General features: G+C 62.9%; 51 protein-coding genes and 1 tRNA gene (1 of these 52 cut by a window edge). 28 read left to right on the top strand and 24 right to left on the bottom strand.

Annotation, left to right across the window (positions count from 1 at the left end; genetic code table 11):
- Positions 1-81 precede the first annotated feature (81 nt).
- The 4 genes from ASC48_RS10015 to ASC48_RS10000 all read right to left on the bottom strand — a co-directional run bounded on the left by ASC48_RS10015 (position 82) and on the right by ASC48_RS10000 (position 4,404).
- Positions 82-1,443 (bottom strand): globin-coupled sensor protein, encoded by a 1,362-nt coding sequence (locus ASC48_RS10015; RefSeq protein ID WP_072242580.1) that lies wholly within the window; start codon positions 1,441-1,443, stop codon positions 82-84.
- 267 nt (positions 1,444-1,710) lie between these two features.
- Positions 1,711-1,785 (bottom strand) — tRNA-Val (locus ASC48_RS10010).
- Positions 1,786-1,877: 92 nt separating this feature from the next.
- Positions 1,878-2,555, bottom strand: a complete 678-nt coding sequence (locus ASC48_RS10005) for an HAD hydrolase-like protein (RefSeq protein WP_055455615.1) — start codon at positions 2,553-2,555, stop codon at positions 1,878-1,880.
- Between the two features lie 73 nt (positions 2,556-2,628).
- Complete coding sequence (locus ASC48_RS10000) at positions 2,629-4,404, bottom strand: methyl-accepting chemotaxis protein (protein WP_055455614.1); 1,776 nt, start codon at positions 4,402-4,404, stop codon at positions 2,629-2,631.
- Between the two features lie 246 nt (positions 4,405-4,650).
- Between ASC48_RS10000 and rpiA the strand changes: the two genes are divergently transcribed.
- From rpiA to gor, 3 genes are all read left to right on the top strand, one after another.
- On the top strand, positions 4,651-5,343 hold the full coding sequence (rpiA, locus tag ASC48_RS09995; RefSeq protein ID WP_050471206.1) for a ribose-5-phosphate isomerase RpiA: 693 nt from the start codon (positions 4,651-4,653) through the stop codon (positions 5,341-5,343).
- Positions 5,344-5,402: 59 nt separating this feature from the next.
- Positions 5,403-5,903 carry a DUF2059 domain-containing protein gene (locus ASC48_RS09990; RefSeq protein ID WP_055455700.1) on the top strand — a complete coding sequence of 167 codons (501 nt, stop codon included), beginning with the start codon at positions 5,403-5,405 and terminating at the stop codon, positions 5,901-5,903.
- 73 nt (positions 5,904-5,976) lie between these two features.
- Positions 5,977-7,353, top strand: coding sequence for a glutathione-disulfide reductase (gene gor / locus ASC48_RS09985; RefSeq protein WP_055455613.1), 1,377 nt, complete (start codon positions 5,977-5,979; stop codon positions 7,351-7,353).
- 125 nt (positions 7,354-7,478) lie between these two features.
- Here gor and ASC48_RS09980 read toward each other — a convergent pair whose 3' ends face one another.
- On the bottom strand, positions 7,479-9,065 hold the full coding sequence (locus tag ASC48_RS09980; protein ID WP_208975643.1) for a diguanylate cyclase domain-containing protein: 1,587 nt from the start codon (positions 9,063-9,065) through the stop codon (positions 7,479-7,481).
- 512 nt (positions 9,066-9,577) lie between these two features.
- On the opposite strand from ASC48_RS09980, the gene ASC48_RS09975 reads away from it, so the two are divergent.
- The 5 genes from ASC48_RS09975 (at position 9,578) to gltX (ending at position 16,127) form a co-directional block, all read left to right on the top strand.
- Positions 9,578-10,957, top strand: coding sequence for a class II 3-deoxy-7-phosphoheptulonate synthase (locus ASC48_RS09975; RefSeq protein WP_055455612.1), 1,380 nt, complete (start codon positions 9,578-9,580; stop codon positions 10,955-10,957).
- A 180-nt stretch (positions 10,958-11,137) separates the two neighbouring features.
- Entirely contained in the window at positions 11,138-11,671 is a 534-nt protein-coding gene (locus ASC48_RS09970) for a response regulator (RefSeq protein WP_055455611.1), read from the top strand.
- 64 nt (positions 11,672-11,735) lie between these two features.
- Positions 11,736-13,424, top strand: coding sequence for an NAD+ synthase (locus ASC48_RS09965; RefSeq protein ID WP_055455610.1), 1,689 nt, complete (start codon positions 11,736-11,738; stop codon positions 13,422-13,424).
- Positions 13,425-13,499: 75 nt separating this feature from the next.
- Positions 13,500-14,741: an MFS transporter gene (locus ASC48_RS09960; protein ID WP_055455609.1), complete on the top strand. Its 1,242-nt coding sequence runs from the start codon at positions 13,500-13,502 to the stop codon at positions 14,739-14,741.
- 15 nt (positions 14,742-14,756) lie between these two features.
- Complete coding sequence (gltX, locus tag ASC48_RS09955; protein ID WP_055455608.1) at positions 14,757-16,127, top strand: glutamate--tRNA ligase; 1,371 nt, start codon at positions 14,757-14,759, stop codon at positions 16,125-16,127.
- Here gltX and ASC48_RS09950 read toward each other — a convergent pair.
- On the bottom strand, positions 16,090-17,502 hold the full coding sequence (locus ASC48_RS09950; protein ID WP_244270038.1) for a DUF2865 domain-containing protein: 1,413 nt from the start codon (positions 17,500-17,502) through the stop codon (positions 16,090-16,092). The two genes, gltX and ASC48_RS09950, sit on opposite strands and share 38 nt — an antisense overlap.
- 570 nt (positions 17,503-18,072) lie before the next feature.
- Between ASC48_RS09950 and ASC48_RS09945 the strand changes: the two genes are divergently transcribed.
- Positions 18,073-19,038 carry an MBL fold metallo-hydrolase gene (locus tag ASC48_RS09945; protein ID WP_055455606.1) on the top strand — a complete coding sequence of 322 codons (966 nt, stop codon included), beginning with the start codon at positions 18,073-18,075 and terminating at the stop codon, positions 19,036-19,038.
- 147 nt (positions 19,039-19,185) lie between these two features.
- A complete protein-coding gene (locus tag ASC48_RS09940; protein WP_055455605.1) occupies positions 19,186-19,716 on the top strand; it encodes a CreA family protein in 531 nt (176 codons plus the stop codon).
- A gap of 21 nt (positions 19,717-19,737) precedes the next feature.
- Here the strand turns inward: ASC48_RS09940 and ASC48_RS09935 are convergent, their stop codons facing one another.
- A complete protein-coding gene (locus ASC48_RS09935; protein WP_055455604.1) occupies positions 19,738-20,088 on the bottom strand; it encodes an ArsR/SmtB family transcription factor in 351 nt (116 codons plus the stop codon).
- Positions 20,089-20,181: 93 nt separating this feature from the next.
- Positions 20,182-20,370, bottom strand: coding sequence for a hypothetical protein (locus ASC48_RS09930; protein WP_055455603.1), 189 nt, complete (start codon positions 20,368-20,370; stop codon positions 20,182-20,184).
- A 360-nt stretch (positions 20,371-20,730) separates the two neighbouring features.
- On the opposite strand from ASC48_RS09930, the gene cysS reads away from it, so the two are divergent.
- From cysS to cimA, 4 genes are all read left to right on the top strand, one after another.
- Entirely contained in the window at positions 20,731-22,146 is a 1,416-nt protein-coding gene (gene cysS, locus ASC48_RS09925; RefSeq protein ID WP_055455602.1) for a cysteine--tRNA ligase, read from the top strand.
- A gap of 128 nt (positions 22,147-22,274) precedes the next feature.
- Complete coding sequence (locus ASC48_RS09920) at positions 22,275-22,754, top strand: GFA family protein (protein ID WP_055455601.1); 480 nt, start codon at positions 22,275-22,277, stop codon at positions 22,752-22,754.
- A gap of 15 nt (positions 22,755-22,769) precedes the next feature.
- Positions 22,770-23,732, top strand: a complete 963-nt coding sequence (gene pip / locus ASC48_RS09915) for a prolyl aminopeptidase (protein ID WP_055455600.1) — start codon at positions 22,770-22,772, stop codon at positions 23,730-23,732.
- Positions 23,733-23,767: 35 nt separating this feature from the next.
- Positions 23,768-25,360: a citramalate synthase gene (gene cimA / locus ASC48_RS09910; RefSeq protein ID WP_055455599.1), complete on the top strand. Its 1,593-nt coding sequence runs from the start codon at positions 23,768-23,770 to the stop codon at positions 25,358-25,360.
- Positions 25,361-25,518: 158 nt separating this feature from the next.
- Here cimA and ASC48_RS09905 read toward each other — a convergent pair whose 3' ends face one another.
- The gene (locus ASC48_RS09905; RefSeq protein ID WP_055455598.1) at positions 25,519-26,766 is read right to left on the bottom strand and encodes a diguanylate cyclase; all 1,248 of its coding nucleotides are present in this window, start codon (positions 26,764-26,766) and stop codon (positions 25,519-25,521) included.
- Between the two features lie 223 nt (positions 26,767-26,989).
- Positions 26,990-27,595, bottom strand: coding sequence for an LOG family protein (locus ASC48_RS09900; protein ID WP_055455597.1), 606 nt, complete (start codon positions 27,593-27,595; stop codon positions 26,990-26,992).
- 243 nt (positions 27,596-27,838) lie between these two features.
- Here ASC48_RS09900 and ASC48_RS09895 point away from each other — a divergent pair, with 243 nt between their 5' ends.
- A complete protein-coding gene (locus tag ASC48_RS09895) occupies positions 27,839-29,380 on the top strand; it encodes a LysM peptidoglycan-binding domain-containing protein (protein ID WP_055455596.1) in 1,542 nt (513 codons plus the stop codon).
- A gap of 228 nt (positions 29,381-29,608) precedes the next feature.
- On the opposite strand, the gene ASC48_RS09890 is transcribed toward ASC48_RS09895, so the two are convergent.
- From ASC48_RS09890 to pcaD, 5 genes are all read right to left on the bottom strand, one after another.
- Positions 29,609-30,949, bottom strand: coding sequence for a 3-carboxy-cis,cis-muconate cycloisomerase (locus tag ASC48_RS09890; protein ID WP_055455595.1), 1,341 nt, complete (start codon positions 30,947-30,949; stop codon positions 29,609-29,611).
- Positions 30,950-31,165: 216 nt separating this feature from the next.
- Complete coding sequence (pcaG, locus tag ASC48_RS09885; RefSeq protein WP_055455594.1) at positions 31,166-31,792, bottom strand: protocatechuate 3,4-dioxygenase subunit alpha; 627 nt, start codon at positions 31,790-31,792, stop codon at positions 31,166-31,168.
- A gap of 3 nt (positions 31,793-31,795) precedes the next feature.
- A complete protein-coding gene (pcaH, locus tag ASC48_RS09880) occupies positions 31,796-32,548 on the bottom strand; it encodes a protocatechuate 3,4-dioxygenase subunit beta (protein WP_055455593.1) in 753 nt (250 codons plus the stop codon).
- Positions 32,545-32,991, bottom strand: a complete 447-nt coding sequence (gene pcaC, locus ASC48_RS09875) for a 4-carboxymuconolactone decarboxylase (RefSeq protein WP_055455592.1) — start codon at positions 32,989-32,991, stop codon at positions 32,545-32,547. The genes pcaH and pcaC overlap by 4 nt, the downstream gene beginning before the upstream one ends.
- Positions 32,984-33,772, bottom strand: a complete 789-nt coding sequence (gene pcaD, locus ASC48_RS09870) for a 3-oxoadipate enol-lactonase (RefSeq protein ID WP_055455591.1) — start codon at positions 33,770-33,772, stop codon at positions 32,984-32,986. Before pcaD ends, pcaC begins: the two co-directional genes overlap by 8 nt.
- A gap of 375 nt (positions 33,773-34,147) precedes the next feature.
- Between pcaD and pcaQ the strand changes: the two genes are divergently transcribed.
- The 3 genes from pcaQ (at position 34,148) to cysN (ending at position 38,157) form a co-directional block, all read left to right on the top strand.
- Positions 34,148-35,065, top strand: a complete 918-nt coding sequence (gene pcaQ / locus ASC48_RS09865) for a pca operon transcription factor PcaQ (protein ID WP_208975651.1) — start codon at positions 34,148-34,150, stop codon at positions 35,063-35,065.
- A gap of 246 nt (positions 35,066-35,311) precedes the next feature.
- Complete coding sequence (gene cysD / locus ASC48_RS09860) at positions 35,312-36,217, top strand: sulfate adenylyltransferase subunit CysD (RefSeq protein ID WP_055455698.1); 906 nt, start codon at positions 35,312-35,314, stop codon at positions 36,215-36,217.
- 2 nt (positions 36,218-36,219) lie between these two features.
- Positions 36,220-38,157, top strand: a complete 1,938-nt coding sequence (gene cysN, locus ASC48_RS09855; RefSeq protein WP_055455589.1) for a sulfate adenylyltransferase subunit CysN — start codon at positions 36,220-36,222, stop codon at positions 38,155-38,157.
- A gap of 367 nt (positions 38,158-38,524) precedes the next feature.
- Here the strand turns inward: cysN and znuA are convergent, their stop codons facing one another.
- Positions 38,525-39,559, bottom strand: a complete 1,035-nt coding sequence (gene znuA / locus ASC48_RS09850) for a zinc ABC transporter substrate-binding protein ZnuA (protein ID WP_055455588.1) — start codon at positions 39,557-39,559, stop codon at positions 38,525-38,527.
- A gap of 154 nt (positions 39,560-39,713) precedes the next feature.
- Between znuA and ASC48_RS09845 the strand changes: the two genes are divergently transcribed.
- The 3 genes from ASC48_RS09845 to ASC48_RS09835 are packed head-to-tail and all read left to right on the top strand — an operon-like array spanning position 39,714 to position 41,915.
- Positions 39,714-40,625 (top strand): ATP-binding cassette domain-containing protein, encoded by a 912-nt coding sequence (locus tag ASC48_RS09845; RefSeq protein ID WP_055455587.1) that lies wholly within the window; start codon positions 39,714-39,716, stop codon positions 40,623-40,625.
- On the top strand, positions 40,615-41,442 hold the full coding sequence (locus ASC48_RS09840; RefSeq protein WP_055455586.1) for a metal ABC transporter permease: 828 nt from the start codon (positions 40,615-40,617) through the stop codon (positions 41,440-41,442). Before ASC48_RS09845 ends, ASC48_RS09840 begins: the two co-directional genes overlap by 11 nt.
- Positions 41,443-41,468: 26 nt before the next feature.
- Positions 41,469-41,915, top strand: a complete 447-nt coding sequence (locus ASC48_RS09835; protein WP_055455585.1) for a Fur family transcriptional regulator — start codon at positions 41,469-41,471, stop codon at positions 41,913-41,915.
- Positions 41,916-42,025: 110 nt separating this feature from the next.
- Here ASC48_RS09835 and ASC48_RS09830 read toward each other — a convergent pair whose 3' ends face one another.
- From ASC48_RS09830 to ASC48_RS09810, 5 genes are read right to left on the bottom strand one after another with little or no spacing between them, the layout of a single operon-like run.
- The gene (locus ASC48_RS09830) at positions 42,026-42,784 is read right to left on the bottom strand and encodes a polysaccharide deacetylase family protein (protein WP_055455584.1); all 759 of its coding nucleotides are present in this window, start codon (positions 42,782-42,784) and stop codon (positions 42,026-42,028) included.
- Positions 42,781-43,953 (bottom strand): glycosyltransferase family protein, encoded by a 1,173-nt coding sequence (locus ASC48_RS09825; protein WP_055455583.1) that lies wholly within the window; start codon positions 43,951-43,953, stop codon positions 42,781-42,783. Before ASC48_RS09825 ends, ASC48_RS09830 begins: the two co-directional genes overlap by 4 nt.
- Entirely contained in the window at positions 43,953-45,062 is a 1,110-nt protein-coding gene (locus ASC48_RS09820) for a glycosyltransferase family 4 protein (protein ID WP_055455582.1), read from the bottom strand. The genes ASC48_RS09825 and ASC48_RS09820 overlap by 1 nt, the downstream gene beginning before the upstream one ends.
- 4 nt (positions 45,063-45,066) lie before the next feature.
- On the bottom strand, positions 45,067-46,287 hold the full coding sequence (locus ASC48_RS09815) for a glycosyltransferase family 4 protein (RefSeq protein WP_055455581.1): 1,221 nt from the start codon (positions 46,285-46,287) through the stop codon (positions 45,067-45,069).
- 35 nt (positions 46,288-46,322) lie between these two features.
- Positions 46,323-47,537: a glycosyltransferase family protein gene (locus tag ASC48_RS09810; protein WP_055455580.1), complete on the bottom strand. Its 1,215-nt coding sequence runs from the start codon at positions 47,535-47,537 to the stop codon at positions 46,323-46,325.
- 238 nt (positions 47,538-47,775) lie between these two features.
- On the opposite strand from ASC48_RS09810, the gene ASC48_RS09805 reads away from it, so the two are divergent.
- The 6 genes from ASC48_RS09805 to ASC48_RS20175 all read left to right on the top strand — a co-directional run bounded on the left by ASC48_RS09805 (position 47,776) and on the right by ASC48_RS20175 (position 54,087).
- Positions 47,776-50,376, top strand: a complete 2,601-nt coding sequence (locus tag ASC48_RS09805; RefSeq protein ID WP_055455579.1) for an ABC transporter transmembrane domain-containing protein — start codon at positions 47,776-47,778, stop codon at positions 50,374-50,376.
- Positions 50,377-50,418: 42 nt separating this feature from the next.
- Positions 50,419-50,877, top strand: a complete 459-nt coding sequence (locus tag ASC48_RS09800; protein ID WP_055455697.1) for a cyclic nucleotide-binding domain-containing protein — start codon at positions 50,419-50,421, stop codon at positions 50,875-50,877.
- A gap of 11 nt (positions 50,878-50,888) precedes the next feature.
- Complete coding sequence (locus ASC48_RS09795) at positions 50,889-51,713, top strand: MBL fold metallo-hydrolase (RefSeq protein ID WP_055455578.1); 825 nt, start codon at positions 50,889-50,891, stop codon at positions 51,711-51,713.
- A 287-nt stretch (positions 51,714-52,000) separates the two neighbouring features.
- Complete coding sequence (locus ASC48_RS09790) at positions 52,001-52,768, top strand: SDR family NAD(P)-dependent oxidoreductase (RefSeq protein WP_055455577.1); 768 nt, start codon at positions 52,001-52,003, stop codon at positions 52,766-52,768.
- A gap of 270 nt (positions 52,769-53,038) precedes the next feature.
- Positions 53,039-53,593, top strand: coding sequence for a hypothetical protein (locus ASC48_RS20180; protein ID WP_341860379.1), 555 nt, complete (start codon positions 53,039-53,041; stop codon positions 53,591-53,593).
- A 62-nt stretch (positions 53,594-53,655) separates the two neighbouring features.
- A complete protein-coding gene (locus tag ASC48_RS20175) occupies positions 53,656-54,087 on the top strand; it encodes a hypothetical protein (RefSeq protein ID WP_341860378.1) in 432 nt (143 codons plus the stop codon).
- A gap of 70 nt (positions 54,088-54,157) precedes the next feature.
- Here ASC48_RS20175 and ASC48_RS09780 read toward each other — a convergent pair whose 3' ends face one another.
- Positions 54,158-55,363 (bottom strand): lytic murein transglycosylase, encoded by a 1,206-nt coding sequence (locus ASC48_RS09780; RefSeq protein ID WP_055455576.1) that lies wholly within the window; start codon positions 55,361-55,363, stop codon positions 54,158-54,160.
- A gap of 122 nt (positions 55,364-55,485) precedes the next feature.
- Positions 55,486-55,911 carry an organic hydroperoxide resistance protein gene (locus ASC48_RS09775; RefSeq protein WP_019962606.1) on the bottom strand — a complete coding sequence of 142 codons (426 nt, stop codon included), beginning with the start codon at positions 55,909-55,911 and terminating at the stop codon, positions 55,486-55,488.
- 127 nt (positions 55,912-56,038) lie between these two features.
- On the opposite strand from ASC48_RS09775, the gene ASC48_RS09770 reads away from it, so the two are divergent.
- Complete coding sequence (locus ASC48_RS09770; RefSeq protein WP_082440068.1) at positions 56,039-56,521, top strand: MarR family winged helix-turn-helix transcriptional regulator; 483 nt, start codon at positions 56,039-56,041, stop codon at positions 56,519-56,521.
- A 9-nt stretch (positions 56,522-56,530) separates the two neighbouring features.
- On the opposite strand, the gene ASC48_RS09765 is transcribed toward ASC48_RS09770, so the two are convergent.
- Positions 56,531-56,568: the final stretch of a hypothetical protein gene (locus ASC48_RS09765; RefSeq protein ID WP_167345129.1), read on the bottom strand. The gene runs 487 nt beyond the window's last position; 38 of the gene's 525 nt are visible here — the last part of the coding sequence; its start codon lies beyond the right edge, outside the window; its stop codon occupies positions 56,531-56,533.

Here is a 56,568-nt window from a genome sequence, read left to right as displayed (position 1 = left end):
GAGAGTGCAGTGGCCAATGCTTGACGCAAACAGGCAGGCCCAAGGGGGAGGGGGCTGCCTGTCGATTTTCAGGAGAAGTCTTCAGGCCGCCTTGCTGGCCGCAGCTGCAATCTTCTGCAGGTTCTCGAAGAAGTGGCGCACATCATCCCCGAGCTGCGCCGAGCAGCTCTTGAGCCCATCGGCCGCCACCTGGAAATCTGCGGCGGCGGTGCCTGTCTGGGCAATGGCACCGGCCACACGGTCAACGTTGCCGGCCAGAGACTGGGAGCCGGAGGCTGCGCTCTGGATGTTCGACGAAATCTCGCGCGTTGCCGCACCCTGCTGCTCCACCGCTGCGGCGATGGTGGCCGTCATGTTGTCGACTTCCCTCACCGTCTCGGAAATCGCATTGATCGACTTCACGGCGTTCTGGGTGGCCAACTGGATGGCGGAGATCTGGGACGAAATCTCTTCCGTCGCCTTGGAAGTCTGGTTCGCCAGTTCCTTCACTTCGGCTGCCACGACGGCAAATCCGCGTCCGGCTTCGCCAGCACGGGCGGCCTCGATCGTGGCATTGAGGGCGAGGAGATTGGTCTGCTCTGCAATGGCCTGAATGAGGCTGATGACGTCCCCGATTTTCTGGGCCGAATCGGACAGGCGCCCGACTTCGGCAGATGTCCGGTTCGTCTCGCCATTCGCCCGGCGCGCCACATCAGAGGCGCCGGTGACCTGTCGTGAAATCTCGGCGATGGAGCTGGACAGCTCCTCCGTCGCTGCGGCGATCGTTTGGATATTGTTGGTCGTCTGAACGGAGGAACGTGCAGCTTCAGAGGCCTCTGCGTTCGCAGAAACGGACATGTCAGACAGGGACATGGCCTGACGGGTCATCTTCTCGGCGCTGTTGCTCACCTCCGTCATGGTGGCGTCCACCTTGACCTTGAAAGTGTCGATGGCGTGGTTGATCTGCCGCTCCTGTTCCTGTTGCAGCTCCATCAGAACATCCTGATAGGTCGAAATGGCAAGATCCAGGTCGAACAGCACTGCCTTGTTGAGCGCCTGCACGGCGGTCAGTGCCCTGTGCTGAGAGAAACGGTGCTTCTTCAGGACGATGTTGACCAGCTCATTCAGGATATACTGATAGCCTGCGATATACCACTTCGGCTCCAGTCCGATGCGGACATGGGCACGGCCAATGCGGTCTATGCTCTCGAAATAATCCTTGTCAAACCGGCCGGAGAACAGCTTGGCCCAGTGACCGCCTTGGGCCTTCTTGAGCATGTCCTCGCGATTTCCGACAAGAGCCGCCATCTTCGGCTGTGACTTGAGATGGGAATAGAAGCCGTCAAGCACGGCCGGCAGTGCCTTCTGGACGAAAGGCCAGAGTTTCGTAAGGGTCGACTTCGTCTCAGCGTCAATCCTTGCAAAGCTCAGACGGCCCCTCATTTCCTCGTCACTGTACAACATGATGCATCCTCGGTTGAGATGCTGTCACGGTAGAGCGAGTCTCTTGAAGGAACCGTTAACTCAAATGGAAAGGGCAAGTTTGACTTATGATGAAATCTGGCTTGGATTAAATAAACTAGTTGAAAAGCTATGTAAGTAAAAGTGACGATAAGTCACAAGGAAAGCCCGTCACCTTTTGAGAGAGTAAATTTCAACCATTCAGGTATTCTGGTGTGAAAAAAACTGTCCCAACTCCTTGGTTGCGGATCTGGGTAAAGAAGGAGAAAATGGTGGGCGATGCAGGGATTGAACCTGCGACCTTTCCGGTGTGAACGGAACGCTCTCCCGCTGAGCTAATCGCCCGCCGCTGTGCAGCGTGGGACGGCTTCTATGACATTCTACGGGGCAGCGCAAGAGGGGATGGACCAAGAATTTCGGCGTTATGAACAGCCCGGTTACAGGGGGCTGGCGGCTGCTCCCAGCGTTTCCAGCGCAGGCAACAGATCCCGGAAAGAGGAGATGACCCGGTCGGGGCAAAGATCTGCAACCGGCACGCTGGCATAGCCGAAATCGACGGCAATGACAGGGATCTGCGTGGCCCGGGCTGCAGCAATATCGGTCGCCGTATCGCCGATCATGATTGCCTTGCAGGGCTCTCCGCCTGCCCGCCGTATGGCGCCGAGCACCGGCAGGGCGTCCGGTTTGGGCCGCGGATATGTGTTGCCGCCAACGATGGAGCCGAAGAGGCGGGTCAGCGACAGCTCGTCGAGGAGCTTGCGAGCCAGATACTCCGGCTTGTTGGTGCAGATTGCCAGCCTCCAGCCTCTGCCGGCGAGCTTCTCCAATGTTTCGGGGACACCTTCGTAGGGCCGGCTGAACGCGGCGATATTGGCCTCATAGTAGTCCAGAAAAACAGCCCGCATGGCGTCCAGCGGCGCTTCAGCTGGGTCGGCGCCGTGAAACATGAGACCGAGGCGGATCAGGGCAGCGGCGCCATTGCCGGCCTGTGGCCGGGCCAGTTCCAGCGGAACAGGTCCGTATCCTGCGTCCGCGAGCGCTGCATTGAGGGCAGCTGCCAGATCTTCCGCCGTATCGGCCAGTGTTCCATCCAGGTCAAATACGAGCGTGGCCAAGCAGGGCCTCCCTGTCACATGCCGCAGCTGATTCTCTGCCCATTCTGCAACTTGCAGCGGGCAGGTGGTGCTGTCAAAGCTTGTAAGCTGTCCTGAAACCGCCCCAGTGGATACCGCACACCGTGATGGGGGCGTCGACTTCCTGCAACCATACGACGTTACCATTTCCCATATCACGGGCGTAAGACTGTACAAGTACGGGTCTCGTGTTCCGTGCGGCGCTCAGGCCCGCCCTGTCGTCAAAAATGCGCTTGTTCCGGCAGTTTGCCGCATTCCAGACCGGATCATCCGGCCGCTGCGGATGTGAATAGGCTTTGTTATGCACCGGCAGATAGCCATTACGGTCAATCGCCACGCAAAATATCATCGCTGCATCTTGCGCCAGGATGGCGTCCTGGATCTGCGGCAGGATCTGTTCCAGCTGTGCCAGCGCACGGTTGCTGTACTGAACGGGATTGGTGCCTTGTATGATTTTGTAATCGGTATCGAACAAGGCGTCCCGCGTGAGGCGGCCGGTCTCGATGAGCTTGTGCATTGCCTCGCTGATTCTGGCAGCTCCCTCCTGGGCCCGGCGGACGGAAGTGGCATTCTTTGTCTGAATGCCATGGATGAGCTTGTCGAGGGCCGCGCCCGTCATGTCGTCCATACGGGAGAACTGGCAATGCAGGCCATTGTCACTTCTGTTGACGATCCGCAGATCAATCTGGCCAACGCCGTCAAGCAAAAGGCGTGCACTGGCGGGGGCTGTAATCTGCGCATCGCTGCCCGGCTTAAGCAGGACGCCGGCATGGGAAATGTCGCGCGCTTCGACGGCGGCGGTGTGCCCTGCCACGGCAAGTGTTCCGTTGATCCGGCAAGGCAGACGGTCTTCGACCCGGCGGTCGCCGGCCGGGCTCTGGCGCAGCATCATCGTGAAGCGTGGCCCGAGCGCCGAAACCGAAGCGGCCATTTTACCCACGGCGCCGTAGACGCTGGCTCCGCTTTCTTCGGCGCGAGAGACAGAATTGTTGATGGTGCTGATGCGCTTGCCCACTTCGTCGATGAAGGCAGCGGTCTGGTTGGCCCTCTGGCTGATATCAGAGGTGGTTGCCACCTGTTCGCGGATCGCATTCTCAACTTCTGCGAAACTTGGGCGCAGTTCGGCGACGGCATCAATGATGCGGCTGACCGACGTGGTGCTCAGATCCGCCGAAGCCTGAAGCCGTTCGATCTTGCTGACGATTTCTTCCGTGGCCTTTTGTGTTTCCACCGAAAGCGCCTTCACTTCGCTGGCAACAACCGCAAACCCCCGTCCGGCGTCCCCGGCGCGGGCCGCTTCAATGGTGGCATTCAGCGCCAGAAGGTTGGTCTGCTTGGCGATGCCTGAAATCAGCCGGACAACATTGGCAATATCCAGGATCGCCGCCGTCAGTTCCAGAACCCCGGAATTGGCCTCGGTCGCAGCGCCGGTGGCGTCCTGTGCCAGCTGGCCTGAACGTTCGACCAGCGCTCCAATCTGCCCGCTGGAGCCAGCCAGTTCCTCGATAGAGGCCGCAAGCTCGGACATCGTGCCTGTGGCCTGCTCCGCCTCCGACTGCAGGTTGAGGGCGTCCATCCGAATCTCTTTCAGCGTATCTTGCTGCGAAGAAAGAAGATTTCGAAGATCATCCGTCTCTGCGGACACCTGTGCAGTCGCTCTGCGCAGGTCCGTTTCTATCATGTCGATCGCGTTCCCGATCCGGCGCGCCGCGTCTTCCCGCTCTTCTTGCGTATCTTTCAGTGCGTCGACTTGCGTCTTCTGCGCAAATGCATCCGAAGCCTCAGGCTTGGGAGGCTTTGAAAAGAGCGAGGAACTGAAGTTCGGGCGCATTTTATTTTCCTAGACATGCCGGATATCGAACGTTCTCAACGTCAGCTGAACGGCAGGTTAATTTTCAATGCTGCCTTGCAACTATTCTCAGCGGGGCAGGCCGCGCACGTGAGACTTCGCCTTTGCCCTGAACTTGCCGGCATGCTAATCAGCCCCAACACATGCGGCTTCGGCATGGGGTGCTGCAAGGCATGCCTCCTCCTGCCGCCGCCCATGGGTCTTTCAACGATTGCCGGAAGGGACAGGATGAGCGACGATTTCAAGCGCCAGGCCGCCGAGCGGGCTATGGAAGAAATCCGTGACGGCATGAAGGTCGGCATTGGCACCGGTTCGACCGCTGAGCATTTCGTCCGTGCTCTTGGCCGGGCTGTCCGTGCCGGGCTCAAGGTAACTGGCGTGCCGACATCGGAGCGCACCGCTGCCCTGGCCCGCGAGGAGGGTATCCCGCTCTCCACGCTTGAAGACATGCCCGTGCTCGACGTGACCGTTGACGGCGCAGATGAGATCGATCCGGACATGGCGCTCATCAAGGGCGGTGGCGGTGCTTTGCTGCGTGAGAAAATCGTGGCGGCTGCCTCCGGCAAGATGGTCGTGATCGCCGACAGCGGCAAGCTGGTGCAGCGTCTTGGCAAGTTCCCGCTTCCGGTCGAAGTCGTGCCCTTTGGCCTTGGCGCCACCCGCATTGCTGTGCGCGCCGTTCTTGATAGTCATGGACTGACTGGCGAAGTCTCGCTGCGCGGCGGTGAGGACCATCCTTTTGTCACAGATGGCGGTCACTACATCCTGGATGCCTCGCTTGGAGCCATTCCGGATGCTGCAAAATTGGCCGCTGAGCTGAACCTGATACCCGGTGTCGTCGAGACGGGCCTGTTCATCGGGCTGGCGGCCAAGGCCTATGTGGCCGGACCGCAGGGTGTGGACGTCATAATGAAAGATTGAAGCGCTGGCCGCGGCATCTGCCGCAGCCGGGCACAGACAATGCACGCTGGAGTTTGCAAATGAATCTGAAAGCCCTCTTTTCCGCAGGGGTTGTGGTTGCCGGTCTTGCCTTTGCGCCGTCTGCCATGGCGCAGGATCTGACCGAAAGCCATCTTGCAGCCGCACGCCGCGCAGTGATTGCTACAGACGCTCTCTCTGCGTTTGACTCCATCATTCCGGAACTGGCTGAACGGACCACAGGCATTTTCATTCAGGCCGACCCGTCCCTGACCGGTGTGCTTGATGAAGTGGTAACCGAAGTCGCGCTCAAGATGACCGAAGAGCGTCCCGAACTGAACAGGATGGTCTTTGAAGTCTGGGCCCGCCGCCTGAGCGAAGAAGAGCTGACCGAGATTGCAAACTTCTACGAGAGCCCCACGGGTAAGAAGCTGACCCAGCTGTCGCCGGAAATCAGTGCGCTGTCGATTGGCGCCGCGCGCCAGTGGCAGGACAAGCTGTCTCAGGAAATGGTCATGCAGGTGCGCGGCGAGCTGGAGAAGCGTGGCCTGATCAAGCCGTAAGCGGCTCCGGCTTACCAGCGGCCCCGGAGACGGGGCCGTTTGTTTTTGGATGTGACCTGAAGGATCTCACAGGATGAGCGAGTTCAACTACGATCTGTTCGTCATTGGCGGCGGCTCCGGCGGTGTGCGGGCTGCACGGATCGCTGCCACCCACGGTGCGCGCGTCGCGATCGCCGAGGAATACAGGTTCGGCGGAACGTGCGTCATCCGGGGCTGCGTGCCGAAGAAGCTGTTCGTTTACGCCTCCAAGTTCTCCGAAGAGTTCGAGGACGCCGCCGGCTTTGGCTGGACGGTCGGCGAGCGCAGTTTCTCCTGGCAGACCCTGATCGAAGCCAAGGACAAGGAAATCACGCGGCTGGAAGGCATCTACCGGCGCAACCTTGACCGGACCGGCGTCGAGCTGTTTGACAGCCGCGCCGTCATCGAGGGCCCCAACAGCGTCCGCCTGCTGTCAACCGGCCAGACAGTGACGGCCCGTTACATCCTGATCGCAACGGGCGGCACGCCGAATGTCGATCCCTCGCTGCCCGGCTGCGAGCATGTGATCACCTCCAACGAGGCCTTCCATCTGGCCGAAATGCCGAGGCAGGTGATTGTCGCCGGAGGCGGCTACATCGCCGTGGAATTCGCCGGCATCTTCAACGGCCTCGGCGCCGAGACGACGCTCATCTACCGCGGCGAGGAAATCCTGCGCGGCTTTGACAATGATCTGCGCAAGGCCGTGCATGAAGAGATGGAGAAGAAGGGCATCAAGATCATCTGCGGCGACACGTTCTCCGCAATCGAAAAGGATGCAGATGGCAAGCTGACGGGCCACACCAAGGGCGGCAAGGCGCTGCCCGCCGATCAGATCCTCTTTGCCATCGGCCGCCGCCCGAACATTGCGGGCCTCGGCCTCGAGAAGGCTGGTGTTGAAGTGGGTGAGGACGGTGCCATCCGGGTGGATGAAACGTCCCGCACCTCCGTTCCTTCCATCTATGCCGTGGGCGACGTCACCAACCGGGCCAATCTCACCCCGGTGGCCATCCGCGAAGGCCATGCCTTTGCCGACACCATCTTTGGCGGCAAGCCCTGGACGGTCGATCACAGCCTCATCGCAACGGCCGTCTTCTCCCAGCCGGAGCTGGGAACGGTTGGCCTCACTCAGGAAGAGGCGCTCAAGCGGACGCCGAACCTCGACATCTACAAGACCAGCTTCCGTCCCATGAAGCACACCCTTTCGGGCCGGGACGAGAAGATGGTGATGAAGCTGATCGTCGATGCGGACACGGACAAGGTCCTGGGCGTCCATGTTCTGGGACCCGACGCTGGCGAACTGGCGCAGGTGCTTGGAATTACGCTGCAGATGGGCGCAACCAAGGCCGACTTTGACCGGACGGTCGCCGTTCATCCCACCGCCGCCGAGGAGCTTGTGACCATGCGCGAGCCCGCGGAACGCCTGCGCGGTTGAAATCCGCAGACAGGTCGTGAAACAGGTCAGGGCCACCCGCTCCGGATGCGCATGTTGCATCGGGAACGGGTGGCCCCTTCCTTGAGTCTTCGAGGCGTGATGCGTCAGCATCGAAAGCCTTGGTATCAGTGTCCGCAGCCTTTCGGAACCTGCTTGATCACGGTGCCGCCGTCACTGATGGCGAGCGGGGACCTTGCCGGAACGGCTGCCGGTATTGTGCCTGTGACAGCTTCCTTCTCCGGCATTGGGCCCTCTCCACGCGGCAGGCTTGCGGCAAAGACAAGTGTGCCGTCCCGTGCGGACTTGGCAGCGTAAAGCGCAGCATCTGCAGCAGCAAGCAGGGCTTCATCCGTGCTGCCGTCAATGGGGGCGATGGCAATGCCGAGGCTGACGCCGAGTTCTGCATGGATGCCATTGGGCATCGGAATCTCTTCGTCCAGCGCGGCCATGATCCGGCGTCCAAGATCGGCCAGCCGGTCGATATCCGCAAACTCGATCACCACGATCACGAACTCGTCACCGCCCATGCGTCCGGCAACGCCCGCGCTGCCAACTTCCGCTTCAATCCTGCGGGCCACGGTCGCGAGAACTTCATCACCCGCTGCATGGCCATAGGTGTCGTTGATCTGCTTGAACCGGTCCAGATCGCAGCCGATCAGTGCGAAGGGTTTGTCAGGCAGGCCCGAAATGGCATTTACAAGAATGGAGCTGATCTGCCGGCGGTTGGCGAGCCCGGTGAGCTGATCGTGGTCGGCCAGATAGGCAAACTCCTGTTCCCGCTGTTCCAGTGAACGGGTGAGTGTTCCCACCTTGCGCGATACGGCGAAGGCAGAACCGGCCAGCATGGCCCAAAGCAGCAGGATGGTCGGCAGGATCATGCGCCAGACATGCTCGCCCGGCGTTTCGCTGGTCCATTGGAAATGGCCAATGATCTCGCCATCCGGTGATGTGATGGGCCAGCTAGTGCTGCCCGCCGGCGGCGTTTCCCCCGGCATAAACTTCATGTCGCGGAAGGCCAGTCGCGAATTGATGTCGGCGGTGAAGCGCTCGTCGATCAGGCGGGCCGACATGAGGATGACCGGCGGTCCGGGAGGGGGCGTCACGGCTCCGTCATCCGGCACAATCGGCATGGCGCTGATAAATGTCGGGGTCTTGTCGAGCAGCACATAGGCGAATGTGGCCATGTCATCGATGGCGGGCGGCCCGCTGCGGCCCGGTCCGGCCTCCGATGTGCTGCGCAGGCCCTCGTATTTGCGCACGGACATCCGTGAAACCGCCAGCAGCACCGAAGAGGCGGGCAGGCTCTTGCGGCCGATGCGGGAAACTTCCCTGTGGGATTCAGCAAGCAAGGCGCCTTGCGGATCAACGAGGAAAGTCCGCTCATGCCCAAAATCGTACCAGAGGGAGTCAAGCAGTTCATAGCGGACAAAGGCCGGGTTGAACTTGACCGGGATATTGGCCACCGCCCGGTCCCAGCGGGCAAGGGTCATCTGGTCCCTCGCCATCAGCCGCTGGCGGTCATGAAGGGCGCTTTCGATCAGCCGCATTTCGTTCTGCACGGCCTGCTTGTCTGCAGCACGTGAGGCGATGTGACCAACATAAAGCAGGGATGCTGTTGCCAGTACCATCAGCAGCGAAGCGAGGAAATAGACCTGATGCGTCAGGCTCCAGCGTCCTGCCGGGTTCTTGCCAATGCCTGCCAAAGGTGACACGCTGCCAATCCTTTCTGGATCTGGTGGACCGCGCTATGGGGAAGGGCCTGCATAAGCTTCGCCAGACCACAACATACCTGTCAAAATCTGATAGGGTATAATTGGAAACAGGTCCTTAAGTTCATCAACGATATTTGGTTGCTGTGCATTTCCCATTCGTGCCTGCGTTTTTCTTCTTGTTAATCATCCGTATTTTTACGATGGAGCGGCATGGGTGGCCGTCTTGCCGTACCGGCAGGCTGGGCGGGGCGGCCCGGCCTGCATTGCGGCACCTGAGCCACGGTCATCCGGATTGCTGGCGGGATACTGTCCTGGACTGTAGTCTTGAGCCGTCAAGCCGTGTATAAGGCCGCACGTTTCTTGTCCTTCGGGGGGAGACGTTTGCAGCACGTGATGTGAGGAAGTTCCGGCGCCCGTTCTTGTGAGCGCAACGGGCCATTGGCAGATGCAGGATCTGCCGCCCGTTTGCCCAAGGCAGGGCAAAGCAGCCGGACCGTATTGGAGACTGTGTGATGGCGGAGAAGTGGACACCGGACAGCTGGAGATCCAAGCCGATCTTGCAGGTGCCGGATTATCCCGACAAAGAGGCCCTGGCGGACGTGGAAAAGCGTCTGTCGACCTATCCGCCGCTGGTTTTTGCAGGTGAGGCGCGTCTTCTGAAGCGCCAGCTTGCGGATGTTGCGGCAGGGCGGGCATTCCTTCTGCAGGGTGGTGACTGTGCGGAGAGCTTCGCAGAGCATCATCCGGATCACATCCGTGACTTTTTCCGCGTCTTCCTGCAGATGGCCGTCGTCCTCACCTATGCGGCGTCCCAGCCGGTGGTGAAGGTGGGCCGCATTGCCGGCCAGTTCGCCAAGCCGCGCTCCTCGGACATCGAAAAGCAAGGTGACGTGGAGCTGCCGAGCTACCGCGGTGACATCATCAACGACATCGCCTTCACTCCGGAAAGCCGCATCCCGGATCCGAACCGCCTGTCCATGGCCTACCGCCAGTCGGCCGCGACGCTGAACCTGCTGCGCGCCTTCGCGCAGGGCGGCTTTGCCAACCTTGATCAGGTGCACCGCTGGATGTTGGGCTTCGTCAAGGACAGCCCGCAGTCGCACCGCTATCAGGAGCTGGCGGACCGCATTTCAGAATCGCTCGCCTTCATGCGTGCCTGCGGCGTGTCTCCGGACAGCGTGCCGCAGCTGCGTTCGACCGATTTCTTCACCAGTCATGAAGCGCTTCTGCTCGGCTACGAGCAGGCCTTCACCCGCGTCGATTCCACCTCGGGCGACTGGTACGCCACCTCCGGCCACATGCTGTGGATCGGCGACCGCACCCGCCAGCCGGATCATGCCCATGTGGAGTTCTTCCGCGGCATCAAGAACCCGATCGGCCTGAAGTGCGGTCCGTCTCTTTCGCCGGATGGGCTGCTGAAGCTGATCGACATACTGAACCCGGAGAACGAAGCCGGCCGCCTGACGCTGATCTGCCGTTTCGGCGCGGACAAGGTGTTCGACCATCTGCCGCAGCTGATCCGCGCCGTGGAGCGGGAAGGTCGCACGGTTGTGTGGTCCTGCGATCCGATGCATGGCAACACCATCACCGCCGCCGGCTACAAGACCCGTCCGTTCGAGCGCATCCTGAAGGAAGTGGAAGCCTTCTTCGCAGTGCACCGCGCCGAGGGCACCCATGCAGGCGGTATCCATATCGAGATGACGGGCCGCAACGTCACCGAATGCACCGGCGGCGCCCATGCGCTGACCGCCGAGCAGCTGGGTGACCGCTATCATACCCATTGCGACCCGCGCCTCAATGCCGATCAGGCGATCGAGCTTGCCTTCCTTGTGGCTGAAAACCTCAAGAAGGAACGCGAGGCCCGCACGGACAAGATCGCGGCCAGCGCCTGAGCGCAGCTGCTTTGACACGCATCAGGAGGGGCAGGCCGCAGGTCTGCCCCTTTTGCATTTGCGCTCAAGCTGAGGACGGAATTGTGATGCCGAAGACTGTTCCCCCTCGTTGAAATTGCCATGGGCAGGCGCGCCTCTAACCTTGATTTAACGTAACGGCATGTAGAGCTGCCCTCCAGAATGGAGGAGACCATGCGGATGCAGGTGGAATTGTCGGGGGTGTCGATCCTTGTGGTCGATGACAATGCGCATATGCGCGCAATCCTTCGTTCGATTCTCGCAGGCTTCGGTGCGAGACGCATTTTCGAAGCAGCCGATGGCGCCGACGGTCTGGAAATCGTCATCGACCGTGCGCCCGATCTCGTTCTGCTCGACTGGATGATGGCGCCTGTCTCCGGCGAGGAGTTCCTCAAGCTTCTGCGGGGGGAGAAAGATTATATTCTGGCGACGACACCCGTCATCGCCGTTTCAGGCCATGCGCGCCGCAGCGTCATTCTGGATGCCATGCGCCAGGGTGTTCACGGCTTCATCGCCAAGCCGGTGGCGCCTGCCGTGCTCTATCAGCGGATCGAGGATGCCCTGCTGCGGCAGGAGCGTGATGGCCGCTCCAAAGGTATGCGCCGGCCGGGCTGGCGTAAGGCCGGGCCGGCAGGGCCCGCCGGTGCGGTTCTGGCCACTTCCGTGCATCCGCCGGGAAACCTTGCCCTGCTCTGATCATCCATCATGTATCATGATCGCCCGATTGCAAGGCCCGCAAGTGCGCGCTAAATCAGGTGTCATGAGCACCAGCACCCACCCCGAGGCCCTTTCGGGCCACCTCCGTCTTGCCATTGCCCAGCTGAACCCCTCCGTCGGCGGTATTGCCGGCAATGCGGATCTGGCCCGCCAGGCCCGTGCCGGTGCGGCAAGGGCAGGGGCGCATCTGGTGCTGCTGTCCGAAATGTTCCTCTCCGGCTATCCGGCGGAGGATCTGGTGCTGAAGCCCGCCTTCGTGCGCGCCTGCCGCACGGCGCTGGAAGCGCTTGCCGCAGAGACCGCGGACGGCGGCCCCGGCATGGTCATCGGACTGCCCTGGGCCGAAGGCGGCAAGCTTTACAATGCGGTGGCGCTGCTCGATGGCGGCAAGGTGCAGGCGCTGCGCTTCAAGTACGACCTTCCGAACTATGGCGTCTTCGACGAGAAGCGCGTCTTCGATCAGGGGCCGCTGCCGGGACCGGTGGATTTCCGCGGGCTGAGGCTGGGACTGCCGATCTGCGAGGACACCTGGACCGATGAAGTGGTCGAGTGCCTGACGGAAACCGGCGCGCAGATGCTGCTGGTGCCGAACGGCTCGCCTTACTGGGCGAGCAAGGCGGACGAGCGGCTGCAGATCATGGTGGCCCGTGTGGTGGAAAGCGGCCTGCCACTTGTCTACTGCAACCAGACCGGCGGGCAGGACGAGCTTGTCTTCGACGGTGCCTCCTTTGCACTCAACGCGGACCGCTCGCTTGCCTTCCAGATGCCCCAGTTCACCACGGCGCTGGCCATCAGCGACTGGCGCGAAGGGGCCGATGGCATCTGGCGGGCGGAGCCGGGTGAATTTGCGAAGCTGCCGGATGCGGATGAAGCCAACTGGCTCGCTTGCGTCATGGGCCTGCGCGACTATGTGGAGAAGAACCGCTTCCCCGGCGTTGTGCTCGGCCTTTCGGGCGGCATCGATTCTGCCATCTGTGCCGCCATGGCGGTGGATGCGCTGGGGCCGGAGCGGGTGCACGGGGTGATGATGCCCTACCGTTTTACCTCATCAGACAGCCTCAGGGACGCTGAAGCCAGCGCAAAGGCACTTGGCATCCGCTACGACATCGTGCCCATTGAGGCGCCGATGACAGGCTTTACCGAAGTTCTTGCGCCGCTCTTTGCGGGCCGCGCGGCCGATATCACGGAAGAAAACCTGCAGTCACGCAGCCGCGGCGTCATTCTCATGGCCATCTCCAACAAGTTTGGCGCCATGGTGCTGACCACGGGCAACAAGTCGGAAATGTCTGTCGGTTACGCCACGCTCTATGGCGACATGAACGGCGGCTATAACCCGATCAAAGACCTCTACAAGACCGAGGTCTACCGGCTTGCCGCCTGGCGCAATGCCCATCTGCCACAGGGGGTGAAGGGCGTGGCTGGGGAAATGATCCCTGCCCATGTCATCACCAAGGCTCCCACGGCGGAACTGCGCGAGAACCAGACCGATCAGGACAGTCTGCCGCCCTACGAGGTGCTGGATGCCATCCTGCAGGGACTGGTCGAAAATGAACTGTCCATCGGCGAGATTGAGGCGCTGGGCTATGAGCGCGCGACCATCGAGCGGGTGGAACACCTTCTCTACATCGCCGAATACAAGCGCCGTCAGGCCCCTCCGGGCGTCAAGATCAGCCGCCGCAACTTTGGCCGCGACCGGCGCTATCCCATCACCAACCGCTTCCGCGACCGCTGACCCGCCACGCGCAAGCCTCTGATTCATCTGGAAGAAAGGGCTGGCCCCGTCGAGAGCGGGAGCCGGTTTCATGCCATGAGCAAACCGCAGACCTTTGGTGCCTTTCTTGCCGGCAATGCCCGCTGGCTTGGGGCAGCCTTCCTGATGACCGCCTTTTCCGGTTTCGGGCAGACCTTCTTCATCGCCCTGTCCGCAGGTGATGTGCGGGCGGAGCTGGACCTCAGCAACGGCGCCTTCGGCTCGCTCTACATGGCCGCAACGCTTGGAAGCGCGCTGACGCTGCCCACCCTTGGCCGGGTGCTGGACCGCTTTTCCGTGGCGCAGGTGGCAGCCGGCGTCATGGTCATGCTCGGGCTGTTCTGCTCCCTGATGGCCTCCGCCACCTCCATCTGGATGGTGGGGCTGGCGCTCTATGGCCTGCGTCTTTTCGGGCAGGGCATGATGAGCAACACCGCCATGACGGCGGCCGGGCGCTGGTTTGATGCGCAGCGCGGCCGCGCCGTGGCGGTGATCGGCCTTGGCTTCCCGGTATCGGAAGCCATCATGCCGGTTTCCTTCGTTGCCATCATGACCAGTTTCGGCTGGCGGCAGGGCTGGTGGGTGGCGGTGGCTGTGATACTGGCGCTGGTGCTGCCCATCGTGCTGCTGCTCCTGCGCAGGGAGCGGGTGCCGGTGAACACGGCCACGGACGTCAAGGTGGTGGAGCGGCGGCACTGGACGCGGGCCGAAGTGCTGCGTGATCCGATGTTCTATGTCGTTTCCGCCGGAGTTCTCGCCCCGCCTTTCATCGTCACGGCAGTGCTGTTCCATCAGGCCTATCTGGTGGACCTGCGCGGTTGGACGAGGGAGCTCTTCGCAGCAGCTTTCATCGTCATGTCTGCTTCGGCGGTGCTGTCGTCGCTGGTGCTGGGCCAGTTGATCGACCGCTTCACGGCGCGGCGCATCCTGCCTTTCATGCTGCTGCCACTCGCCTGCGGCACGGCAATTCTGGCGCTGGTGCATGCTCCTTATGCGCCTTTCATCTTCATGGCGCTGATCGGCCTCTCCAACGGTTTTGTCGCCACCTTCAACGGTGCGCTCTGGCCGGAGCTTTACGGCACCCGCCATCTGGGCGCCGTGCGCTCGGTCGTCTTTGCCTTCATGGTCTTTGCCTCGGCGCTCGGACCGGGGCTTGCGGGCTGGCTGATCGATTTCGGCGTGCCTTATGACGGCCAGATCCTCGGCTTCTCGCTCTATTGCCTGGTGATGACGGCTGCCCTCGCCAGTGCCTCACGTGTGCTGCTGAAGCGGGATGATCTTGCCAGCACGGCGGACTGAGGGTAGGGGAGACGCATGACCGTAAAGCTCCGCTTCGCGCCCTCTCCGACGGGCCTCATCCACCTCGGCAACAGCCGTACCGCGCTTCTCAACTGGCTCTTTGCCCTGAAGAATGGCGGCCAGTTTGTGCTGCGTTTCGACGACACGGATCTGGAGCGCTCGCGCCGGGAATATGCCGATGCCATCGAGGCGGATCTCGCCTGGTTCGGCGTCAAACCCGCCATGATGGTGCGCCAGTCGGACCGGATCGCGCTCTATGATGCGGCGGCGGAGAAGCTGAAGGCGGCTAGCCTGCTCTATCCCTGTTACGAAACGGCGGATGAGCTGGAGCGCCGCCGCTCCCGCGCCCGTGCGATGGGCCGCCCGCCGGTCTATGACCGCGCGGCCCTGAAGCTGACGGCGGAGGACAAGGCAAAGCTGGAGGCCGAAGGCCGCCAGCCGCACTGGCGCTTCCTGCTGCCCAACCATGACGGCGACCCGCTGGCCCCGCGCCGCACGGATGTCACGTGGGACGACCTGTGCCGTGGCAGCCAGTCGATCGACCTTGCTTCCCTGTCCGATCCGGTACTCGCCCGTGCCGACGGCAGCTATCTCTACACGTTTACGTCTGTGGTGGATGACGCGGACATGGGCATCACCCATGTCATCCGGGGTGAGGATCACGTTGCCAACACGGCGGTACAGATTGCCATCTTTGAAGCGCTGGGGGCGCCGCTGCCGCGCTTCGCCCACCATAACCTGCTGACCACGATGGACGGCGAAGGGCTGTCCAAGCGCAAGGGCGCGCTGTCCATCAGCTCCCTGCGCGAAGCTGGCATCGAGCCCATGGCCGTTGCCTCGCTGGCTGTCCTCACCGGCACCAGCCACGCCGTCGAGCCGGTGCGGGACATGGACACGCTGGCGGGCATGCTGGATCTTGCCGGGATCTCCCGCTCATCCGCCAAGTTCGACCCGCAGGAACTGGACAGCCTCAACGCCCGGCTGGTCCATGCCATGACCTACGAAGAAGCCGCACCGCGCCTTGCAGCGCTTGGCATCGGCGGCGGCGAAGCCTTCTGGCTGGCGGTGCGGGAAAATTGCGCCCGCTTCGGCGATGCCGCCGGTTGGTGGGCCATCATTTCCGGCGATCTGCCAGCCGATGCTGAGCAGGTGGCAGAAGAGGACCGGGCCTATCTGGCCGAGGCCCTCGCGCTCTTGCCCGAAGGCCCGCTGGATGGCTCAAGTTGGGGCGTCTGGACCGGCTTGCTCAAGGAGAAGACGGGGCGCAAGGGCAAGACCCTGTTCATGCCGCTGCGCCTGGCGCTGACCGGCCATGATCACGGCCCCGACATGAAGGCGCTGCTGCCGCTTATCGGTCGGGAAAGAACTGCGGCCCGACTTTCCTGACAGGCCCGCGCGGCTCACCTCTCGCATCCTCCGCAGGCGCTTCCTGTGAGGCGGCCTGGTGATCAGGCTGCGTGCCGTTCAGCGCTTGCTCAGCCCCTGCGGGGCTTTCTTCCGGGCCTTGCTCCTCCGTCTTCCGTCCCAGCACGGGCAGGGACGGGCGCATGCCCTCTGTTTTGGGCTGGACGTCAGTCGCGGGGAGGGACGCGGTGACAAGGCTGGAGGCATCAAACCCTTCGCGCAGGTTCTGCGCCGTGTCCGGGTCTGCATCCAGCGGCATCTCATCGGCACTTACAGGGGGCATGGACATGCGGATGGCATCCGTCTGCGGGTTGGCAGCGCCTTGTCCAGCGACAACACGTCCTCCGGCCAAGGTCAAAATGCCGCCTGCGGCTCCGGAGACCGGTGTCAGCGGAGGTGCCTCCTGCTGGGCGGAAGGGGCGGCCTGACAGCTGCAGCCGTTGACATATTCCTTGCGGTGGCGGAAGGCGTTGGGCAGTTCCGTATAGGGCACGCCCGCCAGCGAAATCATGTCCTCCGGATCGCCGCCCGGATTGCGGTAGACGAAAAGCCCCGTTTCGGCTGCCGGGCACATCGCATTGCAGGCCGCGGCATCCTGGCCGAACTGGCCCGGCCGGGCGCTGAAGCTGATGGGGAAGAAATAGCCATCGCAGGTGCGCACACACAAGGTGCGGTAGGTGGCATTGCGCGGAAAATTATAGGCCGGATAGGCAAGGCCGTCGCGGGTGCGCTCCAGTTCCTGGGGAACCGTGCCGGCGGCGGCACGCCGCTCCGGCTGCACCGGCAGCATGACGGTTTTGCGCCCGGGCTGAAGCGGTGCCATGGGCGCAGCCGGCGCGTCTGGCTGGCCCCAAGTGCGGGTGAGGAGTCCTCTCGGCTGCTGCGGTGCCAGTTTCGGCTGGGCCGCAGCCTCCCGCAGGGCCCGCGTGTTGCCTTCGCCCGGGCACATGTTGCGCACCATATCCTTGCGGATGCGCAGGATTTCCGCCCGGTTCGCCGCTGTGCCGCCGCGGCCCGCATTTGCTTTGCCGGCCTTGACGCGCTGGCGCTCGATCTTGGCGAGGTTGGCCTCCATGCGCTGGATCTTGTCAAGGAGAGAGGGGCACCGTGCATTGGCGCCCGCCAGTCCGCATTGGTAATAGGCCGCATCGCGCCGCGCCGCCATGATCGAGCGGGCCTGTGCCTCCGCAGCTTCGTCCCATTTTGAAGCAGAGGAGGAGGCGCCAGCTGTTTCAAGACGGGAAAGCTGCCGGGCTAGGGTTTCACAGGTGGAACTGCGTGCATGCGCAGCAGAAGCCCCCAAGGCAAGTGCCATGAGGCCAGAAAGGGCCAGAAGCCTGAACTTTACGCGCTTCATGGTGACAGCCATCCCCAACCCGGCCTTCCGGCAGCCCGGTCACTTGTGCAGGCCAGGCCTGCTTCCCAACTTTCCCCGACGCAACTATCGGGGCTGAACTGCCCCTTTGCAAGCAACGGGCCAGCCGGAGTTAACACGTCTGGCTGCCCCATGCCCGGCGTGAACCAGACACCGTTCCGCCGCACTGCAGCAAGCTAAAAGAAGTCCGGCAGACAAGGCTCTTCACACCTGTTCTGGCGTGAGCCGGTCCGCCGTATGCCGGGCTGTAGTGCCACAGATGTCACGGCCGAATATTGCCTTCTTCACTCCTCTTTTCTGACAAAGATCTGAATCCATTGCCGGGGGCGGCTGTTCTTGTTGATAAAAAAACGGGGGCTGCCATGATTTGCCTGCAATTGTTTGCGAATCGAACCGTGCCGCGCTGAACTCTCACGTTGAAGTGATGAGATGTGAGCGATGAGCGGAGGCAGGCGCATTGCGTCCTGTCCCCGCATCTCTCCGGCGCGGCGGGCCACAAGCGCCCGGCAGCAACGCGGGCCTAAGGGCCCCGCCAGAACGAAAGTGGACGCCATGAGCGAAGACAGCAAGGCGCCGGAAGGCAAGATTCCCGCCGTTTCCGTGTCGGAAGTGGCCAGCGGCTGCTATGCCCTGATGCGGGACGGCTTTCCAACAATCGGCGCCGTGCGCGGTGATGAGGCCATTCTCGTGGTTGATGCCCCGCCCAGCGTCGAGGCCGCGCAGGGCATCACCGAGGCGCTGGAGCGGATCAGCGGCAAGCCGGTGCGCTATCTCGTGCTCACCCATTACCACGCCGGGCGCACCGCCGGAGCGCATGCGCTGGAGCCTGGCGAAATCCTCGCTTCGGACCTCACGCGACGCCTGATTGAAGAGCGGGGCGAAGCCAACCTCGAATGCGAGCGCCGCCGCGCAACTGATGGCGCGCCTGCGGTCAGCAATGCCCTTGTCTGGCCGGAGCTGACCTTTGCCTCGTCCCTGTCGCTGCGGCTCGGCTCGCGCGAGATCCGGCTCATGCATCTGGGGCGCGGGCATACGATGGGGGACATCGTGGTCTGGGTGCCGGATTCGGGCACCATCTTTGCCGGCGACCTGCTCAACCCCGGCGGGGTGCCCTATGCCGCCGATGGCCACCTTGGCGACTGGGTGAAGACGCTGGAGCGGCTGCGTGCCTTCAAGGGCAACGCACTGGTTGCAGGCTCCGGCGCGCCCTTGCGCGGATCGCAGATGGTGAATGACGCCATCACCCGCACCAAGGAGTTCATCGAAACCCTGCGCGCCTCGGCGGCGGCCTGTGTGGATCAGGGGCTGGACCTCAAGGCCACCAACGATGCCGTGCGTGACGCGATGGACCCGCGCTACGGCAAGCTTCCGGGCTATGACCGGATCATGCCGCTCAACATCGCCCGCGCCTATGACGAAGCCAAGGGCATCGACGTGCCGCAGATCTGGACGGTGGAACGCGAACAGATCGCCATCAGCCGCCTCAGCCGTGCTGCGGCGAGTGAGGACGCGGCGTAGGGGGAGGTATCAGCCTCTTGAGATGGCCTTGCCGCAGAAGCCGGGTTCCCGGGAGATCCGGTTTCATTTTCTTCCGTTCTTTATGGAAAGAACTGTCGGCCCCCCCTACATGAACGAGACCTATGGGACGAGCCAGGGAAACGGGTTATGCGCAGCGGCACCGGTAGCATCATTGCAACACTCGCAGGTGGTCTTCTGGCTTTTCTGCTTGCGGCGGGTTCGGCCCTCGCGGCGGAGCAGCCGGATCTCATCTTCAAGAAGTCCACCGTGTGGAAATTCCTCACGCCCGACCACAAGCTTGCGACCTATGCCATCGACGATCCGGTGGTGGAGGGCGTCGCCTGTCATTTCACCGTCCCGGAAAAGGGCGGCATTGACGGCTGGCTCGGCATTGCCGAGGAGGTGTCGGACATTTCGCTTGCCTGCCGTCAGGTGGGGCCGGTCAGCTTCAAGGCGCGCTTCGAGCAGGGCGAGGAGATGTTCCGCCAGCGCAGGTCGTTCCTGTTCAAGAAAATGCGGATCGTGCGCGGCTGCGACACCAAGCGCAATGTGCTGGTCTATCTCGTCTATTCCGACAAGCTGGTGGAAGGCAGCCCGAAGAACTCCACCTCCACCGTTCCCATCATGCCATGGGGCAGCGGCGAAGCGCCGCGCTGTGCTGATTTTCTGGATAAATGACAGGTAGAAGCCCGCACTGGCTTACAGCGCGGGCTCTTCCTCGTCCTCGGTCTGCGGGGCTTCCTGAGGCTTGGCATCGGGCGAGCAGAAATGGGTGTAGAGTACACCCATGACATCGCGGGCTGCATCACTTGCCAGCCGGTAATAGATCGTCGTGCCTTCCCGGCGGGTGCGCACGAGCCCTTGCGCGCGCAGCAGGCTGAGTTGCTGGGAGACGGTGGGCATACGCATGCCGGTCTGTTCGGCCAGATCGCCGACCTTGCACTCCCGGTCGGCCATCATGCACAGCAGCATCAGCCTCGGTGTCGAGGCGATGGTCTTGAGAAATTGAACGGCCGCTTCGGCCTTTTCTTCCAGAGCCTTGGTTTCCATGGGCGCAAGATGGCACCAAGACCCGATTGTTTCAAGCCACGCCGTCACACTGTCTTCAGGCTTTCTGCAAGGCGCTGCAACCTGCCGGTGCGATCAGCCCCGGATCATGGCCGGCAGAAGGATGTGGCCGGCGCCGCAGCTGACACCTGCGGTCATGCACATGCTCTTCTGGGCCGAGACGCCGAAGGGCATCGGCTTGCTGGAGGCAAGGGCTGCAAGGCCGGCGAAGGGGGCGGCGATGATGGCGAGAACGAAGCAGACCGAGACAAGACGTGCAAACATGACAGGCCCCATTTTCATCTTGCCCGGCCGTTGCGGCGGGCTGTGTTCAACTCATGGCGCTACTGTGGCAGGGGCGCGCTGAACCGGGTCTGAGGGGCAAATTCAGCTGGCGTTCAGCTTCGTGAACAGGTGTTTGGATCCTGAGGGAACCGGGCGCCTGGGCCTGCGCGGCGCGGCAGATGAATGCTTGACCGGAAACGGGAAACCGGTCACAACAGAGCCATGAATACGGCCAGCCGGACCCTCATTCCGATCACCATTATTTGCAGCTAGCACCTCTGCTGGCTGTGGCCGTTCCCTCCTTGCGCCAATTCCAAAGAGACGGACGCCCCCGGCCAGCAGGCCAGGAGACGACGTGTCATGACGAATGCCAGCCCGGACACCCCGGTTCTGCGCCTGACCAATACGCTCACCCGGACGAAGGATGTCTTCCATCCGATCGATCCGCAGAACGTGCGCATGTATGTGTGCGGGCCGACGGTCTATGACTTTGCCCATATCGGCAATGCCCGGCCCGTCATTGTCTTTGACGTGCTATACCGCCTGCTGCGTCATCTCTACGGGGCCGGTCACGTCACCTATGTGCGCAACATCACGGACGTGGATGACAAGATCAACGCCCGCGCCCTGCGTGATTTTCCCGGCCTGCCGCTGAACGATGCCATCGCACGGGTGACCTCCACCACCGCGGACCAGTTCCACGCGGACGTGAAGGCGCTCGGTTGCCTTGAGCCCAGCCATGAGCCGCGCGCCACGCAGCATATCGCGGGCATGGTGTCGATGATCGAAACGCTGATTGCCCGCGGCCATGCCTATGTGGCGCAGACACAAGATGGCGGCGAGGTGCTGTTCGACACGGGCTCCATGGAGGCCTATGGCCAGCTGTCCAAGCGCAATCTGGAGGACCAGAGGGCAGGCGCGCGCATTGCCGTTGACGCCCACAAGAAGAACCCGGGCGACTTCGTGCTGTGGAAGCTGTCTTCCCCGGAAGAGCCGGGCTGGGACAGCCCCTGGGGCCGTGGCCGCCCCGGCTGGCACATCGAATGCTCGGTCATGAGCGCCCATCACCTGGGCGAGGTGTTCGACATTCACGGCGGCGGGCTGGATCTCATCTTCCCGCACCACGAAAACGAAATCGCCCAGTCCTGCTGCGCCCATGGCACCAGCGTGATGGCAAACTTCTGGCTGCACAACGGCTTTGTGCAGGTGGAGGGGCGCAAGATGTCCAAGTCCGAGGGCAACTTCGTCACCATCCATGACCTGCTGCACACGGAAAAATTCGGTGGCCGCAAATGGCCGGGCGAAGTGCTGCGCCTTGCCATGCTGATGACGCATTACCGCGAGCCGATTGATTTTTCGGTGAAGCGGCTGGAGGAGGCTGAGCGGCTGCTGGCGAAGTGGCCCGAGGTTCAGGAAACTGCTGCCGCTCCCGCTCCGGAAGTGCTGGCTGCCTTGACGGATGACCTCAATACGGTTGCTGCTGTGCAGGCCCTGCACGGCCTTGCGCAGAACGCCGCCAAGGACAGTGCCCTGCTTCCGGTCTACTGTGCCAGTGCCCGTCTTCTCGGGCTCGCGCCTGTTGCCGCCGTACTGGAGGATGTGGATACGGGACGCATCGAAGCCCTCGTTGGCGCTCGTCTCGCCAGTCTTGAAGCCAAAAACTGGGCTGAAGCCGACCGCATCCGCGACGAGCTCTCCGCCATGGGCATTCAGCTCAAGGACGGCAAGGACGCGGCCACCGGAAAGCGTGTGACAACGTGGGAGGTGAAGCGCTGAGGCCGCTGCAGGCCGCACCGCCCCTCTCCCCCCTTGAGATCACGGGTGAAGGGGGCTCTGCGGTTGCAAGGAAACTAGCGCCTGTATTGCGAAAGCAATCGCAAGGCGTCAGAGAGGGAGAGCCAATCATGACCAGTGAACGGTCTGGCGGGTGTCAGTGCGGGGCGGTGCGGTTCCGGGTGCGGGGGCAGCTGGGGCATGCGTCGGTGTGCCATTGCCGCATGTGCCAGAAGGCTTTCGGCGGCTTCTATACGCCGCTGGTGTCGGTGCGCGAGGCGGACAGCATGGAGTGGACGCGCGGGCAGCGGGCCATCTTCCGCAGCTCCAATCTGGTTTCCCGTGGCTTTTGTTCGGCCTGCGGCACGCCGCTGACCTATGAGGCGCCGGACGGCATGGCCATCTCCATCGCTGCCTTTGATGACCCGTCCGGGATCGTGCCAATCGTTGCCTATGGGGTGGAGGGCAAGCTGCCTTATGCCGATGCGGTGCCGGATCTGCCGGAACGCAAGACGGAGGAGGATGTTGCAGCGGCGGCGTTTCTGGCTGCCATCGTCAGCTTCCAGCATCCCGATCATGATACAGACGTCTGGCCGCCGGAGGCGGCCTGAGGAAGGAATGTTCCAATGACGGAATTGCGCGGCCTCTATCCCGAAATCGAGCCCTATGCCTCCGGCATGCTCGATGTGGGCGATGGGCACACCATTTACTGGGAACGCTCCGGCACACCGGGCAAAAAGCCTGCGGTGTTCCTGCATGGCGGGCCGGGCGGCGGCATTTCGCCGGCGCACAGGCGGCTGTTCCATCCCGGTCACTATGACGTGCTGCTGTTCGACCAGCGAGGCTGCGGCCGCTCCACGCCCCACGCGGAACTGGAAGCCAACACCACCTGGCATCTGGTGGAGGACATCGAGCGCCTGCGCAAACTGGCGGGCGTGGACCAGTGGCTGGTCTTCGGCGGCTCCTGGGGCTCGACGCTGGCTCTGGCCTATGCGCAGACCTATCCGGAGCGCGTGAGCGAACTGGTGCTGCGCGGCATCTATACGCTGACGAAGGCGGAACTGGACTGGTACTACCAGTTCGGCGTCTCCGAAATATTCCCGGAGAAGTTCGAGCGCTTTCAGGCGCCGGTGCCGGAGGGCGAGCGTCATGCGATGATTGCGGCCTACCAGCGCCTGCTGACCCATCCGGACAAGGGGGTGCGGGTGGAGGCGGCCAAGGCCTGGAGCCTGTGGGAAGGTGAGACCATCACCCTGCTGCCGAGCCTCGACAACAGCCAGCATTTCGGCGAGGACGAATTCGCCCACGCCTTCGCTCGCATCGAGAACCACTTCTTCATGCATGGCGGCTGGCTGGAAGAGGGGCAATTGCTGCGTGACGCGGGCAAGCTGAAGGACATTCCGGGTGTGATCGTCCATGGCCGCTACGACATGCCTTGCCCGGCGCGCTATGCCTATGGCCTGCACAAGGCCTGGCCGCGGGCGGATTTCCACCTCATCGAAGGCGCGGGGCATGCCTTCAACGAGCCGGGCATCCTCGACCGGCTGATCCGCGCCACCGACATGTTCGCAGGCCTTCCCGAGGCCTGAAGCCAAAAAAACAGCCAGAAACCGGTATCCAGACAATGACCCGCGAGAAACTCTACCTGTTCGACACCACGCTCCGCGACGGAGCGCAGACCAGCGGCATCGACTTTTCCATCACGGAAAAGATCGCCATCGCCGAGTTGCTGGAGCGGCTGGGTGTTGATTACATCGAGGGCGGCTATCCGGGTGCAAACCCTACGGATACCGAGTTCTTCTCAGAAAAGCGGACGAAGACCGCCCGCTTCACCGCCTTCGGCATGACCAAGCGGGCAGGGCGCTCCGCCTCCAACGATCCGGGCCTGCAATTGCTGCTGGAGGCCAAGGCCGACGCGAACTGCTTTGTGGCCAAGTCCTGGGACTACCACGTGGAAGTGGCGCTCGGCTGCACCAACGAGGAAAACCTCGAAAGCATCCGCGATACGGTGCAGGCGGCTGTTGCCGCTGGCCGCGAAGCCATGATCGACTGCGAGCATTTCTTCGATGGCTACAAGGCCAATCCGGAGTATGCGCTGGCCTGCGCCCGCACGGCCTATGAAGCGGGGGCGCGCTGGGTGGTGCTGTGCGACACCAACGGTGGCACCCTGCCGGGCGAGGTGAAGGAGATCATTACCCGGGTGAAGCAGGTGGTGCCGGGCAGTCATCTGGGCATCCACGCCCACAACGACACAGGCCAGGCGGTCGCCAATTCGCTGGCGGCGGTGGAGGCTGGCGTGCGCCAGATCCAGGGCACGCTCAACGGCATTGGCGAGCGTTGCGGCAATGCCAATCTGATCAGCCTGATCCCGACCCTGATGCTGAAGGCGCCTTACAAGGATACGGTGGAACTCTCCGTCCGGCCGGACCGGCTGAAGGACATCACGGCCATCTCGCACACTTTCGACGAGATGCTGAACCGCTCCCCGGACCGGCATGCGCCCTATGTGGGCGAAAGCGCCTTTGCCACCAAGGCCGGCATCCATGCCTCGGCCCTGCTGAAGGACCCCAAGACCTACGAGCATGTGGAGCCGGAAAGCGTCGGCAACAAGCGCAAGGTGCTGGTGTCCGATCAGGCGGGCAAGAGCAATCTGCTGGGCGAGTTGTCCCGGCTTGGCATCGATGTGGACAAGGCTGATCCGAAGCTGGATGCACTGCTGAGGGAAGTGAAGGAGCGCGAGGCCAAGGGTTACGCCTATGAGGCGGCGGATGCCTCCTTCGAGCTGCTGGCCCGGCGCATTCTGGGCAAGGTGCCGCGCTTCTTCGAGGTGAAGTCCTTCCGCGTCATGGTGGAGCGGCGTTTCAACGCGGTGGGCGAGCAGGTCACCATGTCCGAGGCGGTGGTGAAGGTGGATATCGACGGGGAAACCCGCATGTCCGTCTGCGAGGGCAACGGCCCGGTCAACGCGCTGGACGGTGCGCTGCGCAAGGATCTGGGCAAGTATCAGTCGGCCATCGAGGGGCTGGAGCTGGTGGACTACAAGGTGCGTATCCTCGACGGCGGTACGGGTGCCATCACGCGCGTGCTCATCGAAAGCCACGACAAGACGACACACCAGCGCTGGTTCACCATCGGCGTGTCGTCCAACATCGTGGATGCCTCGTTCCAGGCGCTGACGGATTCCATCACCTATGCGCTGTTGAAGTCGGCGGGATAGGACCCAGTATGACAAGGCTTTCGATGCTGAAGCATCACGCCTTGAAAAATGCTCAATTGCCGCAAGGGTGTAACCACTGCTCGATGAGTCAAGCCCATCAAGCATTGATATAAGATCAACTCCTGCCGTCTGAGGCAGGGGTGACTGAACGCGAAGGCTCAGGAGGCAACGAGCTGGTTGCGTCCGGAGTTCTTTGCGGAATACAGCCGGGCGTCGGAGGTCCGGATGGCTTCCGACAAGTCATGGCCGGGGATGACTGACAGGCCAATGCTGGCGGCAATGCGGAAGGTCTGTTCGCCGGACGAAATGTCGAGGCTCTGCAGCCGGCGGCGGAAGGCTTCGACGCGGGTCATGACCTCTGCTTCGCTCTTTCCGCATAATACGGCACAGAACTCGTCACCGCCCAGCCGCACCGCCTGACCTTCCTCGCCTGCAAGCCGCAGAAGCTCGTCCGACAGGGCAATCAGCGCCCGGTCTCCGGCTTCGTGGCCGTAGGTGTCGTTGACATGTTTGAACTTGTCCACGTCAACCAGCGCCAGCCAGCGGACTTCGCCGCGCTCCTGGGCTTCTGAAACAAGGCGGATGCCTTCACTGAACAGGAAGCGGCGGTTGTAAAGCCCGGTCAGAGCGTCCCGGAAACTGCGGTCGCTGAGATCGGCAAACCGGTCGATCACGTCGAGGTTCTGGGAAACCCGCAGCAGCAGTTCTTCCGGCGGGCAGCTCTTGTGCAGGAAGTCGCTGGCGCCGTATTTCAGAAAGCGTATGCGGTTTTCCATGTCTTCGGATCCGGAAATACCGATGACGGCGAGGGATTCCCGGCTGCGCTTGCGCCGGATTGCCTTCAGGAATGAGAATCCGTCTTCCTCCGGCATGAAGTAATCCACGATGACCAGCCGGATTTCCGGATAATCCTGCAGATACTGCATGCCCTCCTTGGCGGAACTGGCCACAAACATCTTGTAGCGGTGCCGGGCAATCGTCTCGCTCATATAGGTCCGCTCGACCACCGCGTCATCGATGACCAGCACACCAATGGACGAATTCCGGCCCAGCCGCTGCACCAGATCGCCGAGGTAGTCGAGACTGGAAGGGCTATCCTTGATGATGTAGTCGAGCACTCCCTTGTCACGCATCGCCTTGCGCAGGTGGGGCTCGAAGCGGCTGGTGAAAACGACCGTGGGAACCCGGTGCGAGATACACAGGTCCACAATCTGACCGTCCGGAGCATCTGGCAGGGTCAGGTCGACAAGGGCCAGCTCAAAGGCTTCGCCGCCGCCTGTGAGATGGGCTTCCGCCTGGGCAAGGGTCCTTGCCACTGTGATCCGGCGCTCTCCGATCTCAGCGAGTTTCTTGAGTGCAGCCTTCTCAAAGAAGGCGGCATCCTCGACGAGAAGGATCTTCTGCATATCTGTCCGCCGGCATTGATAAAAGTTTCGAGAATAGTGAATGCCAATCACAAACAAACAGTTATCCTGAGGCGTCAATTTTTCTCAAATGACCAATTTGACGCGGTGCCGGCGGCGGGGAAAGAGTCAAAATATCAATAGTTTGCCCGGGCGCTCGAATTATAGGTGCGCGCTCCGGCAAAGACTTCCTTGAGTTGTTATAGGTATTTATACGGATGACTTGTCAGAAGTTCTCAAATCCTGCTTCAGCATCAACAAGTTGGGCGTTTTGTGAGGACTGGAAGGCTTCCAGCAGCATCGGAATGATACTGGCAGTGTCAGAAGCAACGAGATAGGGCACATCCTGCTCGCGCCGGATGAAAGCCTCGTTACGCATGTGGTCGAGGAGTTCAAGGAGCGGAGACCAGAAACTGTTGATATTGGCCAGAAGTACCGGTTTGCGGTGCTGTCCCAGCTGAGCCCAGGTCATCATCTCGACAACCTCTTCCAGCGTGCCGATGCCTCCAGGGAGCGCGACGAAGGCATCCGATTTCTGGAACATCAGCTTCTTGCGTTCATGCATGTCGCGGGTGACGATGAGATCGTTCACCTCATGCAGCATAACTTCACGCTGTTCCAGAAACTCAGGGATAATGCCAGTCACGGGCGCGCCGTGGTCAAGCGCCGATTTTGCGACTGCGCCCATAAGGCCGACGGAGCCGCCGCCATAGACAAGCGACAGCCCTGCCTCGCCGATCAACCGGCCGAGGCTTCGGGCAGCGTCCAGATAGGTTGCGTCATGGCCGAAGCTTGATCCGCAATAGACACAAATGCTTTTGAGATTCGTCATGGCAAAATGTTTGGCATTGGCAGACAGCCATGGTCAAGCATTGCCTGCGGCAACAAAGCTTGCGTGCCTTGTGCAAAATGCCGTTTATGCGGCGAATCTGCTAGATCTTGTGGTGTTCTTCGTGAAACGCTGGGGAACTGTTCAGAAATTGAGTGTCCGGTGCAGCCGGGCATGTGGCAGGGGGCGAGCTGTGCGGCTGTTGAAGAGAGCCGCCGCACCTCCAATCAGGGTTTGGGGTCTGAGATGACACGTAAAGGGGTTACCGTCAGTCTGGTCATTGCCGTGGTCGTGGGGATCATTGCGCTGCTGACAGGCTATCTGAGCCAGAAGGATGCGGGAGCGCCCCAGGAAATGGCAAGTGCCCCTCAAGCCGCAAGTCAGACAGCCGCCCCTGCAACTCAGGCCGAGGCCCCGGCGGCAGCGGCTCTTGATACCGCGTCCCGGCCGGCCGCAGTCCAGTCCCCGGCCCCGGCGGCTGAACCTGCCGCAACTCCCGAACCGGAAGCCCCCAGCTTTGACGTCGCTGGAATTGAAGCCGATGGCGCAGCCGTGATTGCGGGCCGTGCGGCACCGGGCTCGACGGTGTCCCTGCTGGCCAACGGCGAGGTGATCGGCACCGCCACAGCCAATGAGGCAGGGGAATGGTCGATGGTCCTCGACAAGCCGCTGGCACCCGGCGACTACGACATGCTGCTGCGCATGGAAACGGCTGACGGGAAGATCATCGAGTCGGCGCAGCGCCTGACCGTTTCTCTTCCGGGCAGCGGTCGGGAACGTCCTCTGATCGTCCTCAACACCCCGGATGCACCCTCCAGCGTGCTGCAGCGGCCCGCCGCTGTCGAGGTGGCGAGCGCTCAGGCCACTCCGAAGCCGGAGGAGACCGCGCCAGCAGCTGAGGCGGCATCTGAAGCGGCACCCGCGGCAGCGCCCGAAGGAGAGCTGGCAGCAGAAGCTGCTCCCGCTGAACCGGCGCCTGCGGCCGCTGAAACCGCCGCGCCGGAGCCCGGCACCACCGAACTGGCGGTAGCATCTGCACCGGAACCTTCATCTGCACCTGAAGCTGCCCCGCAAGCCACTGCAGAAGCAGCCCCGGACGCAGCCTCAGATGCAACCCCAGACACCGCTCCTGAAGCTGCCGCCGAGGCCGCTCCGGAACAGGCGGACGTGCCGGCTCCCGCTCCCGAGCCTGCACCGGTTGCTGCCGCGCCTGCGCCCGCAGAAGCGCCTGCAGCAGAGGTCAAGCCCGTCATCGCGCCGGTCACCGTGGAAGCGGTCGAGTCCGAGGATGGCAAGCTCTATGTGGCTGGCACCAGCACGGCGGATGCGCTGCTGCGCATCTATGTGGCCGATGCTCTGGTTGGTGAAACGAAGGCCAACGGGGATGGCCGCTGGCTGCTGGAAACCACGGCCGAGATTCCGGTCGGTGACGTCGAGGTTCGTGCCGACCATGTGGACCCGGTCACCGGCGCGGTTCTGGCCCGTGCTGCCGTATCGTTCCGCAAGGCCGAGCTGCAGGAGATCATTCTCAGCAAGGTCGAGGAAGCCGGTTCTCAAGGCGCGTCCGATGCAGCTGCTGCCCCGCAGGTGCCGAATGTCATCATCCGCAAGGGCGACAATCTCTGGAATATCTCCCGCCGCCTTTATGGCACGGGCTTCCGCTACACCACCATCTATCAGGCCAACAAGGACCAGATCCGCAATCCCGACCTGATCTATCCGGGACAGGTGTTCCTGACCCCGGGCGCTGCTCCGGATGCAACCCAGGGCGATGCAGTGTCCAAGTGACCTGACTGCGTGAACGGGACTTTATGCGGGGCGCCGGACAACCGGCGCCCCGTTGCATTTGCGGGCTCATATTGTGGCAAGCGTGTGCTGACTCTTCATCTCAACACGCTGACTCAAAGGTATCAGTAACTTGCACCGGCAACATGAATCACAAGGGCAATTGGCCGGAAAACCGGAATCAACATGCCAAGTGCTTGAATCAGTTTGAGAAGAAGCCGAATCTATCTCTCAGCTCTCAAGGCCAAGTGCCTGAGCCGACTCTACAATCCGGTCGATCAGCGCCGCCGCTTCACCCATATGGAGCGCAGGGTCCTTGAGCGCGCTCCAGTCCGCAGGAACCGGGGTCATGGCGGCCAGCACATCGAAGAGATGGGTGCCGCTCGCAAGGACAGTAGCACAGGCTTTCTTTACCAAATCTTGCGCCTGCGGACGGGGCATGGTGGCGGCGAGCGCAAAGCTGGCGGCCTCTGCCAGAAGCAGGCCGTTGCCCGCCTCGATGTTGGCACGCATGCGGGCTGTGTCGATGACGAGGCTCTCCAGCAGGCTGGTGGCTGTGGTTAGCGCCTTGCCGGTGGCGGCAGCGATCTGCGGCAGGCTCAGCCACTCGATCAGCCAGGCCGCGCCGCTGCGCTCATACTCTGCAATAGCCGCCTGCTGCAGGGTGCCGAGCTGACCGCCAGTGTAACGGGCGAGGGCGATCAGCACTTCTGCGCCCACCGGGTTGGCCTTGTTGGGCATGGTGGACGAGCCGCCGCCGCTGCCGGGGCGCAGTTCGCCGATTTCGTTCTGGGAGAGGAGGGCAATGTCCTGCCCGGTCTTGCCGAGGCTGCCGGTGACGAGAGCACACCAGCCGGCAAATTCCATCAGCCCGTCGCGGCTCACATGCCAGGGCACGGGCGAAATTGTGAGACCCAGCCGTTCTGCGAGCTTTGCCTCCACCGCCAGCCCATGCGGGGCCAGCGCGGCAAGGTTGCCCGACGCCCCGCCCAGCGACAGGCGCAACAGGCGCGGGCGCAATTGAGCAAGACGTTCCAGATGCGCCAGCAGCGGCGCCAGCCACACGGCAGCCTTCAGGCCGAAGCTTGTGGGGGTCGCCTGCTGCATGCGGGTGTGCGCCGCCATGGGCGTTGCGCGGTGCGCCTCAGCCATGCGCAGGAGCAGGCGGGCGAGATCGCGCAGTCGGGCCTCGAAGATGTCTGCCAGCTGCGACAGCCGCAGCACCAGACCGGTGTCGGCGATGTCCTGACTGGTCGCGCCCCAATGGACGAAGGGGGCATGGTCTGCAGATACTGCCTTGCGCAGGGCCGCGACCAGCGCCGGCACGGGCACGCCATCCTGCGCAGTGGCCGCCGACAGTGCAGCCGGGTCCAGCGTCAGGTGTCTTGCGGCCGCGCTGATCGCCTTCGCAGCTTCGTGCGGAATGAGGCCGCAGTCCCCTTGCGCCAGTGCGAGAGCGGCTTCTACCTCCAGCATGGCCGCAAGGGCAGCAGCATCACTGAACAGAGCCGCCGTTTCACCATCCTGCAGCAGGCCGGAGAGGAGAGGGGAATCGAAGGGGCTGACGGTCATGGCTGTCCCTGATGCGGCCGGAAATGGCGCTGGTATGTATTGGTACTGGAACGGCAAGGGCCCGCCAAGCGCGGGCCGGATGCCGTGTGCTGGAGCATCGCAGAAAGGACTGGAGCCAGGCCGTCTTTGGCCCGGCTCCATGCCCGGTTCCTGATCAGGGTTTGATGGGCTATCTGGATCTCCCCCCGGTCAGGTCCGTCTCTTGCCTGCGAGCGGTCAGATGTCGAAGAACACCGTCTCGTTCTCGCCCTGGATGTGGATGTCGAAGGTGTAGATCACTTCGCCGTTCCGCTCTTCGCGCTGGGCGATCAGCGTCTTGCGGCGCACCGGGTGTTCCACCAGATTGATCACCGGGTCCTTGGCATTGGCCTCTTCCTCATCGGAGAAATAGAGCCGGGTATTGAGGCCGATATTGATGCCGCGTGCGACGATCCACAGGCTGATGTGCGGGGCCTGCGGGCGCCCATCCCGCCACCGGACAGAGCCGGGCTTGATGGTCTCGATGACGAAAACACCGGTTTCGAAATCCGAGCAGCTGCGGCCCCAGCCCCGGAAGTCCGGATCAAGCTGGCCTGGCCCCTTGTCTTCCGGGTGATTGTAGCGGCCATCGCTGTTGGCCTGCCAGCTTTCGATCAGCACATCCTTAAGCGGCGTGCCGGAGCCGTCGAAAACGCGGCCCTCAATGCGGATGCGCTCACCGCGCGTGTTTGGCCCGGCGACCACATGGCTGAAGTTCTTCTCGAAGATGTCGAACCCGGCTGCCTGTGGAGCAAGGCCAATGTGGACATAGGGGCCCGCCGTCTGGCTGGCGGTTTCCTGAAGATAGGGAAGCGGCAGAACCATGGCTCAGTTTCCTTCCAGACGGTTTTCGAAAAGCGTGGAGCGGCGGCCGCGCAGCACGATGTCGAAGCGGTAGGCCCGGTAGTCGAGCGGGGCGGAGGCCTTCATGTCCAGCGGGGCGATCAGCCGCTCGATGGCACCGGCGTCCGGGATGGTCTTGACGATCGGGCAGATGCCGATGAGCGGGTCGCCCTCGAAATACATCTGGGTGATCAGGCGCTGTGTGAAGGAATGGCCGAACACCGAGAAGTGGATATGCGCCGGGCGCCAGCTGTTGATGTAGTTGCGCCAGGGATAGGGGCCCGGCTTGATGGTGCGGAAGAAGTAGTAGCCGTTCTCGTCCGTCAGGGTGCGGCCGCAGCCGCCGAAGTTCGGGTCGATCGGGGCGAGATAGGTGTCCTTCTTGTGGCGGTAGCGGCCGCCCGCATTCGCCTGCCAGGCTTCCACCAGAACTTCCGGCAGTCCGCGGCCGTTCTCGTCCAGCACGCGGCCATGGACCACGATCCGCTCGCCGATGGGCTCTCCGGTCTTGGCGTAGTTGAGGATCATGTCATTGTCGAGCGGGCCGAGGTCGTTGTGGTTGAAGACCGGGCCGGTGATCTCGCCCATGCCCTGTTCCAGCGACAGCAGCGCCTTCTGCGGCGAGCGCAGGACGGAGCTCTTGTAGCCCGGCGCATAGGCGGGCGGATGTATGGACAGCTCACGCTGGTAATAGTCGCCCAGTCCCGGGCTCGGAAAGTTGCTTGGGGTCTCGCTCATGACTGGCCTCCCTGATCCAGATCAGCAGGTTTGCGCATTTCGTCCACTTCGCCCAACCGCCCGTTGGCGGTGAGGGTTTCACGGGCAATCTTGAAGGCGGTGTTGGCCGCGGGCACCCCGGCGTAGATCGCCACATGCAGCAGCGCCTCGCGGATGTCGCGTGCGCTGGCGCCGGTGTTGGCGCTGGCCCGCACATGCATGGCCAGTTCCTCATGGTGGCCGAGCCCGGCCAGCAGGGCAATGGTGACGAGGCTGCGCTCGCGCTTCGTCAGGCTGTCATCGGCCCAGACCGTGCCCCAGGCGCTTTCCACGATCAGCGTCTGGAAGTCCTCGTCGAAGGGCGTCTGATTGGCAATGGCCCGGTCCACATGGGCATCGCCCAGAACGGAGCGGCGGGTCTTCATGCCATTGGCATGGCGCGAGCCGGGGGAACGGTCAGACAAGGGAATGCTCCTCAAGGAAAGTATCAATGGCCGCGCAGAAGGCCTCCGGCGCCTCAACGCAAGGAATGTGGCCCACACCCTCGATGAGGGTAAAACGGGCACCTTCGATAAGCTCAGTGGTGCCGCGCACCAGATCGGGCGGGGTCGAGCCATCCTCGCTGCCCGCAATCACCAGCACCGGCAGCTTCAGTTTGGCTGTGGAGGCGGTGAGATCGGCGCCAGCCAGCGCATGGCAGATACCGGTGTAGCCTTCGCGCGTGGTGCGGGTCAGCATGGCGCGCCAGCCGGTCAGTTCATCCGGACGGCTCTGACGGAAGGCGGCAGAGAACCAGCGCTCCAGAATGGGTTCCGAGAGGGATGCAATTCCGCCCGCTTCAATCGCGGCGATGCGCTGGGCCCACATTTCAGGCGAGCCCACCTTGGCCGCCGTGTTGCTGAGCACGGCAGCCCGCACCAGACCTGGACGCAGCGCCGCCAGCCCCTGTGCCACCAGCCCGCCCACGGACAGGCCCACGGCAATGGCAGAGGTGATGCCGAGCGCCGCCAGAAGCTGGTCGAGGTCGGCTACGAGATCCTCAATGGAATAGGGGCCATCGGGGCACTCGGACAGGCCATGGCCGCGCATGTCATAGCGCAGGATGCGGAACCTGCCAGAATAATGCGCCGCCACCCGGTCCCATGAGCGGAAGTCCGTGCCAAGCGAATTGGCAAAGACCATAACGGGCAGGTGCTGTTCGCCGCTGTCGCTCACATGCAGGCACACACCGTTTGCGCGGATCATCTGCAACGCACTCTCTCCCTCTTGCCGCGTTTCCCTTGCGGGCAATGTTCATTCCGGACTGTCTCGCAGGCCCCAATTCCTCTCCCCTTGAGGGGGAGATGCCCCCGGCAGGGGGCAGAGAGGGGGGGGGAACAGCCTCTCGGAATTACTCAAAAGGCCCCGAGATGCTGATGCGCCGCTGCCCCCTCCGTCTGCTGACGCAGACATCTCCCCTCAAGCTGGGAGAGGGGGCTGCGGCCCTATGTGAGTGCTCCGTCCGTTTCAAACACCGTCCTGTGCTGTAACACGTCTTCTCCTGAGGCCGACTATTTCATTCAACCATCAGTTATGTAAAATGACAATTTATCCAGTCAGCATAACCGGAGGGAATGGATGATCATTGATGGCCGGGTGAAATACCGCCACATCCAGTGCTTTCTGGAGGTGGCCCGCAGGCGCAGTCTGGTGAAGGCCGCCGATGCGCTGGCCATCACCCAGCCGGCAGTCTCCAAGACGCTGAAGGAGCTGGAGGAGATTCTCGGCGTGCGCCTGTTCGAACGCTCGCGCAAGGGCGTGGAACTGACCCAGTTCGGTGATGTACTGCTGCATTATGCAGGGGCGAGTCTCGCCGCGCTGAAGCAGGGGCTCGACAGCGTGGCGCAGGCGCGCATGTCGGGGGATTCGTTCCTGAATGTCGGCGTGCTGCCAAGTGTCGCAGCACGCATCTTCCCGGAGGCGGTGCAGCGCTTCGAGGCAGAGGCCATCGGCACGGTGCTGACGATGGAGACGGGCCCCAACCGGTTCCTGCTGGGCCGCCTCAGGGTGGGGGAACTGGATCTCGTCGTCGGGCGGCTTGCAGATCCTGAACAGATGCAAGGCCTCTCCTTCACGCATCTTTATTCCGAAAGCGTGTCGCTGGTGGTGCGCCGGGGGCATCCGCTGCTGGATGAGCCTTCGGCGGATCTGGCCCGGATCGCGGATTTCACGGTGCTTTACCCAACGCGCGAGGCCATCATCCGGCCCTATGTGGAGCGGTTGTTGATTGCCAACGGCGTCACCCATCTCCCGAAGCGGGTGGAGACCATCTCCGACACCTTCGGGCGCATTTATACGCTGGACAGCGATGCGGTGTGGATCATCTCCAGCGGCGTTGTTGCCCGCGACATCGCCAATGGCGATCTGGTGGAACTTCCGGTAAAGACGGCGGAAACGCTGGGGCCGGTGGGGCTGACCACCCGCGCCGACACCCCGCCGACACCGGCGCTGATCCTGATGCAGGCCTGCCTGCGCTTTGCCGCCGAAAAGGCGCGCTGACCGATTGATACATGCCCCTGTGTGCCGGGCACGGCCTGTGTCCATGCCCGCTGCGCGGCACAGCGTGCAAATTGATGCTGCCGAAGGGATTTCTCTCATGGCTTCAAAAAGCGGGAGTAAAGGTCCAGCTTCTGGCAATCTGCGCAAAACTGTTTCTTATGCGCAAGGGCAACGCCCTATAGTCTCGCGCACATGTTTCCCGGCGCAGCAGCGCAGCGGGAAGAGGGAGTGGAAGAAGGCAATCGCATGTCAGACCGGCTCAGCAATCTCCGGCGCCTTGAGGCGGAGAGCATTCACATCATCCGCGAGGTGGCGGCAGAGTTCCGCAATCCGGTGATGCTCTATTCCATCGGCAAGGACTCCTCCGTGATGCTCCATCTGGCGATGAAGGCCTTCTATCCCTCGAAGCCGCCTTTTCCCTTCCTGCATGTGGATACGGGCTGGAAGTTCCGCGAGATGATCACTTTCCGCGACGAGACGGTGAAGCGGCTCGGGCTGGAACTGATCGTTCACACCAACCCGGACGGGCTGGCGCAGAACATCAATCCCTTCGACCACGGCTCGCAGGTCCACACCCACATCATGAAGACCGAGGCGCTGAAGCAGGCGCTGACGAAATACGGCTTCGATGCGGCCTTTGGCGGTGCACGGCGCGACGAGGAAAAATCCCGCGCCAAGGAGCGCGTCTTTTCCTTCCGCACGGCGGCCCACACCTGGGACCCGAAGAACCAGCGGCCGGAACTGTGGAACCTCTACAACGCCCGTGTGGCGAAGGGCGAATCCATCCGCGCCTTCCCGCTGTCCAACTGGACCGAGCTGGACATCTGGCAATACATCCTGGCCGAAAACATCCCCATGGTGCCGCTCTATTACGCCGCCCGCCGCCCGGTAGTGGAGCGGGACGGCATGCTCATCATGGTCGATGATGACCGGATGAAGCTGCGGGCCGGGGAAACGGTGGAAGAGAAATCCGTCCGCTTCCGCACGCTCGGCTGCTACCCGCTGACCGGTGCCATTGAATCGGAGGCTGACACGCTGCCGGCCATCCTGCGCGAGATGCTGATTGCGCGCACATCCGAACGCTCCGGCCGCTTGATCGACCACGACGACAGCGCCTCCATGGAAAAGAAGAAGCGCGAGGGGTATTTCTGATCATGGACTTCTCCGAAAAGCTCACGTCCGAAGAGGCCGTGCTCGACTATATCCGTTCGCAGGAAAACAAGGACCAGCTGCGCTTCCTCACCTGCGGCAGCGTCGACGACGGCAAGTCCACCCTGATCGGGCGCCTGCTCTATGACACCAAGCTGATCTTCGAGGACCAGCTGGCAGCACTGGAAAAGGACAGCCGCAAGCACGGCACCGTGGGCGAGGACATGGACCTGGCCCTGCTGGTGGATGGTCTTGAGGCCGAGCGCGAGCAGGGCATCACCATCGACGTGGCCTACCGCTTCTTCGCCACCGGCAAGCGCAAGTTCATCGTTGCCGACACGCCGGGCCACGAGCAATACACCCGCAACATGGCGACCGGCGCTTCCACCGCTGATCTTGCCGTGCTGCTGGTCGATGCCCGCCACGGGCTGATGACCCAGACCCGCCGCCACGCCTTCATTGCTTCGCTGCTGGGCATCCGCCACGCGGTGCTGGCGGTGAACAAGATCGACCTGGTGGATTTCTCGCAGGAGCGTTTCAACGAAATCCGGGAGGCCTTCGAGGAGCTGGCCCGTGGCTTCGGCTTCGAGACGCTCCAGGCGATCCCCATCTCCGCCCGCTATGGCGACAATGTCACCACCCGCAGCGCCCGCATGCCCTGGTATGATGGTCCGGTGCTGCTGGAGCATCTGGAAAGCGTCGATGTGAACGGGGCTGAGGAGGCCCGTACCTTCCGTTTCCCCGTGCAGTGGGTGAACCGCCCGAACCTCGACTTCCGCGGCTATTCCGGCACCATCGCCAGCGGCCGCGTGTCCGTGGGAGAGGAACTGATCGTTGCAGCTTCCGGCAAGACATCCCAGGTCACCCGCATTCTGGGTGCGGGCGGCGATGTGGACAGCGCAAGGGCCGGTGAAGCGGTGACCATCGTGCTCAAGGACGAGATCGATATTTCACGCGGCGACGTGCTGGCGCCGGTGCAGGCACGGCCTGATGTGGCGGACCAGTTCTCCGCCCATGTGATCTGGATGGCGGAAGACGCCCTGCTGCCCGGCCGCTCCTATCTCATGAAGATCGGCGCACGCACGCTGGCGGCCTCCGTCACCGACATCCGCCACAAGATCAACGTCAACACCTTCGAGCAGACGGCAGCCAAGACGCTGGCGCTGAACGAGATCGGCCTGTGCAATCTGGCGCTTTCCGGAGCCGTGGCGTTCGACGCCTACAAGGACAACCGCACGACCGGTGCCTTCATCCTGATCGACCGCATGACCAATGCGACGGTGGGAGCGGGCATGGTGGCCCATGCGCTGCGCCGGGCGAGCAATATCCACTGGCAGGCGCTGGACGTGGACAAGGCGGCGCGCAGCGAGAGCCTGCGGCAGAAGCCGGTGGTGCTGTGGTTCACCGGGCTGTCCGGTTCCGGCAAATCCACCATCGCCTCCATCGTGGAGAAGAAGCTGCATCTGGAAGGCCGGCACACCTATGTGCTCGACGGCGACAACGTGCGCCATGGGCTGAACCGCGATCTGGGCTTCACCGATGGCGACCGGGTGGAAAACATCCGCCGCGTCGGCGAGGTGGCCAAGCTCTTCACCGATGCAGGCCTGATCACGCTGGTGTCCTTCATCTCGCCCTTCAAGGCCGAGCGCCAGATGGCCCGCGAGCTGCTGCAGCCTGGCGAGTTCATCGAGATCTTCGTGGACACGCCGCTGGAGGATTGCAAGGCGCGTGATCCGAAGGGTCTCTACAAGAAGGCGATGGCGGGCGAGATCCCGAACTTCACCGGCATCAGCAGCCCCTATGAAGCTCCGGAAAACCCGGAACTGCACCTCAAGACCGCCGGGCGTGAGGCTGAGGCTCTGGCGGAGGAGGTGCTCAATTACCTGCGCTGCGAAGGCATCATTCCCGCCATCGGCTATTTCGCAGCCGGTGAGGGGATTTGAGACCAACTCGCGATGAGCTTGTCTCATCGAGAGTTGGCCAAGCCCGTGCGGCGCCTGAGCAATTTCGAGGCGTGATGCGTCAGCATCCCGGAGCCTTGGTATGAGCCTGAAGGCGGGCACATGTGGGGCCGCCGGTTGCGGGGAACGCAAACCGTTTTCGTCATGCCATGGCATCCATGCCGTGACGCTTCTGCCCGGCGGGGCCTCAACATTGCTGTCTTTCCGTGCTGACTGCCCATTATGAGAGGTCGCGGCACGGATGGAATGATCAAGTCATGCCATGACGAAATGACTGTCGTTCAACGAAAAACAGGGCGCGGATCATCTCCGCGCCCTTGATGTTTCAGGCTTGCCGTCATGGGCGCGATCAGTTCGCGCCGGACAGGCAGGACTTCAGCGAAGCAGCCATGTTGCGGGTCACCTCGAAATAGAGGTCCTTGCCATTGGCCACACCCGCGCCCAGCGGGTCGAGCACGCCGCTGCGCACATCCGTGCCTTCGATCAGCACGCTGACCAGCTTCGGCTCGAACTGCGGCTCGGAAAAGACGCAGACGGCACCCAGGTCCTTCAGCTTGGTGCGCAGCGCGGCGACACGCTCGGCGCCCGGCTGCACTTCCGGGCTGAGGGTGACGGAGCCGGCCGCCCGCACGCCGAAGCGGTGTTCGAAATACTGGTAGGCATCGTGGAAGACGATGAAGGGCTTGTCCTTCACCGGCTCCAGCTCGGCGGCGAGCTCGGTTTCCAGCGCCGTCAGCTTTTCCTTCAGCGCAGCGGCATTGGCGGCATAAGTAGCTGCGTTCTCCGGATCGGCTTCGGACAGGTGGTGGGCAATGTCGTCCGCCATGGCCTTGGCGTTTTCCGGGTCCAGCCAGACGTGGGCGTCAAACTCGCCATGCTCGTGACCATGGCCATGGCCGTGGTCATGTGAATGCGAATGGCCATGACTGTGATCATGCCCCGCATGGCTGTGCCCTGCTTCGCCCTCTTCATGACCATGGTCATGCGGCTCGAAATTGGCATCCTCGCGCACCGGCAGCTTGTTGACGCCCGGCGCTTCGGACAGTTCGATGGCCTGGGCCTTTTCGCCCAGCGTTTCGAGCGGCTTTGAGAGGAATGGCTCCAGCTCCGGCCCGACCCAGAACACCACATCCGCATCCGCGATCAGCTTGGCGGTTGAAGGCTTCAGCGCGAAGGTATGCGGCGAGGCGGCGCCATCGACGATGACGGAGGGCTCACCGACGCCGTCCATGACGGCGGCAACGAGGCTCTGCACCGGCTTGATCGAGGCAATGACCTTGGGCGCGGCGAGCACAGGGGAAATGTTGAGCAGCATCAGGGCCGTGCCGCCCAGTGCTGCGCGGGTGAGGCGGCTCTTGGAGCCGGTGCGGAAAGTCTGGGACATGGGAAGTCTCCTTCAGTCCTCGGGGGGAAAGGCCCGGCGCAGGAGGCGCGTCAGGCGGAACCTGTGATGTTATGTTGTTACATTGTTTGCGTGATCGTATAACGTATGAGATAAGTCCCGGCAACCCCGATCCTCACACTGGAAAGCAACTGGCTTGTCTCCCAGCGGTTCCCATCTCATCCAACTGTCCAATGCCGGCGTGCAGCGCGACGGCCGCTGGCTGGTGCGCGGCGTCGATCTGACCGTGGCCCCGCGTGAAATTGTCACGCTCATCGGCCCCAATGGATCCGGCAAGTCCACGACAGCGAAAATGTCCCTTGGCATCATCGCGCCAACGGAGGGCTCCGCCATCCGGAAGAACGGGCTGCGCGTTGGCTATGTGCCGCAGAAGGTTGCCATCGACTGGACGCTGCCGCTGACGGTCGGCCGCTTCATGCGACTCACCTCGCCGCTGTCGGAGGCTGAAGCCCTTGAGGCCCTGTCCGCTACCGGCATTGCCCATCTGATCAAGGCGGAGATGCGCAACCTCTCAGGCGGCGAGATGCAGCGGGCACTGCTGGCCCGCGCCTTTGCCCGCAAGCCTGACCTTCTTGTGCTGGACGAGCCGGTGCAGGGGGTGGACTACAATGGCGAGATCCTGCTCTACGACCTGATCAAGGACCTGCGCGACCGGACCGGCTGTGGAATCCTGATGATTTCCCACGACTTGCATGTGGTTATGGCCGCCACCGATCAGGTCATCTGCCTCAACGGTCATGTCTGCTGCCGTGGCACACCGGTCAACGTCGCCCGCTCCAGCGCCTACCGCGAACTCTTCGGCATCCGTGCCGCAGGGGCGCTGGCGGTCTATGAGCACAGTCACGATCACGAGCATCTGCCCGATGGCCGGGTCCGCCATGCGGATGGTTCGGTCACTGACAGCTGCCATCCGGGAGATGGGCATCACGATCACGCGCATGATCATCACCATCACGGGGACCATCATCACCACGGACATGATCACGCCCATGAAGCGGGTGTGGAGCCTTGCAACTGCGTGAAGGAGGACGGGCGCCATGCTGGATGATTTCTTCACACGTGCCATTCTGGCCGGCATCGGCGTTGCGCTTGTGACCGGTCCGCTCGGTTGTTTCATCGTCTGGCGGCGGCTGGCCTATTTCGGCGACACCCTGTCCCACGCCTCGCTGCTGGGTGTGGCGCTGGCGTTCCTGCTGAATGTCAACATCACGCTGGCGGTCTTTCTCATCTGCACGCTGGTGTCGCTGCTGCTGCTCACCCTGCAGCGGCGCGGCGGCCTCTCCTCTGATGCGCTGCTGGGGCTTCTCGCCCATTCCTCGCTGGCGCTGGGCCTTGTGTGCCTGGCCTTCATGACCTGGATCCGCATGGATCTGATGGGCTTCCTCTTCGGCGATATCCTCGCCGTATCGCGTCTGGACATCGGTATCATCTATGCAGGTGGCGCAGCCGTGCTGGTCGTGCTGGCGATGATCTGGCGGCCGCTCTTCGCCGCAACTGTCAACACCGATCTGGCTGAAGCAGAAGGCATGCAGCCGCAGCGGGCCAACCTCATCTTCATGGTGCTGATGGCGACCGTGATCGCCATTGCCATGAAGATTGTCGGCGTGCTGCTGATCACCGCTCTGCTGATCATTCCTGCTGCGGCCGCCCGGCGGCTGTCCGGCGGGCCCGAGCAGATGGCGGTGGTCGCGGCGCTGGTCGGGGCCTGTGCCGTCGTCATGGGGCTATTTGCCTCACTGCATTTTGACACGCCCTCAGGACCTTCCATCGTGGTGGCGGCTATGCTGCTTTTCGGTGTAAGCCTGTTTCCAGCGTGGGCCATGCTGGGCCGCAAGCGGCGCGCAGACAGTGTGGGCCAGGGCTGACCGGCGGCGGAGAGAAGGAAACGACGATGAGTGACCACCACGACCATCATCATCACCACCATTACCACGACCGCTCGGGCCTGACACGCAACCAGAACCTCGTGTTTGGCGCTTTGGAAGAGGCGCAAGGACCACTGACGGCCTATACCATCCTCGACAAGCTGCGGGTGGAGGGCTTCCGGGCGCCGCTGCAGGTCTACCGGGCGCTGGAAAAGCTTGTTGAAATGGGCATGGTGCACCGGCTGGAAAGCCTCAATGCGTTCGTGGCCTGCCGCCATCCCTCCTGCGAGGACCACGCCAGCACGGCTTTCGCCATCTGCGAAACCTGCGGATCGGTGAGCGAATTTGCCGATGAAGAGATCTCCAAGCGGCTCAGCGGCTGGGCCAACGCCGAGGGCTTTGCCCTGCACAAGACGGTGATCGAGCTGCGCGGCCTCTGCTGCACCTGCCGCGAAGCTGCCGCCGCGCAGTGACAGTTTCGCATGCCAAGGATTTCGATGCTGACGCATCAGGCCCTGAAATTGCTCATGCGCCGCATGGACTTGACCAGCATCCGGTAAATCAAGCTCGTTGAGTGCTGGTATTACTCGCTGAAGAGCCCAGGCACGTCCGGCCAGTCTGCACCGGGATGGTGCGCGGCGATGGTGAGAAAGTCTTCGAGAAACGCCTGGCACCCTTCGTCGTGAACGAGATGGTGAGTGAGAATACCCAGCGGTTCGCTGTCCGTGTTGCGGCGGCGCAGAAACTGCAGGTCCAGCCGCTTCCTCGCACTCTTCCAGCCGATGAAGCGCCGGTCCTTCTTCCACTTGATGATGTCCACATGCGCCTGCACCACATGCGGCCCGTGGTAGTGCCAGGTGAAGGTGGACAGGCCTGTCAGCCCGGCCTCCGGCAGAAGGCGGATGATGCCGGGGGCAATCCGGTTCCAGGGCGGCACCATGGCAGGCACAAAGCGCGGCCCGAACAGCTGGCCAAGCCTCTCGCATCCGGCCTTCAACTCCGCCAGCGCTTCCGTTTCATCCCGCCGCGTGCCGAATTCGGCGGCCTTTTCGCCAAGGTCCTTGAGCTGGTGGTTGAGATGCTGCCAGCCATGCTGCAGCACCACCGCATGGGGATCCTCCGCCAGCCGCTGCGCCAGCGCTTGCGTCGCGTTTCGGGGAATGACGGCAAGGGCCACCTGCACCTTGTGGGCACGGGCAAGTCCAAGGATGGCCTCCAGCGCAGGCGTGGGCTCAATGGCATCATCATCGCGCCACCAGAAACGCACCTTCCGGTCCCGCTCCGCAAACCAGTCGAGATGCGCCCTGAGGCTGTCCCTGAACGCGGCAAGCTCAATCGTCATGTGCGGAACTCTTCCAGATCCTTGAGGAGAATGTCGGCGCTGGCCTCCGCGCCGCCAAGGCGCACGGAGGTGGCGGTTGGGGGCAGGGACAAGGCTTCATCCACCGCCCGGGCAAGTGTGGCGGCAGAAAGGTCCTTCTCGGCCAGCATGACAGCCCGGCGGTGGCCGGCCAGCGCTTCGGCGCGCTGCGTCTGCTCGGTTTCCTTCACCTGCGCAAAGGGCACAAGCACGCTGGGCACACCCGCTCGCAGGATATCCAGCACCGTGTTGTAACCCACCTGACTGACGGATAGCCTTGCCCGGGTGAGCAGGTTCGGAAAATCGCGTCTTGCCCGCTCCACAATCATGCCGTCCGGCGCGCGTGCCACATAGGAGACGAAGGCCTCCGCCTCCACGTCGTGGCCCACCAGCAGACGCCAGCGTGCGTCATTGGCGCGGGCAGACAGGGCGCGGGCACCAAGAGCGGCCTCGATCAGCGCAGCAGAGACGGCGCCGCCGCCGCAGGAGAGAATCACTTCGTCCCGCCCGTCCTCACCGGGTGCCTCGGGGCGCCCGTCCGTGCTGACATAGCCGGTGTAGCGCACCAGATGGGCAATGCGGTCCGCGAAGGGAAAGCTGTCGCCAAGCTCGACGAAATCCGGATCGGAATGAACAAGCACCCGGTCATAGGAGGCCAGCGCCTGATCCGCCATCCACTCTTCCTTCCAAAGCTGCTGCTTGCGCACCAGAATGTCGCGGATGGAACTGGCGGTCAGCGGGCGCTGCGGCAAGGCACGGGCATGAGCCAGAAGCGGTGCCAGCTCGAATTCGAACTGGCGGCGGCCGAAGGGATAAGTTTCGGTCAGGAGGATATCGACGGGCCGCGCCGTGAAGGCCGCCATAGTGGCCTCTGCTCGGCGGGCCATCCAGGCTTCGTCAATGTCGGTGCCTTCCGGTGTCACCAGCCGGTTGAACACTGCATCGGGACTGCGCACCGGCGGCAGGGCGATGACGTTGAGGCCTGAGACATCCAGCGTCGGCGGCAGAATGTTGCCGGCCGCCAGCGTCACGTCCACGCCGCGTGTGGCCAGCGCCTGCCCGATGGCGGCCGCCCGCACCGCGTGGCCAGTGCCGAGGAGGTGCTGAACATGGATGAAGGCGTGCAGGGGGCGTGTGGATGTGCTGGTCATCAAGGTCTTGTCCTCACACCCAGATAGTGCTTTTGCGCCGCATGGAGAAGGGCGTCGAGCCGGGCAGCGCCTGCAGTGAGATCATGCCGGGATAGAATATGGGCGCGGGCAGCCCCTCCCATGGCGCTGCGCAAGCCCCGGTTCAGGATCAGGCGGCGCAGGCTGGCAGCAAGGGCGGCCGAATCCCCTTCAGGAGACAGCAGCCCGGTGCGGCCATCCTCGACGATATCCGGTACGCCGAAGGTGGCGCCGCCTGCCACCGGCAGGCCGCTTGCCTGCGCCTCCAGAAAGACGAAGCCGAAGGCCTCGCGGATGGCGGGCCAGACAAACACATCATGGCTGAGATACTGCTGCGGCAGCGCTTCGGGCGGCAGGGCCCCGGCGAAGTGGCAACGGGTGGCGGGAAACAGCGGCGTCAGAACCTCGCGGGAAGGTCCGCCGCCAACGAGGGTCAGTTCCCAGTCAAGATCCATCAGCAGCACCAGCGCCTCGGCCAGCACCCGGTAGGAGGCTTCCTTGTCGCCGGGGCGCATCATCCCCACGGCCAGCAGCCGCACGGGGCCTTCTTCGGAGAGGGCAGGGCGGGCTTTCAGGAAGGGCGTTGCATCGAGAAACGGCGGGAAGAGATGCAGCACATCCGGGGGCAGTGCCGGCTCAAGGCAGCCCGCATCGGCCCGGTGGATCGCACCCACCGCGTCAGCCCGCTGAAGGGCCGCATCGGCAGCGGCAAACCCATATGCCCAAGGGCCGGTCTGGCGCTTGGGCGCCCGGCTTGCCTCCAGCACCACATAGGGAATGGCGAAATGGTCCGCCACCGCAGGCCCAATCCAGTCCGGCGCCTTGTGATAGAGATGATAGGTCACCCACACCTCCGGCCGCCAGCCTTCGGCTTCCCAGTCACCGATGATCCGCTCTGCTTCGCCCTGTGCCGCCGCATGGGCCTCCGGCAGGTCCTCTGGCACGGCCCGCCATGTCTTCAGCCGGCTGGCCACGCGGGTGTCATGGCCGCCCGTCTCCAGCGCCCGCAGGATAAGCTGCGCAAAGGTCCGGTCGCCGGAGGGCACCGGATCATCGGCAGGCTTCATTGGCGCATAGAAGGCGGCGCGCATCCCGTCAGACCAGCGCCTTGAACTTCACCGCCAGCCGGTCAAGCCCCGGCGCTGTGGCAAATTCGGCCCGCACCTTGCGCGAGGCAGCAAGGCCGAATTCATCACGCATGGCGGGGGTGGTGATCAGCCGGACCATCGCATCTGCCAATGCTGCGGGATCTGCCGGGGGCACCAGAATGCCGGTCTCGCCGTTGTCGATCAGCTCCGGAATGGCGGAAACGGCGGTGGACAGGCAGCACAGACCCATGGACTGGGCCTCCATCAGCACGTTGGGCAGGCCGTCCCGGTCGCCGCTTTTCGTCACCTTGGAGGGCAGCACGAAGAGGTCGGCTTCAAGAGAGGCGGCAATCACCTCTTCACGCGGGCGCGCGCCCATCCAGGTGACGCGGGCGGAAAGGCCGAGCTTGTCCGCCTGCGCCTTGAGTGTGTCCGACAGCTCGCCGCCGCCGATATGGGTGAAATGCCAGTTGAGCCCTGCCGGCAGGCGGGCGAGGGCGGTGAGAAGATCGTCATAGCCCTTCTTCGCCACGGCCCGGCCAACGGACAGAAGCCGCACCGGCTCACCGCTGCCGTCACGGGTGGAGGGGCGGCCCGAGGGTTCGGGAAAGCCGGTGAAATCCAGCCCGTGATAAACCAGCTCCACCTTGGCAGGGTTGGCCGAAAGACTGCGCAGATAATTCACATTGACGGAGGTGCAGGTCACGCCCCAGGCAGCGTCATCAAGCTTTGTACGCAGCTCCCATTCCGGGCTCGTCCAGATGTCCTTGGCATGGGCCGAGAAGGACCAGCCGCGCCCGGACAGATGCGCCGCATAGCGCGCCACCGAACAGGGCGTGTGCAGATAGTGGGTGTGGATCCACGTCACATCTTCGGGCAGTTCATGGGCAAAGACGCAGGCCTGGCCCCAGCGCCGGTGCCGTCCCGCATTGCTCTCATGCTTCAGATCCGCCTCGAACAGGGCACGCGCTGCGGCATAGGTGGGCTGCTGCTCCGCCCAGCGGCGGGCACGGGCAACACGCTTCGGATCATCCTTCAGATACTCCGGCAGGTACAGCACTTCGGCGCTGATCTGCCGGTGCAGCTCGTGAATGAAGGGGTCGTAGGGCTTGCGCAGCGCAACGATCAGCTGGCCGATGCCCCGGCGCTCCAGTCCGAGGATTTCCTGCGCGATGAAGGTTTCCGACAGGCGCGGATAGCCTTTCACGACAACAGCGATGCGGGACATGGGAGAGGCCTCTGGTCTTGATCTGAAAGGGCGGCTCAGACGGCGGAGCGGCGCGGCTGCTGGAAGCGGGGGCGGGTGGACAGGATTTCCTCGACGCGTGTCTCGATCACCTCGATACCGCCGAGAAGGTTGTCTACGCCTGCCAGGGACGGGCGGGCCTGGCCGGGCAGGGCGGCAAGCGCATTCAGCATGGGCTCGACCTCCGGATAACGTTCGATCGGCAGCACCGTCAGCAGCCCCTTCTCCTCGGCCTGTCCAGCCCGGATGGCCTGCTCCCGGCGCGGGATGATGCGCGGCACCAGCAGCGTCGGCTTGTCGAAGGACAGGATCTCGCAGAAGGTGTTGTAGCCGCCCATGCCGACGATGGCCGTTGCCGCTTGAAGGTAAGGCTCGATCTGCGGTGTGAAGCGCATGATATGCACGTCGCGCAGATGTTCGGCGCGCGCCATGAAATCCGTTACGGCGGCTCCCGGCATGAAGGGGCCAAGCACGATCAGGGCGGGAAATAGCGGCCGGCCGTGCGATTCATACGCCCGCATCACCCAGTCCACCATTTCCACCCCATCGCCGCCGCCTCCGGGCGTGACCAGAATGAAGGGTTCATCGCCAAAGGGCAGGGGTTCGGAAAGTTTTGCGCCCTTGGGCATGTCGCGGCGCAGGAAGCCGGTGTAGAGCATCTTGTCGAACACCGACTGCGGCAGGTCGATCCCGGCAAGCGGGTCGCACATGCCTTCCGGGCCATAGACCCATAGCTCGTCATACAGGTCTTCCAGTGCGGGATGCACGTTCTTGCGCTCCCACTCCTGCTGCAGGATCTGCGGGTCATCCATCACGTCGCGCAGCCCCAGAACCAGCCGGGTGCCGGTTTCCTTCAGCATTTCCAGCGTGCCAAGCACCTCGCCGCGCAGGCCCAGCGGCTCCTTGTCGACGATGAAGATGTCCGGGGCAAAGACCTGCGCCGTATGCTCAATGATGGAGGAGCGGATCTCCAGCGTGTGGTCGATGTTGAGATGCAGCGACAGGGATGTGTACTCCCCGTTGCGCAGCTTGATCACGCCGGGAATCCGGACAAAATCCACCCGCGAGCGGAATTCGAAGCTGCCGATGATGGGCGAGCCGGAGAGAATCAGGACCGACAGCGTGTCGAACTTGCCGACCAGTGACTGCGCGATGGCACGGCACCGGCGCAGATGGCCAAGGCCAAAGGAGTCATGGCTGTAGATCAGGATTCGTGGCGATTCGGACTTCATGTGCCCCCGCGTGCATGCCCCGTCTTGTGTCTCTGTCGCGGCTTTCCGTGAGCGTCAGCCGCTCCGGCCTGAAGCCAATCCCTGTCCGTCCTGCGCTTTTTGCTCTCTTGAATTCCGGCAGTTTTGGGGCGGATCAGAAAAACTTTCTGCTTCTATGGCATATCCGGCGTTGCGAGTTAACTGGCAACGTCATACCAGTACAAGGATGGCCGCAGTTTCGCCAGACTGGACTTCACCTATGGAAAAAAGCCTTTTTCGCTTCATCTGGAAGTTCAGTGCGCGGCAGCAGCTCTTCATTCTTTTTCTCACAGTCGTGTCTTATCCGATCAGCTACATCCTGCTGGAGCTGCCAAAACAGATCGTCAACGATGCGGTGCAGGGTGACGGTTTTCCGAGGGAGTTTCAGGGATTTGAGTTTGACCAGATCTCCTATCTCTTCCTGCTCTGCATCACGTTTCTGGCCCTCGTTGTCGTCAGCAACGGGCTGAAGCTCTGGATCAACGTCTACAAGGGGCGGCTGGGCGAGCGCATGTTGCGCCGCCTGCGCTTCGAGCTCTTTCAACGCGTGCTCAGGTTCCGCCTGCCGCATTTCCGGAAGGTGAGCTCCGGCGAAATCATCCCGATGATCACCGCCGAGGTGGAGGATGTGGGCGGTTTCGTCGGCGATGCCATAGCGCTGCCCGCCTATCAGGGCGGCCTTCTGATGGTACAGGTCGGCTTCATATTCATGCAGGACCCGCTGCTGGGGCTTGCTGCCGTCAGCTCCTATCCGCTGCAGGCCTATATCATTCCCAAGCTGCAGAAGAAGGTTGTCCTGCTCTCCCGCCAGAGGGTCAAGAACGTTCGCGTCATTTCCGACAAGCTGGGCGAGGCGATCACTGGCGTTCATGAGATTCACGCCAATGATACTTCGGCGCTGCATTCTGCCGATATTTCTGACCGGCTCTATGAAAATTTCAAGATCCGCTACGAGATCTACAACCGGAAGTATTTCATCAAGTTCGTGAATAATTTCATGAACCAGCTGACGCCGTTCTTCTTCTACCTGATCGGCGGTTATCTGGTCATCCAGGGCAATCTCAGCATCGGTGCGCTGCTGGCGGTGATTGCCGCCTACAAGGATCTGGCCGGCCCCTGGAAGGAACTGCTGGCCTATTACCAGCTCGTCGCCGACGTGCAGGTGAAATACCAGACCGTTGTGGAAAACTTCGACGCCGCAGACATCTATCCGGTCGAACGGCTGGTGGCCGATGAGCGCACCAGCCTCACGGGTGCGCTCGAGATGCACAATGTCAGTTTCTCCGGCGGCGCGGCAGGTCAGGAAGTGTTCGGCATTTCCCTCAAGGTTCCGGAAGGCACCCATTGCGCCATCGCCGGCGGCGATGGCTCCGGCCGTTCGGAAGTGCTGCAACTTGCCGCGGGGCTGGTCAGTCCCACTTCGGGCCGGGTGGAGATTGGCGGTCACGATCTGGAGAAGCTGGGTGAGGCAACTCTCGGCCGGGAAATCGCCTATGTGGGCGGCGCTGTGCACATCTGGACCGGCACCATCCGCGACAATCTGTATTACGGGCTGAAGCACCGGCCACAGAACGAGGTGCAGCGTACAGGCAAGGATCTTGACAGCTTCCTGCGGGCCATGCGCGAGGCGCGGGAGACCAGCAATCCGCTGCATGATATTCATGCCTCCTGGGAAGATCTGCGGGCTGCGGGCGTTGCCTCGCGGGAGGATCTGGATGTACTGGCGCTGGCGCTGCTGTCTGCGGCCGGGATGGAGGGGGACATCTACCGCCTCGGCCTCCAGTCCCGCTTTGATCCGGCGCGCGATCCGGGCTTTGTCGAGCGCCTTCTGGCCGTGCGCGCCCGCATTGGCGAGCGTATTGCCGAAGATGGCCGCATCGCCGCGCTGGTCGAACTTTGGGACGTCAACGCCTTCAACCTGAATGCCTCGCTGGCCGAGAACCTGTTCTTTGCCGTGCCCTCTGATCCCAATGTGATGATGGACCAGATGCCGTCCATGCCGGAGGTCAGGCAGTTCCTGTCTGACACCGGGCTCGAGACCAAGCTGCAGTTGCTGGGCCTGCGCATTGCAGAGACGATGGTGGAGCTTTTTGCCAATGTCAGCGGCGATTCAGGGCTGCTCAGCACCTATTCGTTCATCACGCAGGATGATCTGCCCGAGTTTGACCAGATCGTGCGGGCCTTCCGTTCCGAAGCCCTGAAGAACACGATCACGCCGGCCGACCGGGCGCGCCTTGTGACGCTGGCCTTCCGCCTCATTCCCGCCCGCCACCGCCTGGGTGTTCTGGATGAGGACTTGCGGGCGAAAGTTGTCGAGGCCCGGCGCGACTTCCGGCGCAAGGTGGTGGACGGCAGCCGCAATTTCATCGCGGTTGACCCGGCCGTCTATCTGCCGCCGCTCAGCATCGAGGACAATCTGCTCTTCGGCCGCGCCCGTCTCGACAGGCGCGATGCGCGCCAGCGGATCGACGCGCTGGTGCGGCAGGTTGTGGAGGAGGAGGGGCTGCGCGAGCCGATCATCTTCACCGGCTTTGACTACCATGTGGGCGTCAGCGGCTCGCGCCTGTCCGCCGGCCAGCGCCGCAAGCTTGCACTCGTCAGAGGCCTGCTGAAAAATGCTCCAGTCACCATTCTCGACGATATCGCCGCCGGTCCCGGTGAGGATGACAAACAGTTGCGCCGCATATTGCGGGAGATCCTTGCGGGCCGTACGGTACTGTTCGGAACGGCGCATGCTGACATAGCCTCGGAATTCGATCAGGCCGTGATAATGGATCAGGGCCGGACCGTCCGGCAGGACAACAGGGAAGAACAAGCCTGAAACAAGCTCTGGCTGCAAGTAATGGTGTAATGGAGGTTGGCCGTGTCTCTCGATCTGGAAGTCGACGCCCTGCGCAAGGTGCCCCTGTTCCGGGGCATCGATGAAACCAAGTTGCGGCTTCTGGCATTTATCAGTGACCGGATCGGCTTTCAGCCGGGAGAGCATCTGTGCGAGCAGGGCGAGGAGGGCGATACGGCCTTCATCATTCTGAAGGGCGAGGCGGATGTGCGGGTGCGCAGCAACGGCCAGGACCAGACCGTGGCCATCGCCCGCCAGCATTCCATTGTCGGCGAGATCGCCATTCTCTGCGATGTGCCGCGAACCGCAACGCTGGTTGCCAGAACCGATATGGATGTGCTGTCTGTCAGCAAGGACGATTTCCTGAAACTTTTGAAAGAATTTCCTGATATGTCATTGGAAGTGATGAGAACTCTGGCCCAGCGTCTTGAGCGCACCACCCGCGATCTGGCCGCTGCCAGATCTGGTGAAGCGGCAGCATAGGGAGAGGCCGCGTGGCGGAAGATTTCTGGCTCCGGTGCTGGGGCGTGCGTGGTTCGACCCCCACTCCTGGGGCCGGCACCTTGAAGTATGGCGGCGAGACGGCCTGCTTCGAACTGAGGGCCGGAGACGCGCTCGTGCTGGTTGACTGCGGCTCTGGCGCCCGCAAGCTGGGCGCCGGCCTGTGCACGCAGGGAAGCCGGTCCTTTGACCTGCTCTTCACCCATACGCATCTCGACCACATCTGCGGCCTGCCCTTCTTCAAGCCCGCCTATGATCCGGCTTTCACCATCAATGCCTGGGCCGGTCATTTTCAGGACGATACGGACCTTACCGATATCATCTGCCGTATCATGTCGCCCCCGATCTTCCCCGTGGCCGCCAATACGCTGAAGGCAGTGACCTTCCGCAGCTTCCGCGCCGGGGAAAACCTGCCGCGGCAGGATGGCCTGTCGATCCGCACCATCCGCCTCAATCATCCGGGCGGGGCCTGCGGCTACCGCTTCGATTTTCAGGGCAAATCCATCTGCATCATCACCGACCACGAGCATGGCGATCCTGAGATCGACGCCAATGTGGAGCGCTTTGTCGCTGGTGCGGATGTGATGATCTACGACGCCATGTTCACGGATGAGGAGTATCCCACCTATCGCGGCTGGGGCCATTCCACCTGGCAGAAGGCAGTTGAGCTGTCGCAGAAGGCCGGGGTGAAGACGCCCGTCCTCTTCCACCATGACCCGCGCCGCATGGATGACGGGATGGACGAGATTGCCGCTGCCGCAAGTGCCGCCTATCCCGGCTGCCTGACCGCCATGGAAGGCATGATCCTGCGGCCATAAGGGGCGCAGGCGGTGAATTTCTCAAGCCCGTGCGGCGCTTGAGCCGTTTCAAGGCGTGATGCGTGAGCAGCGGAAGCCTTGATCTTACCGGGGCGGATGCCCCTGTTTTCCGCGTTCCCACTTCCGTACGGACGTTTGCTGCGCCATCCCCTCTTTCGCCGAAGGCTGTCCGGCTTGACCGCCTGCGACTTTCGGCGCAGAGTCTCCTCTATATGACGCAACCGTCAATGAATGCGTAAAAGCCAATATAAATCATTGGCTTGATTCAAAATAAACAGGAGGAACTCATGCAGCTCTCATCCGCCATTGCGGCTGTTGTCACCGGTGGTGCGTCGGGCCTGGGCGCGGCGACGGCCCGGCTTCTCGCCGCCAGCGGCGTGAAGGTGGCCCTGTTCGACCGCAATGCGGAGCAGGGCGAAGCGGTTGCGAAGGAAATTGGCGGGCTGTTCGTCTGCGTCGACGTGACGAGTGAGGAGAGCGTCAAGGCCGGTTTTGCCGCCGCCCGCAACGCCCATGGCGTGGAGCGCATCCTCGTCAACTGCGCGGGCATTGCCCCTGCCGCCAAAACCACCTCGCGCGGTGAACCGCATTCGCTGGAGCTGTTCGAGAAGGTGATCGCGGTCAATCTTACCGGCACCTTCCGCTGCATCGCCCATGCAGCCACCGCCATGTCGGCGCAGGACCCGCTGACCGCAGACGGCGAGCGCGGCGTCATCGTTTCCACCGCCTCTGTCGCGGCCTTTGATGGGCAGGTGGGGCAGGTGGCCTATGCCGCTTCCAAGGCCGGGATTGCCGGCATGACCCTGCCGATCGCCCGTGACCTGTCGAAGTCCGGCATCCGCGTTATGACCATTGCCCCCGGCATCTTTGAAACGCCCATGCTTCTGGGACTGCCGGCGGACGTGCAGAAGTCGCTGGGCGAGCAGGTGCCGTTCCCCTCGCGCCTCGGCAAGGCCGCCGAATATGCCCATCTGGTGAAGGCCATATGCGAGAACGAAATGCTCAACGGCGAAACCATCCGTCTCGATGGAGCCATCCGTATGGCCCCGCGCTGATGCCGGCTTTGGCCTGATACAGCAAATCATTGATGCCCAAAGGGCAATTTGCAAGACGCCGCATCAGGTCTTGATGCGGCGTTTTGTTTGGCGGCGTATCACTGCCGGGCAGAAGCGCGCATTCTTGCGCTTTTCCATAGACCTCTTCCGCAGCCATGAAGAAATCTGCTCACGCGGCCGCAATTTTAGTTGCAAGAAAGAGGTCTCATGGCACCCCGATTGCCCGATTTACCCGCACGCCCCCTCTCCCTGAAGGGGGATGTTGTATCCATGCCGAAGGCGCTGTTCTGGGTAGTGCCCATCGTGCTGGCGCCCGGCATTTCCCTTCTCGCATGGGAAGGGCCGGATCTTTGGCGTGACATCCGCATCAGCTTCAATCCGGTTGAAGCGGAAGGGGATGTGCGCAACGGCCAGTGCACCACCCGGCGCGGCGTCTTCACCGGCTGCAAGGCGCAGGTTGCCTATAGTTTCGAGGGCAAGGCCTATCAGAGCGATGTGCGCATCATGTTCCTCGGCATTCACATGGGGGACTATGAGGCGGGCGTCTTCATCTCCCGTGACAACCCGGAACTGGCAACGCTGACGCTCGGCCTCGACAAGCTCTTGAACCGCATCCTGACGCTTGGCGGCTTCTGCCTGCTGCTGTTCGGTATCTGCCTTTACAATGTCTTCCAGTATATCCGCGCCCTTGGGGTGCAGAAGCGCCTGCACAATCCGGCCGTCTTGAAGGAAATCCCGGTCGAAGTGACCGGATTTGAGACCAGGAAGGACAGCCTCTTCATCTCCTATACGGACAATCTGGCCGAGGACAAGACGGGCAGGTGACCCATATGCGGCTGGAAAACGGCCAGCTGCCGATGATTGCCGGCCAGTAGAATGGCCATGCGGTGTCTCTTGCCGTGCGCCATGGCAATTCGGCCCTGCCGGTGCTGCTGGATGATCAGCTTGCCCGTATCGTGATGACGGAGGAAGAGCGCCAGACCGCTCTGCGGCCACTGGACGGCCTCGACGTGCCGTCCGATGAAGGGGCTGCCACGCAGGCGATGGCGGGTCCTCCCGCTCCGTCGGCCAGTCAGGTGGTGATGCGCGGTGTGAAGGCTTTCGTGGGTATCATCCTGCTGATGATCGTGGGTGCGGTTGGCTTCTGGGTCTGGTACGTGACCAGTTCGTCCACCGCGTTCCAGCAGCCGGGCATGGAGATCAACAACATGATGCCCGAGCCGCTCAACCGCTGGGGCTGTGACCAGCTGAAGGCCCGCTTCGGCCACGACCGCGCCCCCTACGGCTGCACCGCTGCCGATCACCAGAGCTGGAAGTAACCGCGCTCTGTTGAGGGAAAAGAATGGTTCGGAGCCGAGCGGCTCCGGGCCATTTTCGTTCTTTTATCCCTCACAGCCTCTGCAGCAATGCCGGTGTCGGCCAGCCGTCGGCGGGGATGCCGAGGCGCTGCTGTTCGGTCTGGACGGCGCGGCGGGTGCCGGAGCCGAGGATGCCGTCGATCTTGCCCACGTCATGGCCGCGGGCCTGCAGCTTGGTCTGAAGCGCGCGCATGCCGGCATCATCCAGCCCCGGCTCCGGCGAGGTCTTGGCCAGAACAGGCGCACCGGCGAGGCGCGTTGCGAAATAGGCGGCGCTCGTCGTGTATATGAAGGACTGATTCCATTTCAGGTAAATGCCGAAATTGGGGAAGGCGAGGAAGGCCGGCCCCTTGCGCCCTTGCGGCAGAATGAGGGAGGCGGGCTGGCCACCGGCGGGCAGCGTGCCGTTGCGGGCCCGGACGCCAAGGCCCGCCCATTCGGAGACGGGCTTGGTCTTGTCGAGGCTGCTGTCTGCCCAAGGCAGGTTGTCCGGCGTCTCCACTTCAATGAGCCAGGGCTGGCCGCGCTGCCAGCCGAGAGACTGGATGAAATGCGCCGCTGTCAGGATGGCATCGGGCGCAGAGTTCTTCAGGTTCACGTGGTTGTCGCCATCGCCATCGACGCCGTAGCGGATGATGTCTTCGGGCAGCATCTGCACCTGGCCGATTTCGCCTGCCCAGGCGCCGGTGGTGGTGGCGGGATCCAGGTCGCCATGGGCCACCATATGCAGGGCGGCAATCAGTTGCGGCCGGAAGAGGTGCGGACGGCGGCAGTCATGCGCCAGTGTGGCGAGAGCGTTGAAGGTGTTGAAGTCGCCCTGCACGGCGCCGAAATCCGTCTCCAGCCCCCAGAAGGCGGTGATGACAGCGGCAGGAACGCCGTAGTCAGCCTCGGCGCGGGCAAAGACCTGCGCATATTTCTTCATATTGTTGGCGCCGTGCTGCAGGCGCGCGGAACTGACCGACCGGGCGGAAAACTCGGTGAAGGTCTGCTTGAAGACAGCCTGTCCCCGGTCGCGCGAGAGCACTTTCTTGTCGATCTGGGCATTGGCCAGAGCGCGCGCCGCGATGCCTTGCGGCACACCGCTGGCGACGGCTTCCTGCTCCACACCTGCGAGAAAGGCTTTGAAATCGCCACCGCATTTCTGCTGCGCCGCGAAGGCGGGCGTGGCGGTAAGGCCGGTCAGAAGGGCAAGTGTAGCGGCGCGGATGAGACTGCTGCGGGAAAGGGCTTTCATCAGGCGACTCCGTCTCTCCAAGGTTGCGAGAGGGTGGCCCGTCAGGGGGAAGCCGTCAACCGCCTGCAAAAGGGAGGCGGCAGGATGGCTCCTGCCGCCGGTCCGTCAGACAGGGCTTTCGCTCAGGCGAGCGAGAGCTTGACGTCAATGTTGTTGCGTGTGGCGTTGGAATAGGGGCAAACCTGATGGGCTTCCTCGATCAGCTTCTGTGCCTGTTCCTGCGGCAGGCCCGGCAGGGAAACGGCGAGGGAAACCTCAAGGCCGAAGCCGCCTTCCGAACGCGGGCCGATGCCCACCGTTGCGGTGACCGTGGTGTCGGCGGGAACCTTTACGCCTGTCTGGCCGCCCACGAACTTCATGGCGCCAAGAAAACAGGCCGAGTAGCCGGCGGCAAACAGCTTTTCCGGGTTGGCTGCATCACCACCCGCGCCGCCCAGTTCCTTCGGGGTGGAGAGGCTGACCTTGAAGGTGCCGTCGAGAGTCTCGGCGGAGCCGTCACGGCCACCGGTTGCGCGGGCTGCGGTGGTGTACAGAACGTTCACGGGCATTTCGGTCTCCTGTGTTTAAGTCGTGTGCGATTTAATCGCAAGAGATAGATAGGCTGATTGTGCCTGATTGTCAAGCGTTGCGATTTGATCGTGTGCGAACTAAATTCCTCTCCTGAAGGAGTAACCCATGACCCCATCCACCTGTTCCCCTGAAAGTGACGCCTCCGGCCCGCTGACGCTTGGGGATCTCCTGTGCTTTTCCGTCTATTCGGCCAATCACGCCTTCAACCGTGCCTACAAGCCGCTGCTGGAGGGGCTGGGCCTCACCTATCCGCAGTTTCTGGTGATGATGGTGCTGTGGGAGGAAGATGACCAGACGGTTGGCGGCCTCGGCCAGCGGCTGGGGCTGGAATCCAACACGCTGACGCCGCTGGTGAAGCGTCTGGAGGCCATGGAGCTTGTCGCCCGCCGCCGTGATGCGGCAGACGAGCGGCAGGTACGCGTCAAGCTGACGGACAAGGGCGCGGAGATGCGCAAGGCCGGGCAGGCGATCCCGGAATGCCTTGGCGGGGCCACCGGGCTGGATCTTGCGGAAATCCGCGACCTGAAGCGCAGGCTCGGAGAGCTTCAGCAGGCGCTGGAAAAGGCCACGGCAAGCCTCACGGCCTGAATGCCAGCCCTACTGGCAGTTGCCGCCGGATCTTGCTGTAAATGTCG

The organism is Pannonibacter indicus, assembly GCF_001418225.1.
Classification (GTDB): Bacteria; Pseudomonadota; Alphaproteobacteria; order Rhizobiales; family Stappiaceae; genus Pannonibacter; species Pannonibacter indicus.
The sequence above is the reverse complement of the archived record's forward strand: the minus strand, read 5'-3'. Positions and strand labels throughout refer to the sequence as shown.

What these genes read in the sequence shown, in the direction of transcription:
- ASC48_RS09945 (WP_055455606.1), top strand. Translation starts at nt 18,073, where the DNA reads ATGAGCGAAGACAGCAAGGCGCCGGAAGGCAAGATTCCCGCCGTTTCC.
- ASC48_RS09825 (WP_055455583.1), bottom strand. Translation starts at nt 43,953, where the DNA reads ATGACCAGCACATCCACACGCCCCCTGCACGCCTTCATCCATGTTCAG.
- ASC48_RS09900 (WP_055455597.1), bottom strand. Translation starts at nt 27,595, where the DNA reads ATGACGAATCTCAAAAGCATTTGTGTCTATTGCGGATCAAGCTTCGGC.
- pcaG (WP_055455594.1), bottom strand. Translation starts at nt 31,792, where the DNA reads ATGGTTCTGCCGCTTCCCTATCTTCAGGAAACCGCCAGCCAGACGGCG.
- ASC48_RS09920 (WP_055455601.1), top strand. Translation starts at nt 22,275, where the DNA reads ATGACCAGTGAACGGTCTGGCGGGTGTCAGTGCGGGGCGGTGCGGTTC.
- ASC48_RS09790 (WP_055455577.1), top strand. Translation starts at nt 52,001, where the DNA reads ATGCAGCTCTCATCCGCCATTGCGGCTGTTGTCACCGGTGGTGCGTCG.
- ASC48_RS09815 (WP_055455581.1), bottom strand. Translation starts at nt 46,287, where the DNA reads ATGTCCCGCATCGCTGTTGTCGTGAAAGGCTATCCGCGCCTGTCGGAA.
- ASC48_RS09835 (WP_055455585.1), top strand. Translation starts at nt 41,469, where the DNA reads ATGAGTGACCACCACGACCATCATCATCACCACCATTACCACGACCGC.
- ASC48_RS09775 (WP_019962606.1), bottom strand. Translation starts at nt 55,911, where the DNA reads ATGCCCGTGAACGTTCTGTACACCACCGCAGCCCGCGCAACCGGTGGC.
- ASC48_RS09895 (WP_055455596.1), top strand. Translation starts at nt 27,839, where the DNA reads ATGACACGTAAAGGGGTTACCGTCAGTCTGGTCATTGCCGTGGTCGTG.
- ASC48_RS09975 (WP_055455612.1), top strand. Translation starts at nt 9,578, where the DNA reads ATGGCGGAGAAGTGGACACCGGACAGCTGGAGATCCAAGCCGATCTTG.
- pcaH (WP_055455593.1), bottom strand. Translation starts at nt 32,548, where the DNA reads ATGAGCGAGACCCCAAGCAACTTTCCGAGCCCGGGACTGGGCGACTAT.
- ASC48_RS09990 (WP_055455700.1), top strand. Translation starts at nt 5,403, where the DNA reads ATGAATCTGAAAGCCCTCTTTTCCGCAGGGGTTGTGGTTGCCGGTCTT.
- ASC48_RS09805 (WP_055455579.1), top strand. Translation starts at nt 47,776, where the DNA reads ATGGAAAAAAGCCTTTTTCGCTTCATCTGGAAGTTCAGTGCGCGGCAG.
- ASC48_RS09970 (WP_055455611.1), top strand. Translation starts at nt 11,138, where the DNA reads ATGGAGGAGACCATGCGGATGCAGGTGGAATTGTCGGGGGTGTCGATC.
- ASC48_RS09770 (WP_082440068.1), top strand. Translation starts at nt 56,039, where the DNA reads ATGACCCCATCCACCTGTTCCCCTGAAAGTGACGCCTCCGGCCCGCTG.
- cysN (WP_055455589.1), top strand. Translation starts at nt 36,220, where the DNA reads ATGGACTTCTCCGAAAAGCTCACGTCCGAAGAGGCCGTGCTCGACTAT.
- gltX (WP_055455608.1), top strand. Translation starts at nt 14,757, where the DNA reads ATGACCGTAAAGCTCCGCTTCGCGCCCTCTCCGACGGGCCTCATCCAC.
- ASC48_RS09905 (WP_055455598.1), bottom strand. Translation starts at nt 26,766, where the DNA reads ATGCAGAAGATCCTTCTCGTCGAGGATGCCGCCTTCTTTGAGAAGGCT.
- ASC48_RS09930 (WP_055455603.1), bottom strand. Translation starts at nt 20,370, where the DNA reads ATGTTTGCACGTCTTGTCTCGGTCTGCTTCGTTCTCGCCATCATCGCC.
- cysS (WP_055455602.1), top strand. Translation starts at nt 20,731, where the DNA reads ATGACGAATGCCAGCCCGGACACCCCGGTTCTGCGCCTGACCAATACG.
- ASC48_RS09960 (WP_055455609.1), top strand. Translation starts at nt 13,500, where the DNA reads ATGAGCAAACCGCAGACCTTTGGTGCCTTTCTTGCCGGCAATGCCCGC.
- znuA (WP_055455588.1), bottom strand. Translation starts at nt 39,559, where the DNA reads ATGTCCCAGACTTTCCGCACCGGCTCCAAGAGCCGCCTCACCCGCGCA.
- cysD (WP_055455698.1), top strand. Translation starts at nt 35,312, where the DNA reads ATGTCAGACCGGCTCAGCAATCTCCGGCGCCTTGAGGCGGAGAGCATT.
- ASC48_RS09830 (WP_055455584.1), bottom strand. Translation starts at nt 42,784, where the DNA reads ATGACGATTGAGCTTGCCGCGTTCAGGGACAGCCTCAGGGCGCATCTC.
- ASC48_RS10000 (WP_055455614.1), bottom strand. Translation starts at nt 4,404, where the DNA reads ATGCGCCCGAACTTCAGTTCCTCGCTCTTTTCAAAGCCTCCCAAGCCT.
- gor (WP_055455613.1), top strand. Translation starts at nt 5,977, where the DNA reads ATGAGCGAGTTCAACTACGATCTGTTCGTCATTGGCGGCGGCTCCGGC.
- cimA (WP_055455599.1), top strand. Translation starts at nt 23,768, where the DNA reads ATGACCCGCGAGAAACTCTACCTGTTCGACACCACGCTCCGCGACGGA.
- pcaD (WP_055455591.1), bottom strand. Translation starts at nt 33,772, where the DNA reads ATGATCCGCGCAAACGGTGTGTGCCTGCATGTGAGCGACAGCGGCGAA.
- ASC48_RS10015 (WP_072242580.1), bottom strand. Translation starts at nt 1,443, where the DNA reads ATGTTGTACAGTGACGAGGAAATGAGGGGCCGTCTGAGCTTTGCAAGG.
- ASC48_RS09810 (WP_055455580.1), bottom strand. Translation starts at nt 47,537, where the DNA reads ATGAAGTCCGAATCGCCACGAATCCTGATCTACAGCCATGACTCCTTT.
- ASC48_RS09950 (WP_244270038.1), bottom strand. Translation starts at nt 17,502, where the DNA reads ATGAAGCGCGTAAAGTTCAGGCTTCTGGCCCTTTCTGGCCTCATGGCA.
- ASC48_RS09780 (WP_055455576.1), bottom strand. Translation starts at nt 55,363, where the DNA reads ATGAAAGCCCTTTCCCGCAGCAGTCTCATCCGCGCCGCTACACTTGCC.
- ASC48_RS09890 (WP_055455595.1), bottom strand. Translation starts at nt 30,949, where the DNA reads ATGACCGTCAGCCCCTTCGATTCCCCTCTCCTCTCCGGCCTGCTGCAG.
- ASC48_RS09820 (WP_055455582.1), bottom strand. Translation starts at nt 45,062, where the DNA reads ATGCGCGCCGCCTTCTATGCGCCAATGAAGCCTGCCGATGATCCGGTG.
- pip (WP_055455600.1), top strand. Translation starts at nt 22,770, where the DNA reads ATGACGGAATTGCGCGGCCTCTATCCCGAAATCGAGCCCTATGCCTCC.
- ASC48_RS09935 (WP_055455604.1), bottom strand. Translation starts at nt 20,088, where the DNA reads ATGGAAACCAAGGCTCTGGAAGAAAAGGCCGAAGCGGCCGTTCAATTT.
- ASC48_RS09940 (WP_055455605.1), top strand. Translation starts at nt 19,186, where the DNA reads ATGCGCAGCGGCACCGGTAGCATCATTGCAACACTCGCAGGTGGTCTT.
- rpiA (WP_050471206.1), top strand. Translation starts at nt 4,651, where the DNA reads ATGAGCGACGATTTCAAGCGCCAGGCCGCCGAGCGGGCTATGGAAGAA.
- ASC48_RS20180 (WP_341860379.1), top strand. Translation starts at nt 53,039, where the DNA reads ATGCCGAAGGCGCTGTTCTGGGTAGTGCCCATCGTGCTGGCGCCCGGC.
- ASC48_RS09840 (WP_055455586.1), top strand. Translation starts at nt 40,615, where the DNA reads ATGCTGGATGATTTCTTCACACGTGCCATTCTGGCCGGCATCGGCGTT.
- ASC48_RS09965 (WP_055455610.1), top strand. Translation starts at nt 11,736, where the DNA reads ATGAGCACCAGCACCCACCCCGAGGCCCTTTCGGGCCACCTCCGTCTT.